This is a genomic window from Agrobacterium sp. 5Ca50, assembly GCF_055381905.1.
Genome location: NZ_AP026440.1, coordinates 677501 through 734607, shown reverse-complemented (window position 1 = coordinate 734607; position 57107 = coordinate 677501). Strand labels below are relative to the sequence as shown.

At 56.2% G+C, this 57107-nt stretch carries 51 protein-coding genes, 1 tRNA gene, 2 rRNA genes and 1 pseudogene (1 of these 55 cut by a window edge); 20 read left to right on the top strand and 35 right to left on the bottom strand.

The window, feature by feature from the left end; genetic code table 11:
* The 3 genes in view from ACZ5FM_RS25600 to ACZ5FM_RS25590 are tightly spaced (at most 36 nt apart) and all read left to right on the top strand, a layout consistent with a single transcriptional unit that may run on beyond the window.
* Nucleotides 1-756 carry the 3' portion of an Ldh family oxidoreductase gene (locus tag ACZ5FM_RS25600; RefSeq protein WP_312950321.1) on the top strand. The gene continues 309 nt to the left of window position 1, outside the view, so the window shows 756 of its 1065 coding nt (coding positions 310-1065); the start codon falls outside the window, past its left edge; the stop codon is at nucleotides 754-756.
* Between the two features lie 36 nt (nucleotides 757-792).
* On the top strand, nucleotides 793-1623 hold the full coding sequence (locus ACZ5FM_RS25595) for an NAD-dependent epimerase/dehydratase family protein (protein WP_312950323.1): 831 nt from the start codon (nucleotides 793-795) through the stop codon (nucleotides 1621-1623).
* Nucleotides 1620-2612 (top strand): lactonase family protein, encoded by a 993-nt coding sequence (locus ACZ5FM_RS25590; protein WP_312950326.1) that lies wholly within the window; start codon nucleotides 1620-1622, stop codon nucleotides 2610-2612. Before ACZ5FM_RS25595 ends, ACZ5FM_RS25590 begins: the two co-directional genes overlap by 4 nt.
* 6 nt (nucleotides 2613-2618) lie before the next feature.
* Here ACZ5FM_RS25590 and ACZ5FM_RS25585 read toward each other — a convergent pair whose 3' ends face one another.
* Nucleotides 2619-3452 (bottom strand): PhzF family phenazine biosynthesis protein, encoded by an 834-nt coding sequence (locus ACZ5FM_RS25585; protein WP_312950328.1) that lies wholly within the window; start codon nucleotides 3450-3452, stop codon nucleotides 2619-2621.
* A gap of 116 nt (nucleotides 3453-3568) precedes the next feature.
* On the opposite strand from ACZ5FM_RS25585, the gene ACZ5FM_RS25580 reads away from it, so the two are divergent.
* Nucleotides 3569-4033 (top strand): Lrp/AsnC family transcriptional regulator, encoded by a 465-nt coding sequence (locus ACZ5FM_RS25580; RefSeq protein ID WP_312950331.1) that lies wholly within the window; start codon nucleotides 3569-3571, stop codon nucleotides 4031-4033.
* 164 nt (nucleotides 4034-4197) lie between these two features.
* Entirely contained in the window at nucleotides 4198-5115 is a 918-nt protein-coding gene (locus ACZ5FM_RS25575; RefSeq protein WP_312950334.1) for a LysR substrate-binding domain-containing protein, read from the top strand.
* On the opposite strand, the gene ACZ5FM_RS25570 is transcribed toward ACZ5FM_RS25575, so the two are convergent.
* The 7 genes from ACZ5FM_RS25570 to ACZ5FM_RS25540 form a co-directional block, all read right to left on the bottom strand.
* Nucleotides 5116-5634: a gluconokinase gene (locus ACZ5FM_RS25570; protein ID WP_312950336.1), complete on the bottom strand. Its 519-nt coding sequence runs from the start codon at nucleotides 5632-5634 to the stop codon at nucleotides 5116-5118.
* The gene (locus ACZ5FM_RS25565; RefSeq protein WP_312950339.1) at nucleotides 5634-6914 is read right to left on the bottom strand and encodes a TRAP transporter large permease; all 1281 of its coding nucleotides are present in this window, start codon (nucleotides 6912-6914) and stop codon (nucleotides 5634-5636) included. Before ACZ5FM_RS25565 ends, ACZ5FM_RS25570 begins: the two co-directional genes overlap by 1 nt.
* Nucleotides 6911-7459, bottom strand: a complete 549-nt coding sequence (locus ACZ5FM_RS25560; protein ID WP_312950342.1) for a TRAP transporter small permease — start codon at nucleotides 7457-7459, stop codon at nucleotides 6911-6913. The genes ACZ5FM_RS25565 and ACZ5FM_RS25560 overlap by 4 nt, the downstream gene beginning before the upstream one ends.
* Before the next feature lie 145 nt (nucleotides 7460-7604).
* On the bottom strand, nucleotides 7605-8603 hold the full coding sequence (locus ACZ5FM_RS25555) for a DctP family TRAP transporter solute-binding subunit (RefSeq protein WP_464041198.1): 999 nt from the start codon (nucleotides 8601-8603) through the stop codon (nucleotides 7605-7607).
* 53 nt (nucleotides 8604-8656) lie between these two features.
* Nucleotides 8657-9523, bottom strand: a complete 867-nt coding sequence (locus ACZ5FM_RS25550) for an NAD(P)-dependent oxidoreductase (RefSeq protein ID WP_464041197.1) — start codon at nucleotides 9521-9523, stop codon at nucleotides 8657-8659.
* Nucleotides 9524-9540: 17 nt separating this feature from the next.
* Complete coding sequence (locus ACZ5FM_RS25545) at nucleotides 9541-9846, bottom strand: putative quinol monooxygenase (RefSeq protein ID WP_312950346.1); 306 nt, start codon at nucleotides 9844-9846, stop codon at nucleotides 9541-9543.
* Between the two features lie 10 nt (nucleotides 9847-9856).
* Nucleotides 9857-11209, bottom strand: a complete 1353-nt coding sequence (locus ACZ5FM_RS25540; RefSeq protein WP_464041196.1) for an NAD(P)H-dependent oxidoreductase — start codon at nucleotides 11207-11209, stop codon at nucleotides 9857-9859.
* Nucleotides 11210-11731: 522 nt separating this feature from the next.
* Between ACZ5FM_RS25540 and ACZ5FM_RS25535 the strand changes: the two genes are divergently transcribed.
* Both ACZ5FM_RS25535 and ACZ5FM_RS25530 read left to right on the top strand, forming a co-directional pair.
* Nucleotides 11732-12178, top strand: a complete 447-nt coding sequence (locus ACZ5FM_RS25535; protein WP_312950351.1) for a pore-forming ESAT-6 family protein — start codon at nucleotides 11732-11734, stop codon at nucleotides 12176-12178.
* Between the two features lie 298 nt (nucleotides 12179-12476).
* On the top strand, nucleotides 12477-13649 hold the full coding sequence (locus ACZ5FM_RS25530; protein ID WP_464041195.1) for a pyridoxal phosphate-dependent aminotransferase: 1173 nt from the start codon (nucleotides 12477-12479) through the stop codon (nucleotides 13647-13649).
* A gap of 69 nt (nucleotides 13650-13718) precedes the next feature.
* Here ACZ5FM_RS25530 and ACZ5FM_RS25525 read toward each other — a convergent pair whose 3' ends face one another.
* Nucleotides 13719-14069, bottom strand: coding sequence for a hypothetical protein (locus ACZ5FM_RS25525; protein WP_312950356.1), 351 nt, complete (start codon nucleotides 14067-14069; stop codon nucleotides 13719-13721).
* 177 nt (nucleotides 14070-14246) lie between these two features.
* Between ACZ5FM_RS25525 and ACZ5FM_RS25520 the strand changes: the two genes are divergently transcribed.
* Nucleotides 14247-15572: a peptidoglycan L,D-endopeptidase MepK gene (locus tag ACZ5FM_RS25520; protein ID WP_409515622.1), complete on the top strand. Its 1326-nt coding sequence runs from the start codon at nucleotides 14247-14249 to the stop codon at nucleotides 15570-15572.
* Nucleotides 15573-15674: 102 nt separating this feature from the next.
* Here ACZ5FM_RS25520 and ACZ5FM_RS25515 read toward each other — a convergent pair whose 3' ends face one another.
* Nucleotides 15675-16778, bottom strand: coding sequence for an NADH:flavin oxidoreductase/NADH oxidase (locus tag ACZ5FM_RS25515; protein WP_312950361.1), 1104 nt, complete (start codon nucleotides 16776-16778; stop codon nucleotides 15675-15677).
* A gap of 201 nt (nucleotides 16779-16979) precedes the next feature.
* Between ACZ5FM_RS25515 and ACZ5FM_RS25510 the strand changes: the two genes are divergently transcribed.
* Nucleotides 16980-17339, top strand: coding sequence for an ArsR/SmtB family transcription factor (locus ACZ5FM_RS25510; protein ID WP_259148610.1), 360 nt, complete (start codon nucleotides 16980-16982; stop codon nucleotides 17337-17339).
* Between the two features lie 33 nt (nucleotides 17340-17372).
* Here the strand turns inward: ACZ5FM_RS25510 and ACZ5FM_RS25505 are convergent, their stop codons facing one another.
* Together ACZ5FM_RS25505 and ACZ5FM_RS25500 are read right to left on the bottom strand one after the other, a co-directional pair.
* Entirely contained in the window at nucleotides 17373-19442 is a 2070-nt protein-coding gene (locus tag ACZ5FM_RS25505; protein WP_312950363.1) for an FAD-binding oxidoreductase, read from the bottom strand.
* 65 nt (nucleotides 19443-19507) lie between these two features.
* Nucleotides 19508-20119, bottom strand: a complete 612-nt coding sequence (locus ACZ5FM_RS25500) for a glutathione S-transferase family protein (protein ID WP_250984062.1) — start codon at nucleotides 20117-20119, stop codon at nucleotides 19508-19510.
* A 121-nt stretch (nucleotides 20120-20240) separates the two neighbouring features.
* Here ACZ5FM_RS25500 and ACZ5FM_RS25495 point away from each other — a divergent pair, with 121 nt between their 5' ends.
* A complete protein-coding gene (locus tag ACZ5FM_RS25495; RefSeq protein ID WP_312950365.1) occupies nucleotides 20241-21140 on the top strand; it encodes a LysR family transcriptional regulator in 900 nt (299 codons plus the stop codon).
* A 641-nt stretch (nucleotides 21141-21781) separates the two neighbouring features.
* Here ACZ5FM_RS25495 and purU read toward each other — a convergent pair.
* From purU to ACZ5FM_RS25465, 6 genes are read right to left on the bottom strand one after another with little or no spacing between them, the layout of a single operon-like run.
* Complete coding sequence (purU, locus tag ACZ5FM_RS25490; RefSeq protein WP_312950366.1) at nucleotides 21782-22666, bottom strand: formyltetrahydrofolate deformylase; 885 nt, start codon at nucleotides 22664-22666, stop codon at nucleotides 21782-21784.
* A 39-nt stretch (nucleotides 22667-22705) separates the two neighbouring features.
* Nucleotides 22706-23239, bottom strand: a complete 534-nt coding sequence (locus ACZ5FM_RS25485) for a sarcosine oxidase subunit gamma (RefSeq protein WP_312950369.1) — start codon at nucleotides 23237-23239, stop codon at nucleotides 22706-22708.
* A complete protein-coding gene (locus ACZ5FM_RS25480; protein WP_464041194.1) occupies nucleotides 23232-26192 on the bottom strand; it encodes a sarcosine oxidase subunit alpha family protein in 2961 nt (986 codons plus the stop codon). Before ACZ5FM_RS25480 ends, ACZ5FM_RS25485 begins: the two co-directional genes overlap by 8 nt.
* Nucleotides 26189-26455: a sarcosine oxidase subunit delta gene (locus ACZ5FM_RS25475; RefSeq protein ID WP_250984067.1), complete on the bottom strand. Its 267-nt coding sequence runs from the start codon at nucleotides 26453-26455 to the stop codon at nucleotides 26189-26191. Before ACZ5FM_RS25475 ends, ACZ5FM_RS25480 begins: the two co-directional genes overlap by 4 nt.
* 9 nt (nucleotides 26456-26464) lie before the next feature.
* The gene (locus tag ACZ5FM_RS25470) at nucleotides 26465-27721 is read right to left on the bottom strand and encodes a sarcosine oxidase subunit beta family protein (protein WP_464041193.1); all 1257 of its coding nucleotides are present in this window, start codon (nucleotides 27719-27721) and stop codon (nucleotides 26465-26467) included.
* Complete coding sequence (locus ACZ5FM_RS25465; protein ID WP_312950380.1) at nucleotides 27718-29118, bottom strand: aspartate ammonia-lyase; 1401 nt, start codon at nucleotides 29116-29118, stop codon at nucleotides 27718-27720. The genes ACZ5FM_RS25470 and ACZ5FM_RS25465 overlap by 4 nt, the downstream gene beginning before the upstream one ends.
* Before the next feature lie 186 nt (nucleotides 29119-29304).
* Between ACZ5FM_RS25465 and ACZ5FM_RS25460 the strand changes: the two genes are divergently transcribed.
* Nucleotides 29305-30285 (top strand): asparaginase, encoded by a 981-nt coding sequence (locus tag ACZ5FM_RS25460; protein WP_464041191.1) that lies wholly within the window; start codon nucleotides 29305-29307, stop codon nucleotides 30283-30285.
* Here the strand turns inward: ACZ5FM_RS25460 and ACZ5FM_RS25455 are convergent.
* Nucleotides 30273-31274 (bottom strand): LysR family transcriptional regulator, encoded by a 1002-nt coding sequence (locus tag ACZ5FM_RS25455; protein ID WP_250984071.1) that lies wholly within the window; start codon nucleotides 31272-31274, stop codon nucleotides 30273-30275. The two genes, ACZ5FM_RS25460 and ACZ5FM_RS25455, sit on opposite strands and share 13 nt — an antisense overlap.
* Nucleotides 31275-31459: 185 nt before the next feature.
* Here ACZ5FM_RS25455 and ACZ5FM_RS25450 point away from each other — a divergent pair, with 185 nt between their 5' ends.
* The 5 genes from ACZ5FM_RS25450 to folD are packed head-to-tail and all read left to right on the top strand — an operon-like array spanning nucleotide 31460 to nucleotide 35485.
* A complete protein-coding gene (locus ACZ5FM_RS25450; protein ID WP_464041190.1) occupies nucleotides 31460-32290 on the top strand; it encodes a transporter substrate-binding domain-containing protein in 831 nt (276 codons plus the stop codon).
* 59 nt (nucleotides 32291-32349) lie between these two features.
* Nucleotides 32350-33108: an amino acid ABC transporter permease gene (locus tag ACZ5FM_RS25445; RefSeq protein WP_250984073.1), complete on the top strand. Its 759-nt coding sequence runs from the start codon at nucleotides 32350-32352 to the stop codon at nucleotides 33106-33108.
* Nucleotides 33105-33791, top strand: coding sequence for an amino acid ABC transporter permease (locus ACZ5FM_RS25440; RefSeq protein ID WP_192490911.1), 687 nt, complete (start codon nucleotides 33105-33107; stop codon nucleotides 33789-33791). The genes ACZ5FM_RS25445 and ACZ5FM_RS25440 overlap by 4 nt, the downstream gene beginning before the upstream one ends.
* Nucleotides 33792-33800: 9 nt before the next feature.
* On the top strand, nucleotides 33801-34550 hold the full coding sequence (locus ACZ5FM_RS25435; protein ID WP_305852560.1) for an amino acid ABC transporter ATP-binding protein: 750 nt from the start codon (nucleotides 33801-33803) through the stop codon (nucleotides 34548-34550).
* Nucleotides 34550-35485, top strand: coding sequence for a bifunctional methylenetetrahydrofolate dehydrogenase/methenyltetrahydrofolate cyclohydrolase FolD (gene folD / locus ACZ5FM_RS25430; RefSeq protein WP_312950398.1), 936 nt, complete (start codon nucleotides 34550-34552; stop codon nucleotides 35483-35485). Before ACZ5FM_RS25435 ends, folD begins: the two co-directional genes overlap by 1 nt.
* A 170-nt stretch (nucleotides 35486-35655) precedes the next feature.
* Here the strand turns inward: folD and ACZ5FM_RS25425 are convergent, their stop codons facing one another.
* Nucleotides 35656-36522 carry an aldo/keto reductase family oxidoreductase gene (locus ACZ5FM_RS25425; RefSeq protein ID WP_464041189.1) on the bottom strand — a complete coding sequence of 289 codons (867 nt, stop codon included), beginning with the start codon at nucleotides 36520-36522 and terminating at the stop codon, nucleotides 35656-35658.
* A 120-nt stretch (nucleotides 36523-36642) separates the two neighbouring features.
* Between ACZ5FM_RS25425 and ACZ5FM_RS25420 the strand changes: the two genes are divergently transcribed.
* Nucleotides 36643-37542 carry a LysR substrate-binding domain-containing protein gene (locus ACZ5FM_RS25420; protein ID WP_464041188.1) on the top strand — a complete coding sequence of 300 codons (900 nt, stop codon included), beginning with the start codon at nucleotides 36643-36645 and terminating at the stop codon, nucleotides 37540-37542.
* Nucleotides 37543-37566: 24 nt separating this feature from the next.
* Here ACZ5FM_RS25420 and ACZ5FM_RS25415 read toward each other — a convergent pair whose 3' ends face one another.
* The 7 genes and pseudogenes from ACZ5FM_RS25415 to ACZ5FM_RS25385 form a co-directional block, all read right to left on the bottom strand.
* Entirely contained in the window at nucleotides 37567-37863 is a 297-nt protein-coding gene (locus ACZ5FM_RS25415) for a hypothetical protein (protein WP_312950406.1), read from the bottom strand.
* 211 nt (nucleotides 37864-38074) lie between these two features.
* Complete coding sequence (locus ACZ5FM_RS25410) at nucleotides 38075-38992, bottom strand: nucleotidyl transferase AbiEii/AbiGii toxin family protein (protein ID WP_464041187.1); 918 nt, start codon at nucleotides 38990-38992, stop codon at nucleotides 38075-38077.
* Entirely contained in the window at nucleotides 38979-39833 is an 855-nt protein-coding gene (locus ACZ5FM_RS25405; protein WP_464041185.1) for a type IV toxin-antitoxin system AbiEi family antitoxin domain-containing protein, read from the bottom strand. The genes ACZ5FM_RS25410 and ACZ5FM_RS25405 overlap by 14 nt, the downstream gene beginning before the upstream one ends.
* A gap of 158 nt (nucleotides 39834-39991) precedes the next feature.
* A pseudogene (locus tag ACZ5FM_RS25400) lies at nucleotides 39992-40415 on the bottom strand (zincin-like metallopeptidase domain-containing protein); the annotation flags it as partial.
* Between the two features lie 316 nt (nucleotides 40416-40731).
* Nucleotides 40732-41574 (bottom strand): enoyl-CoA hydratase/isomerase family protein, encoded by an 843-nt coding sequence (locus ACZ5FM_RS25395; protein ID WP_464041184.1) that lies wholly within the window; start codon nucleotides 41572-41574, stop codon nucleotides 40732-40734.
* 538 nt (nucleotides 41575-42112) lie between these two features.
* A complete protein-coding gene (locus tag ACZ5FM_RS25390) occupies nucleotides 42113-42907 on the bottom strand; it encodes a DUF3313 domain-containing protein (RefSeq protein WP_312950516.1) in 795 nt (264 codons plus the stop codon).
* A gap of 149 nt (nucleotides 42908-43056) precedes the next feature.
* Nucleotides 43057-44352, bottom strand: a complete 1296-nt coding sequence (locus ACZ5FM_RS25385) for an FAD-dependent monooxygenase (protein ID WP_464041183.1) — start codon at nucleotides 44350-44352, stop codon at nucleotides 43057-43059.
* Nucleotides 44353-44437: 85 nt separating this feature from the next.
* Here ACZ5FM_RS25385 and ACZ5FM_RS25380 point away from each other — a divergent pair, with 85 nt between their 5' ends.
* A complete protein-coding gene (locus ACZ5FM_RS25380; RefSeq protein ID WP_464041182.1) occupies nucleotides 44438-45022 on the top strand; it encodes a TetR/AcrR family transcriptional regulator in 585 nt (194 codons plus the stop codon).
* Between the two features lie 131 nt (nucleotides 45023-45153).
* Here ACZ5FM_RS25380 and ACZ5FM_RS25375 read toward each other — a convergent pair whose 3' ends face one another.
* Genes ACZ5FM_RS25375 through ACZ5FM_RS25365 form a run of 3 tightly spaced genes read right to left on the bottom strand, consistent with a single transcriptional unit; the run spans nucleotide 45154 to nucleotide 48366 of the window.
* Nucleotides 45154-46050, bottom strand: a complete 897-nt coding sequence (locus tag ACZ5FM_RS25375) for an efflux RND transporter periplasmic adaptor subunit (protein WP_312950424.1) — start codon at nucleotides 46048-46050, stop codon at nucleotides 45154-45156.
* Nucleotides 46047-46262 carry a DUF1656 domain-containing protein gene (locus ACZ5FM_RS25370; protein WP_312950426.1) on the bottom strand — a complete coding sequence of 72 codons (216 nt, stop codon included), beginning with the start codon at nucleotides 46260-46262 and terminating at the stop codon, nucleotides 46047-46049. The genes ACZ5FM_RS25375 and ACZ5FM_RS25370 overlap by 4 nt, the downstream gene beginning before the upstream one ends.
* Complete coding sequence (locus tag ACZ5FM_RS25365; RefSeq protein WP_464041181.1) at nucleotides 46252-48366, bottom strand: FUSC family protein; 2115 nt, start codon at nucleotides 48364-48366, stop codon at nucleotides 46252-46254. The genes ACZ5FM_RS25370 and ACZ5FM_RS25365 overlap by 11 nt, the downstream gene beginning before the upstream one ends.
* Nucleotides 48367-48416: 50 nt before the next feature.
* Between ACZ5FM_RS25365 and ACZ5FM_RS25360 the strand changes: the two genes are divergently transcribed.
* The gene (locus ACZ5FM_RS25360; RefSeq protein WP_464041179.1) at nucleotides 48417-49250 is read left to right on the top strand and encodes an AraC family transcriptional regulator; all 834 of its coding nucleotides are present in this window, start codon (nucleotides 48417-48419) and stop codon (nucleotides 49248-49250) included.
* Nucleotides 49251-49326: 76 nt separating this feature from the next.
* On the opposite strand, the gene ACZ5FM_RS25355 is transcribed toward ACZ5FM_RS25360, so the two are convergent.
* Nucleotides 49327-50448 (bottom strand): DUF3363 domain-containing protein, encoded by a 1122-nt coding sequence (locus tag ACZ5FM_RS25355; RefSeq protein ID WP_464041535.1) that lies wholly within the window; start codon nucleotides 50446-50448, stop codon nucleotides 49327-49329.
* 1259 nt (nucleotides 50449-51707) lie between these two features.
* On the opposite strand from ACZ5FM_RS25355, the gene ACZ5FM_RS25350 reads away from it, so the two are divergent.
* Nucleotides 51708-51941 (top strand): hypothetical protein, encoded by a 234-nt coding sequence (locus ACZ5FM_RS25350; protein ID WP_464041178.1) that lies wholly within the window; start codon nucleotides 51708-51710, stop codon nucleotides 51939-51941.
* A gap of 631 nt (nucleotides 51942-52572) precedes the next feature.
* Here the strand turns inward: ACZ5FM_RS25350 and ACZ5FM_RS25345 are convergent.
* The 4 genes from ACZ5FM_RS25345 to ACZ5FM_RS25330 all read right to left on the bottom strand — a co-directional run bounded on the left by ACZ5FM_RS25345 (nucleotide 52573) and on the right by ACZ5FM_RS25330 (nucleotide 56615).
* Nucleotides 52573-52794, bottom strand: coding sequence for a hypothetical protein (locus ACZ5FM_RS25345; RefSeq protein WP_464041177.1), 222 nt, complete (start codon nucleotides 52792-52794; stop codon nucleotides 52573-52575).
* A gap of 269 nt (nucleotides 52795-53063) precedes the next feature.
* Nucleotides 53064-53140, bottom strand: a tRNA-Met gene (locus tag ACZ5FM_RS25340).
* 464 nt (nucleotides 53141-53604) lie between these two features.
* Nucleotides 53605-53719 (bottom strand): 5S ribosomal RNA (gene rrf / locus ACZ5FM_RS25335).
* A gap of 95 nt (nucleotides 53720-53814) precedes the next feature.
* Nucleotides 53815-56615: ribosomal RNA gene (locus tag ACZ5FM_RS25330) — 23S ribosomal RNA — on the bottom strand.
* Between the last annotated feature and the right edge of the window lie 492 nt (nucleotides 56616-57107).

Below are 57107 nucleotides of genomic sequence, written 5' to 3'. Positions count from 1 at the left end.
AAGCGCGCTCATGAAAACGGCACGTTCACGCTTGCCATTGCCAGAAGCCATCACACGGCAAGCCTTGTTGCCTATTTGCGACCAGTCGTTGAACAGGGCATGGTTGCAATGATCACCGTTTCGGACCCGACGGAGGCCTGTGTGTTGCCATTCGGTGGCACGGCCCCGCTGCTGTCGACCAATCCGCTCGCTTGGGGTTTCCCCGGCACCGAAGGTGCAATCCTGGTTGACGTCAGCACCTCAACGACCACCAATGGCATGGTCCGGCGTCTGTCGGAGCAAAACCGGCTTTTCGGCGACGAATTGCTGGCTGACAATGCCGGCTGCGCCAGTCGCGACCCCGCTGTGCGCTTTACCGATCCGCCGGGCTCAATCCTGCCGCTGGGCGGCATGGCCTCCGGTCACAAAGGCACAGGGCTTGGCATTGTGGTCGAGGCGTTAACCCACGGTCTTTCTGGCAACGGTCGTCACACCGGTCCGCAAGGCTGGCAGGCCAATGTGTTCCTGCAGGTTTTTGACCCAGAGATTTTTGGCGGGCGCTCGGCATTGGAAACGGAACTTGGCCATCTCGCGCGCAATATCAGGGCCAACAAACCGGCTGATCCCGACAAGGCCGTAAGACTGCCCGGTGATAGGGCACTGAACAACCGCGCCAGACACCTGTCGCAGGGTGTGCCGTTGATTGCGCCAATCTACCAGAAACTGGAAGAGTGGGCGGTGAAGTTGAAAATCGACATGCCCGTGTTGGTCTCATGACGACTTGGCGCAAACATCCCGGACGGATATGATAATATGCGGAAAATTCTACTGACCGGTGCTGCCGGCGTCATCGGAACTGACGTTGCACGTCTTTTGCCACATCATGGAGAGTTCTGGCGGTTGACCGACATCCGCCCGGCTAATCCCTCGGCAACATCCAGGTCTGGAAACGACGAGTGGGTTCAGGCTGATTTGACCGACCCCGAACAGGCAAAACGGCTCTGTGACGGTGTCGACGCGGTCATACATCTGGCTGGTCAACCGCGTGAACGCGAATGGTCCGAGCTGCTCGGCCCAAACATTGTCACCTGCACAAATCTTTGGGAGGCAATGCGGCAACAGGACGTCAAACGTGTCATCTTTGGCAGCTCAAATCATGCCAGTGGCATGTATCCTGCGACACAGACGCTAAGCGGGACGGAAGCTGCACGACCTGACTCGCGTTACGGCATCACAAAAGTCTTCGGTGAGGCATTGGGCAGCTGCTACGCCGACAAATTCAACATCAAGTGTTTTTCCATTCGCATCGGCACATACCGCGAAACACCGTCCATTGAACGGGAACTGGCGACCTGGGTTTCGCCACGTGATCTCGCCTCACTGATCCGGGTCGGACTGCAGGCTGAATATCACAATGAAATCGTCTATGGTGTTTCTAACAATAGTCGAAGCTGGTGGCGTAACGACCGTGCCTATCAACTCGGCTATGCACCGCAAGACAATGCGGAGACATATGCATCAGAGGTTGCCATGACCACGCCTGATAAGAACGATGTCGCCACGGTGTTGCAGGGTGCCAATCATGCCGGACGGGATTTTACCGGCAATCTGGAGTGGCTGGCAAACCGACGGGTTGGAGAATGAGCCGACATCTGATTGCCATCTGCAATGCCCGATCTGCCAATATTCAGTTCCACGTACTGGATACGGCTGACTGGTCGTTGATTGATCTGGGGGCCGTCGCTGTGCCCGGAGCAATCGGGCCGGGAGATGCAGCCCCCATGGCTGTTTCTGGTTCCGGCGATAGGTTCTGGCTAGCATGGCGGGGTGACAGTCGTGCCATTCACAGTTTTGCAATTGACCGCAGTTGGCCCGGTGCAGTGTTACTGGCCAGCTTCCCAATCGAACAGAATATTTGCCATCTATCGCTTGCTGATGATGAAAAACATCTTCTCGCCGCCGGAGGAGAGGATGGCGCGGTGTTTTCACTCGATGATGACGGGCGGGTCATGCGGTCAACAGATCGGGTTACGGCAGGCCCGATGGCGCACTGCCTCATGGTTTCAGGCCATCTCGCATTAGCAACGTCCTGTCGAGGCGATCTGGTCAGGCGCTTTGACTTCGATCCCGAAAACGGCGCGCTGACTTTCCACGACCAGATATCCATGGAGAACAACTCCGGTCCACGCCATCTGGCCATCAGCGCGGATCGCTGTTTTGCCTATGTACTGCTGCAAGAGGGCGGCAAGGTTGTCACAATCTCGCTCGGAGCTAAGATGGAGATTGTTCATACCCTTGCCATCATCGACGACAATAGCCCCGCCATGTCCGGCGAAATTGCGCTTTTTGACGAAGGCAGAAGCCTTTTGGTGACCGAGCGCAACACCAACCGGCTCATATGTCTGGATATTGACCCCGACACCAGACACCCTGCCCTTCGAAATGAAGTGATCACCCCCGATTATCCTCGCGCATTTTTTATCGACCCGCAGGGCCAGTTTGTCACCACCCTTGGTTTTCGCGGTAATCGTGCTGCGATCCACAGCCTGACATCTGACGGCAGCATAGTTCGCCGACGGGACTTTGCAACTGGAGAGCGTCCCAGTTGGGTCATCTCCATTGCGTTGGATTGAAAACAGTCAAACAATGACGGACGAGCGGCCTCTTACCGAGACGGGGGCGCCAGGGGTTTCTGTGAGCGTAACCTCAATCCGGCTCGGCTGCCCCATGTTCTCGCCTTGATGAATGACAAAGGTGCCATCGCTGAGTATTTGCAGGTCACGCAACATTCCTGCAAAAGCGGCCGCTGCTGCACCTGTTGCAGGGTCTTCAAGCACCCCGCCAATTGCAAAGGCGTTTCGCGCCTGGAAACGTCTTTCCTCTTCACGGAAGATAAAGGCCACTGTCCCGATCCCATGCTTTTCCATAAAACGACGACCTTCGTCGAGGTCGTAGTCCATACGCTTCAATGCGTCGCGACTGTTGAGAGGCAGGACAAGATGTTCGGTGCCCGCATTGGCGCGACGCGGCGGCAAAAGAGGATCAAGCTCGTCCACTGTATAGCCAAACAACAACAAAGCCTCATCAACCAGATCAGGATCGGCCGGACTGCTGCGGGTTGGCGGCGATAGAAGAGTGCTTACCCACGTCCCGTCGATCTCTTCGGCAGACACTTCTATCTCAGCCTTAGAGAGACTGAGGGCATAACGTCCCGGTCCTTGTGTATCACCGAGAACCGCTCCCAGCGCGATTGTTGCGTGACCGCAAAATGGCACTTCTGTTTCAGGTGCGAAATAACGAACCCGCCAAGACCCGTCCGGGTTCGGACTTGCAAATACCGTCTCGGAATAACCGACTTCAGCGGCGATGGCCTGCATCTTCTCGGTTGAAATGGGCTCTTGCGTCAACAGAACACCGGCCGGATTTCCTCCCAAACCGTTATTGGTGAACGCCGAAATTCGTTTAACCTGCACAGCACTACTCCTAATATTTTCGCCAACAAATTAGCAGCAGTTTCGTCTCAAGTACTTTTATTTTCAAAAACCAAGGAGAATATCGCTTTCTATTTGAGAAGGAAATCAGCTAATGTATGACGATGAAGAAAATCAATCTCGACTCGAAAGATCGTAGTATCATCGACGAACTTTTGGCGGATAGCCGCAAGAGTTCACAGGCGATTGGCTCAACTGTCGGCCTGTCATCGCCGACCGTGCGGGAGCGCGTCAGACGTCTTGAAGATGAAGGGGTAATCGAGTGTTTCACAATCGAAGTCCCCTCGAAAATGCTGGGATACAGCCTTGAAGCCATCGTGCGCGTCGAGCCGCTCCCGGGGAAACTGCACATCGTTGAGAAAATTCTTCAAGACACCCCTGAAATCACACAATGTGACACGGTCACAGGCGACGATTGCTTCATCGCCCGTATGGTGTTGAGAGATATTCAGGACCTCAATCGACTACTAGACCCGCTTCATGACAAGGCGCGCACCAATACGAGCATCATCAAGGGAACCCCCGTACCAAGACGACGCGCACCTTTTGCGGACAATGAATAGTTTGTTGCCATCAGGGTTCTGCGGATCGCAGGAAAACCGACCAGGCTTCCAATCCAGCCAATCCCCGCTTTTACTGCGGTTCAATTATGCTTTAGAATCAATTTCGTCCGAGGCGAGATTCCCATCCAGCACGCGACCGAAACACAAACCGGAAGTAACTCGCGATGCAGGTTCCTATACGCGCCATTACCGTGTTTCACGCCGTCGCACGGGCAGGCAGTATTTCACGCGCCGCCGATGAACTGGGTGTGACACCCTCTGCCGTCACACAGCAGATACAGGTACTGGAGGTTCAGCTTGGCATATCGCTGCTGAGCAAGGTTGGCCGTCGCATCACGCTGACAGAGGCAGGCGAACGTTACTTTGCCAGCGTGACCGATGAAATTGACCGTATTGTCGAGGCGACCAACACCATACGTGGTTATCGTTCGGTCACCACACTGACGATCCGCGCCACGCCGACCGTTTCCAACAAATGGCTGTTGCCGCGTCTTGGCGCATTTCTCGACAATCACCCCGAACTGGAAGTGCGGCTGGACGGTACCAACGAGCCGACCGATTTCAACCGCGAAATGGTCGACGTGGAAATTCGCCACGGCGATGGTCGCTGGCCGGGCCTTTTCGTGGAAGGACTGACGGAAGAGTACTTTTTTCCTGTCTGCGCACCCGGCTACGCGCCCCAAGACGGATTGCACCCGTCGGAAGTTCTCAATTATCGCCTCATCCATTCGGTAAAATCGCAGGCGCAATGGCCGCGCTGGTTCACTCTTGCGAATATCGAAGCGCCGGACCGCTGGAAACGCGTGTTCTTTGACCGCAGCCATATGGCAATCGATGCGGCCTGTGACGGTTTCGGCATTGCACTTGAAAGCAATCTGATGATGTGGCGCGAATTGCGTGATGGGCGCTTGATTTGCCCGGTAAAGGCCCCGCCACAGATCAGGCTAACCACCCAGTGGATCGTTTGCCCGAGAGATCATCTCAGGCAAAAGAAAGTACGTGCGTTCCTTGAATGGTTGCGCACGGAAAGCGCTCTGTGGCGGGAGAAAGAGGCGATCTCCGTCTGGCCCTCCGACATCTGATTATGCCTTTTTTGCCCGTACCTGCGTCAGGCTGTTAACGGCGGCGCGCACGATATCTGCGGGCATCAACCCTATCGATAAATGAAGTGCCTGCTCGTCCGGTTCAGGTGGTTCCAGCGCCTCAAGCTGGCTGTCCAGCAAAGATACACCAGCGTAGTGCCCCTTACGGTTGGCAAGCCGCGCCGCGATGATTTCTGCGGCGCCATCGAGAAAAATGAAACGGACCTGCCCTAGTCTTTCCCTGATAAAATCACGGTAACGCCGCTTCAGTGCCGAGCAGGCAATCACGACAGGGCGCCGCGACAGGGCAACTGCCTCATCGCAAACGTTGGCAAGCCACGGCCAGCGCGCCTCATCCGAAAGCCCTTGCCCGGAACGCATCCGGGCAATGTTTTCAGGACTGTGCAGTTGATCCGCTTCCAGCCACGGACAATCCAGTTCCTGGGCAAGGCCACTGGCAATTTCTGTCTTGCCAGCGCCCGAGACGCCCATCACCACAATGAACGTATTGTCCGTCATCAGTACAATCCAAGCAACCGGATCGGGCCAAGCGTCAGGACCGGGAACAGCACCAGCGCCAGGATTGCCGCCATCATGATACTGATTGGCAGGATCGATCCCTTGATGACATCCTCGATCGACATTTTCGCCACCTGCGCCACCGCAAACAGGCACACACCGACTGGCGGCGTAATCAGGCCAAGCGTCAGCGTAATCACCGTCACGATCAGGAAGTGCATGGGATCGATACCGAGCTGGATGGCCGGTGGCATCAGAACCGGGATCAGAATGAACATGGCGGCAATAGCGTCCATGAACATGCCGATGACGATGAGGAACAGGAAGATCAGGAACAGTGCCATCGTCGGGCCGGTGCTGATGCTGCCGAGGAATTCGGCAACCTGCTGTGGCAGCCCATCATAGGTGAAGACCCATGCCGCCAGTTTGGCTGTCGCGGCAATAAAAAGAATGGTGCCTGTTGTGCGTGCCGTTTCAATAAAGATCGATGGCAGTTCCTTCGGGCGGATGGTGCGATAAAGCACAATCGACAGGAACATGGTGTAGAGCACGGCAATGGCAGCAGCTTCGGTCGGGGTAAAATAACCATCGACGATACCAACAAGCAGAATGACCGGCGTCAGCATTGGCAATATCGCGGCAATGCCTGTTGTGACCACAAGCCGGACATTAAAAGGCTTGGGGGGATTATAGCCGTGATAGACCGAATAGAAGTGGTTGAAAACCATGAACATGAAGGCCAGGAAAAGGCCAGGCACCAGACCCGCAACCAGCAACGTGCCGATGGACACATTGGCGATGGAACCGGCGATCACGATGAGGATCGACGGTGGAATGATCGATGACAAGGTCGATGTCACCAGTGTCATGCCGACAGCATAGCCCTTGGGGAAACCGTGGCGCTGCATGGCGTTGATCTCGATTGCGCCGATCGAGGCGATATCGGCAACGGACGAGCCCGAAACACCACCGAAAATCACCGACGATGCCACGTTGACGTGCCCCAACCCACCGGGAAGCCAGCCGACCAATGCCTCGGCAAAGTCAAACAGCCTTTCAGCCACGCGGCCACGCTCCATGAGCACACCGACGAGAATGAACAGCGGCACAGCCACCAATAGGAAGGAATTCATGGCCGAGAACATGCTCTGTGACAGCAAATCAAGCGGCGTCGATGTATAGATGAGGATTGCAGCGATGCTGGAAAGGCCAAGCGAGACCGCGAGCGGTACGCCAAGTGCGCTGAGCACCAGAAACAGAACCAGAAGAAAAATGCTCATAGCGCCTTCTCCGTATTGGATGCGGATATGTCGGTTTCGGTTTGGGAAATGCCGATCTCCGGCAGCGCAATCTGGTTGCGGCGGTTGCGCAGGGAATCGACGATGCCAAGAATGGCAAGAAGAGCCGAAAGCGGCATGATGATGCCAATTGCCCACATGGGAACGGCAAGGGTTGCGGCGGTTTCATTCATCATGAACTGCTGGCGCACCAGACTTGCGCCGGTCCAGAACATCAGTCCAAAAAACAGCACGGAAAAACCGACATAGATTGGCACAGCCAGATATTTGAAAACGGACCGCAGCGAGGCGATAAACACCACAACACGGGCTGCCTCCACGGTGCGAAAGCCTGCGGCAACTCCCAAGAACACCATCCAGACGAACAGAAACCGTGTGGCTTCCTCGGTCCAGGAAACCGGTATATTTGCAAGGCGGCTGCCCACCTGAAGAAGCACGACAAGAAAGATTCCCATAGCAGCGAGGCCTGCCGAAACATCGGCGAAGATCCTGATCATGCGGCTGGGAAGAGAGGTATTGCTAGACATTAAAGCGATCCTTCAGAACGGGTCGGGACAGGCCAGGCTGTCAGTCATTCATGCGGATAAAGGCGTGGTGGCACATGGCTGATGCGCTGTACCCGGAGGGTCATGCCGCCCGAGAAGAAGCCCCGAGCGGCCGTGACACGAGACGTCAGTTCTTGCCGACGGAAGCCACGCTGCGATCGAAGAACGACTGGTCCTTCACGAGACCGGCAAAGACCGGAAACAGGCTTTTCGACACTTCCACGAAGGCCTGTTTCTGTTCAGGCGTCAATGTGTTGACTTCCATGCCGCTTTTTTTGAGCTCGGCCAGCGCCTTGTCAGCTTCTGCCGCGTCGTTTTCAGCCTTCCAGTTCTCGGTTTCTGCCGAGGCCTCGGTGATGATCTTCTTTTCATCATGAGTGAGCGCTGCGAACTTGGCAGGATTGATAGCCATGACCCAGCCGTCGCCCATGTGGTCGGTCATGGAAACGTATTTCTGGACTTCATAGAGCTTGGCGCTGAGCGGTACGTTGATCGGGTTTTCCTGCCCGTCAACGACCTTGAGCTGGAGGGCATTATAGACTTCCGCAAAGGCCATGGGGGTCGGAACGGCGCCGAGTTTCTTAAAGAACTCGACGTAAAGGGGGTTGTTCGGCACACGCAGTTTCACCCCGGCAAGATCGGCCGGAGAGGTGATCGGCAAACGTGAATTGGTGATCTGGCGGAATGGACGTGTCCACATGCCAAGCCCCTTGATGCCGATCTTGTCTAGATCTGCAATCAGCTCCTGCCCCAGTTCGCCGCTCAGATAACCGCGAAGCTGCGCCATATCGTCATAGAGATAGGGGATGGAAATGGCTGTGAACTTCGGATTGAAGTTCGAATAAAGCGATGTGGACAGCAACAGCATGTCCAGCGAACCACCAGCCAGCTGCTTGACGGCCGCCGATGGATCAGCGCCATAAAGCGTACCGTTCGGAAACACTTTGACAGTGATGTCACCGTTGCTTTTCGCCGTGACAATTTCGGCGAATTTTTTGGCGGCGATGGTGATTTCCGACGTGTCGGTATCCGGTGTCGATAGCGTTAGCGTCGTTGCAGCTTGCGCTGCAGTTGTCGCCAGCATGGACGCGGCAACCAGAAGTCCGCGCATAAAAGTCATGTTCATGTGTTCTCCTCCACACAGTGTTTTTAATCACGATACTTCCCTCCCTGGAAGCATCAGGCATTCATGCGCCGCAACTCTTCTATGACGGCGCTATGATCAAGATCGCCATCGCCATTTTCGACCATGGCGGCAAAAAGCCGGTCGGCCCCGATGGCGATGGGAAGCTGCAGTCCAAGCCCTGCCGCAAGCGACAGAGCAGTGTTGGTATCTTTGAGCTGGTACCGGGCTGGGCCACCGGGAACGAAATCATTCGTCACCATGCGTAAGCCGTGCTGGCGCAGGATCGTCGAGTCTGCAAAACCGCCCAGGAGTGCCTCGCGCACGCGGGCTGGATCTGCCCCGCCACGTTCGGCCAAAAGCAATGCCTCGGCCACCGTGCAGATGGAACTGGCAACGATCATCTGGTTGGCAAGTTTGGCAAGTTGGCCACTGCCAACCGGTCCCACAGGCGTCAGTCTGCCCATGGCAGCGAACACGCGCTGCATGGCAGCCACGTCACCAACCTCGCCACCGGCCATGATGGCAAGCCTGCCGTCACGGGCACCCTTTTCACCGCCCGACACCGGCGCATCAATGTAGAAAATGCCCTTCTGCCGGCAGATGTCTGCCTGCTTCCTTGCGGTTTCCACCGGAATGGAACTCATGACGATGAGTGTAGACCCGGTCTGCATGGCATCAATGACGCCGCCTTCACCAAGCAAAACCTCATCGCAGACCGGGCCTGAGCTCAACATGCAGATGACGAAATCCTTGGCCGTTGCGGCGGCAACGGCGCTACTTGCCACCTCGATACCCAGATCTTTCAAAGATGCGGTTTTTCCCGGTGAGCGGTTCCAGGCCGCCATGTCGAAACCCGCCTCGGAAAGCCTGCGAACCATGTGGCCGCCCATGATGCCCGTGCCGATAAATCCACCTCTCATCGTCAGTCCCATCCCCTTTAGAAAAGCTTGCCGAAGCGCACTGGGTGCTCGGCAGTGATCAGTGACGGAAAGGCTTCACGAAACCGCGCCAGATGCGGTGTTTCGAGATGCGCATCAAAGGCAGCGCGGCTGTCATAGACCTCGTAGAAGACAACCGTGTCTTCCTCATCGTCGATCGTGACGACATCGAACTGCCTGCAGCCCGGTTCATCGGCAACGGAATGTTTGGCATCGTCATGCGCCGCCGCAAGAAAGGCTTCCATGCAGCCGGGCTTCACATGAAACCCGGCAAACACGACGAATGGCTTGTTGTTATCAGGCATGTCGCCCTCCTTATGCCTGACCGCCAGGACGGAAACGGTTTTCCATGTCACGGCGCAGGTTGACGACATCGAGATCGTTGACCAGTTCGACGTCGTCGAAGCTGACGATCGTGTCCTTGGCAATCGGGCGGATAACCTTGACGTTGTGGGCAAGACCGATTGGCAGGGCTTTCAGGGAAAGGCTGCGCTCTGCCGGAATTGCATTGGCCCAGACCGCGAAACCGCCTTCACCATCCAGCATTTCGCCAGGCTTCAGGTCTTTTTTGGCAACTGCTACGGCATCGCCGCGGAACTCCTTGGAGCAACCCGTTGCCTCGCCACGCAGCACGGCCGACAGCACGCTGATGGAGGTTTCAAGACCGATAATATGGAACGGACGCCACATGGACGCATACCAGCCCGAAGGATCGGTCAGCAGGCCATATTGCTTGAAGCAGGCCTTGGCATATTCATTATGCGCCTTGAAGGTAACGAAAACGCCGTAACGAATGTTGTTGAACACCTCACGACCATCCGGCTCCTGGCTGGCAGCGATATCGACAAGACCCGAGCGCGCCATGCGACCACCATCGGCCGTTGGACGGAAGACCCGCGCCAGATCGTGCAGTCCAGCTGGCGGGAAGGCAAGACCATCATCCGGGCAATCCAGACCGGTGCCATTGGCAACCGCCGCCATTTCGATTGCCGCCTTGGTGCCATCGGTGAAGGAGTTATACATTTTTGGATTAAAATCACCCTTGGCAACTTCCTCATCGGTCCAGCCAAAGAAACCCCAGACGGTTTCAGGCGTCGAGTAGCGGTAGCGCGGCTCGAAATTCATGCCCTTGCCGGCAGCGGTGACTTCAAAACCGGTAGCACGCGCCCAATCGACCAGTTCGCAGATCAGAGCTGGCTGATCCCCATAGGCCATGGAGTAGATCACGCCCTTCTGGCGGGCTTTTTCAGCCAGGATCGGCCCAACCATGACGTCGGCTTCAACATTGACCATCACAACGTGCTTGCCAGCCTCAATGGCTTTGAGAGCATGGCGTGTGCCAAAAATCGGATGGCCGGTTGCCTCGATGATGCAGTCAATCTCGTCGCAGGCCAGCATGGCATCGACATCATCAAGCACGCAGGTCGTGCCGGACTGCATGGCTTCACCGACCGTTTTTGCGCCGTAGCGGTTGTCGGACCAACCGACGCGATTGAGAGATTCCCGTGCCTTGGAGACATTGAGGTCAACGACCGCAACCATATGCAGACCGTCGATGCGTTGCGCCTGGGCGAGAACCATGGAGCCGAATTTACCGGCGCCAATCAGGCCAACACGAACGGGGCGCCCCTTGACGGCACTGGCGGACAGAAGACTGTAGAGATTCATGAAATGATCCTTGGATGATGTTGAGCATCATCGATGGGCGCAGTGCACCGTTTTCGCCTTCGACCAGAAGGTGAATTCAGGAAACCGCTCCAACGATGAGATTGCAGATAGTGCGACAGACAATGCGAACGGCTGCGCCGCTGCATCAACCTGGTGTCAGATAGTGCGCATCAGGCAAGCGGTGACGCCCACCGCTTTCGGGTGCTGAATGACATGTATTGATCTCCTCCTTCGGCTCGCAGAACTCCTCCCCGCGAGCAATGCAGCCATTTCCCTTGGCTGTTAATGGGAGATTAAACGTCCGGCGACGTTAGCTCAATTTAGAACAAAAGAAATTTTGTTTAGTTTTTCTAACAAATTGAGACATCGAGATTAGGAGAAGTTTGCATCTTCCTGCCACAGCCGCACCGCAATTTTCCGCTCGAGTGCTGCGCCTTATACACTTGAGAAATTATGACCGTTTCGAAAGGGAAAACCTGGGCTTCGGCAAACAACAGAAGATAATGTTCTAGAAACCTGCAGTTGCTGGAACCATTCAGAAGCAATAACAATTGGTTGTATGATATTTTGGAAGGAGACAGAAATATGAAAATTCTTGCTTTAACGGCTATATTGACTGGCGCCACAATCACGGCTGCATTTGCACAGCAACCGACGCCTGAACAGGTGGAAATGGCATATACTGCGGCGAGAAACCAGCTCGGCGTACTGACCTATTGCCAGGGAAAAGGTCATATCGACGATACCGCAGCCGAAGTTCAGACCAAGCTTCTTGCCCTAGTGCCCGCTCCTGCCGATGTTTCCAAGGGCGATGCTGCCGAAGACGTTGGCAAGCAAGGAAAGGTCTCCGTCATGGGTATGGAACAAGACCTGGCAACCGCCGCAAAAGCGCAGGGCGTTGATGAAGCCAAGCTTTGCGAGACCATGTCAAATGCCTTGAAACAGGCTGCTGCAAACCTGCCCCAGTAACCATTCTGGTCGCATGGCCTTATCGGCAATAAATTATGCGCTTTAGACACCTTGCCTGTTCAGTTCACCAACTGGACGGGCAATTATTAGGCGGGATGCCCGCCTCGCCTTTTCAAAACAGCAAATCCGAATACCGGGATGCCGACGATAACGTCGACGCGCGGTGTTACATCGAGTTTTTGATAGGTTGGTGGTCTGGAACTGGCAGGCAAAAAACGGACCGTGCAAGGCTTTTCCTTAAGCTCTATCATGCATGGCGCAGGTTGATACTCCCAAATATATGTGAAATTCAGGAACGATGATTGATACTGTTGTCGAAGCGCGGCCCGCTGTCCGGGCACTCTCAAATTCGCTTATTCGTGAGGTCGCAAATGCGGCGATGGGCAAGTCAAATGTTTTGCCCTTCTGGTTCGGTGAGGCCGATACGGCCACTCCCGATTTCGTTCGGAAAGCAGCGGCAGAATCCCTGCTGTCGGGTGAAACATTTTATTCCCAGAATCTCGGGCGTCCCTATCTGAGAGAAACCATCGCGGCCTATCAGAGCGATCTGCTCGGCCGCGCCATTCCGGTCGAACAGGTACTGGCTGTCGGCTCCGGCATGAGTGGTTTGCAGATCGCAATGCAGCTCGTACTATCGCCCGGTGACCGGGTTGTGGCGGTAACCCCGCTGTGGCCAAATATCAGCGAAGCACCACTTATTCTCGGCGCGCATGTTGAACGGGTTTCTTTGTCCATCAATGACGGTCGCTGGTCGCTTGATCTCGACAAATTTATCGATGCGCTGACGCCCGACACTCGCATGGTTATCATCAACTCGCCAAACAATCCGACTGGCTGGACGATTGATGACGAAAGCGTTCAGGCCATTCTGAAGCATTGCCGAAAGCACGGTATCTGGATCCTGGCCGACGAGGTTTATCAGCGGTTGGTATATGACCCTGCCGTCCGTTACGCCCCGTCATTTCTGCGCCACTATCAAACCGGCGATCGCATCATTTCAGTCAACAGCCTCTCCAAGGCTTGGTCGATGACCGGCTGGCGTATTGGCTGGATGGTCATTCCGGAGACGCTGTCACAGGATGCCACCAAGCTCGTGGAGTATAATTTCTCCTGTGTCTTTGAACCGACCCAACGCGCCGCAGCCGTGGCGATCAAGGAAGGGGAAAGTGAAGTGCAACGTCTGCGCGCCAATCTCACCAAAACCCGTGCATTGCTGGTTGACGGCCTGCGCGGGATGGGCGGCGTCAGTGTGCCGGAGGCTGGCGGAGCCATGTATGCGTTTCTGCGCATTGACGGCTACGGCAAATCTCTCGAGTTGGCGCAGCGTCTTGTCCGCGAAGTCGGTCTTGGTCTCGCGCCGGGAGCCGCTTTCGGTCCCGAGGGTGAAGGTTGGCTGCGGTGGTGCCACGCCGTTTCCGAAGACAAGATTTCCGAAGGCCTGAACAGGCTGTCAGACTTCCTTCGCCGATGAGGTCTGCAATCGTTCTTTCGATACCGACATCCTCTCCTAAGGATGGCTCCGTCCCGAAACACAACAGGATCAGCCAAACTGTTCAACGACTTTACCGCAAACAGCAACCCGCAGGTGCGCAACCGGCATCTGCGGAAATGCTGGAGCAGGCACTGCATGAACAGAAGCTCTCCCATCATTCAACGTCTGCGGGCACGCAGCCGCAAGATGGCCGCCGTCTTCTTTCCGCACAGCAATTTTGCCTTCCGCCTGCGCAATTTCATCATGCGGAACATGCCAAAACGTCTGCTTGGATGGTATTTTAGCGGTGCAATCAAAGCGTAAATGAAGCTCCTGGAGAAATAGGCTCAAGTGTCTATGTCGTTTAAGAAAATTGGCGTTGGCGGCGACACTTCCGCCTACGTATATCTGGGCTTCCAACCCTCCTCATAACGTCGTTGTGATGAATTGCGGGAGGCAACTGTCTCTCCGTAAATCACCCGTTAACACCTTGTTGACCATAATTGCCCGCAGTTGTTCGAGGGCATGGGTGTACTGACTGCCGCCTGCCCTTTGTGGAGTTTGTCAGCCAAGCGGGTGTTCAAGTTGTCGATTATTATGTCTCCCGACATGACGTCGGTTGGCCTTTCCGGCCTTCTCAACCGTTTCGCCAGGGCGATCCGGGTCGTGACAATCGCTGCGGTCGCGCTGCTTGGAGTGGTGTCAGTCGCCCAGGCGCAAGACCGCTCACTCAAGCTGTATTTCGTACACACCGGAGAAAAGGCCACCATTACCTACAAGCGGAATGGCCGTTTCGATCCGGCAGGTCTGCAGAAGGTCAATCGTTTCCTTCGTGACTGGCGACGCAATGAGAGCGGACGGATGGACCCGAGGCTGCTCGACATTGTCTGGGAAATCTACCAACGCGCCAACACTTCGAACTACATCCATGTCGTTTCCGGCTACCGTTCTCCCACCACCAACGCCATGTTGCGTGGCCGGTCGAGAAACACCGGCGTTGGAGAAAAAAGCCTGCATATGCAGGGCAAGGCGATGGATTTCTATATTCCCGGTGTGAAGCTGTCGACGCTGCGTGCACTCGCCATGCAGATGCAGGCAGGAGGCGTTGGCTATTACCCAACGTCTGGTTCGCCGTTCTTGCATGTTGACGTCGGTGGTGTACGCGCCTGGCCGCGCATGTCGCGGCAGGAACTGGTCAGACTTTTCCCGGATGGCAAAACACTGCATCTGCCGCCAGATGGCAGACGCTTTGCCGGCTATAACGTTGCGCTTGCCGACTACAGACGTCGCGTCAACGGTCAGTCAATTCAAGTTGCGTCGACTGCCGAACCAACCAACGCTGCTTCGCAGGCAAAAGCAGCCCCCGCTCCATCCCGTGTTGCACCAGTTGCGGATAGCCAGAGCACACTGGTGACTGCAATGCTGCCGGTGCCCACAAGCCGGCCGACCACAGCCTTTGACATCGCCGACAAAACCGATAACGGACGTGATGATGTCGCGGAATTCGCGATACCAATGCCCACTATGAGACCCGAGGCAGAGATTGGCGAAGTTGCTGCAGCGACCGATCCAATCGTGACCGCTTCGCTGGGGGCCATCCCCTCTGTTCGTCCCTCGCCCACACCTGGCGACCCGGCAACCGCGGCCACTGTCCTGACACCGTTGTTCACCACGGGTTTTAGTGCGGTCACACCGGATTTCGATACAGCCTTCAAGGAGCCGAAATCGTCTATCGCGTCCTTGCGTTTCGAACCTGTCGACATTGACGATGAAGAGGAGCTTGATAGCCAGGACATCTTGATTGGCTGGGCGATCTCGCCGCGCAACAGTCAGGTTGCGATGTTCGCTCCTGAGCTGACAAGACGTGTCCTGATGGATCATACGACCGATACCGGCACGAGCAGGGATCTGTCCGACATATAAAAGCGGGGAACATTTAAGGTGCTCCGCTTTCGTTGCCTTGCCGACTTTTGAAACGATAAAGGCTCCGGTCTTTCAAAACCGGAGCCTTATTGTCAGTGACTGTTACATCTTGAAAAGCGACTTCAGTGTGGAGGGTTGGCTGCGATGATATTGCGGTGCAGCCGACACCTCTCCGCCGAGTGCGGCAGCCGCGTGCCAAGGCCAACGCGGATCATAGAGGATCGTACGGGCAAGGCCGACAAGATCGGCATCGCCAGTCGCAATGATTGCCTCGGCCTGTGCAGGCTCGGTAATCAATCCAACAGCAACAACCGGCATCTTCACCGCAGCCTTGACGGCACGAGCGAACGGTACCTGATAGCTCGGGGACAGCGGAATCGCTTGATCGACATGCAGACCGCCCGTCGATACGTTGATGGCATCGCAGCCACGAAGCTCCAGAGCCTTCGCAAACTCTATGGTCTGTTCAATATCCCAGCCATTGTCGTGCCAGTCGGTGGCCGAAACACGAACGGTCACCACCTTGTCCGCAGGGAATGCAGATCTGACCGCATCAAAGACCTCAAGCGGAAAACGCATCCGGTTTTCCAGGCTGCCGCCATATTCATCAGTTCGATGATTGGAAAGCGGCGAGAGAAATGAATGCAGCAAGTAACCGTGCGCCGCATGAATTTGTACCGCATCAATCCCGATACGGGCAGCGCGTTTGGCAGCCTCTGCAAAGGCATCGCGGATCGCGTTCATTCGTTCACGGGTCAGCGCGGTCGGCACCGTATCCGTGGATTTGAACGGCACCGCGGAAGGTGCTTCGGTTTGCCAGCCATTCTTCTGGTCTGCCGCAATCTGTGCGCCACCCAGCCAAGACAAGTCCGAAGACGCCTTCCGGCCGGCATGGGCAAGCTGTATCGCGATCGGTATGTTTGACCACTTGCGAATGCCATCCAGCGTGCGTTGCATGGCCTGTTCTGTTGCGTCGTCATAGAGGCCGACATCCGCGTAGCTGATGCGTCCCTCGGGAACGACTGCGGTTGCTTCGATGGTCAACAGGCCGGCGCCAGACAGCGCAAGTTGCCCGAGATGGATCAGGTGCCAGTCCGTCATGCAACCATCGACGGCTGAATAGGTGCACATCGGGGCGATGGTGATACGGTTCTCTAGTTCGAGATTGCGGATCTTGAACGGCGTGAATAGCTGCGGCTGAGGCATTGGGCATACTCTTAACGTGACGGGTTTGTCACCATACCGATGACCTGATGAGGTTCCCAGAATGATGCGCGATCTTGACCAGTCAATCAATCTGACAAAGATCAATTGGTATGGACAATACCATACCTAAGCCTGTCGAAGGTATACGTCAAGGCGTACCTTGCGCTTGCGCATCATCGTGTGACCCGGTAAAATGTCTTCATGCCAGATTTGCTTCCCCAACCCGCACGTGACGAGATCGACCTCGGTGTCGTCCTGTCCACATTGTCTGATCCTCTGCGTCGCACCACCGTTGCCATTCTCGCAACATTGCCTGAGTGCACGGAGCGCAACTGTGTGTCCTTCGGATTTCCGGTCGCGAAAGCTTCCCTCACCCATCACTTCAAGGTTCTGCGTGAGGCCGGCCTGATCAGCCAGATCGACTACGGAAATCGGCGTTCGTCGTCGCTGCGGAAGCAAGATATCGAAGCCCGCTTTCCCGGTCTTCTGGCACTTCTGGTCGATGAGTTAGAGCGGGATGGCGGTGCCGAAAAGGCGGTGGCGTTGGCAGGTCAACGCTAAGACCAACGCCCCCAAGTCGGTATTGACAGACTATCAGATGTCCAGGTGCAGATCGCTGCCAGTTGCCGGGACGGAGCAGCAGATTAACGCATGGCCCACACCAGGATCATAGGCTGGCTGCGAGAAATAGCTGACCTGCCCTTTGATGATAGCGGCTTTACAATCTCCGCAGTGCCCTGCCCGACAACCGAAGGCTGGTGACAGGCCACGCTGTTCCGCAAGTTCGAGCAAAGACCCGTCACCGGGTTTCCACCGCGCCTCCTTTGTCGACCCTGCAAAAATCACCCTGACAGGCTCGGACGCAGGCTGTGCAGAGTTGACCGCAATAGAACCGTCTTTGACATCGCGTTTCAGCCCCGACGGTCCAAAAGCCTCGGCATGTATGCGTTCATCTGCGACATTGAGCTTGAGCAAGCCATCATAAACCGACTGCATAAAGGATGGCGGCCCACAGAGATAAAAATCATAATCGTCAAAGGGCAGATGCGCCTTCAACAGATCCATATTGATGCGGCCTAAAGTCTCGCGACTTTCCAACCCGTCCTCCTCCGGCTGCCCAACGACTCTGATATCCCGGACGCTGCCGTTGCCGCGCGCGACCAATTCATCAATCTCTTGGTCGAACGCCCGCTCCTGACGTCTATGGGATGATCTGAAAAACCAGACCGGGCGGCGATGTCGTGTCCTATCGCCCTCATGAACGAGATGACGCAGCATTGACAATAAGGGTGTGACACCGATACCGGCGGCAATAAACACCGCATGCCTGCTCCGCTCCATCGGATCGATAGTGAAGGCACCGGTTGGCGCAAGCGCTGAAATTTCGTCACCGATCTGCATGCCATGCAGCAGGTTTGATGCCTTCCCCTCGCGTTTGACGCTTATGCGGTAATGGCCGTCCGACGGTGCACTTGAGATCGTATAGCTGCGTCGGATAAATGCCTCACCATCCGCAATTCTGACCGGCAGATGCTGACCTGACAGATGCGGGATCAAAGTTTTACCGTCAGTCGGCTCAAGGTGGAGTGAGCGGATCGTCGTGCTTTCATCGACGATCCGTTCAATACGAAAATTGCGCCAGGTCTTTGCTTTTGCTGCGGCCTGCAGCCGGGCCTCAGCGTCTTCCCAGCTACCGGTCATCAGACTGCTGGGCGACATTCCATCGTCGGCAAACGTCCACCGCAAAGGCAGTGCATCCCGACGCCGGACGACCTTTGTCGGCATCACTCGCCAAAGCCGCTCTGCACCTTCGAAAGCTGCGATTTCGGATGATTCAAGAATAACCTCGACAGTCCCTGCGATCTGCAGGACATCACCTTTTACTGCATCAAAGAACATCAAACCGGCAAGCGGATTAACGAGAAAATTTCCGAGCGTGTTGAAGAACAGATTGCCGTTAAAATCAGGGACAGTCAGACCGCCATCATCGTCAATGCGCACGAAACCAGCCCGACCTCCACGGTGCGAGATATCAACCTGCCGCTTTTCGTCGGGTCGATCGACATAGGATGCGACAAAAAATGTATCTGCTGTGGAGATGATACGCCGTGCATCGGCGTCAAGTCTGTCGCTGACATCAACTGCAGAACTCGTCTGTTGCAACGGGTCACGCACGAACGCGAAATGCCGGTTCTGGATGTAACGCGGACAGTTTCCAAAACTGTCCTCCACCGAAACCGAAAAGCCTTCGTTTGACTGACGGGTGATCAAGCCGTTCATACGGTTGCGCCTGCGGGTTACAAGATCAATTCCCAGCAGGCCGACAGGGTCTCCCTCCTTCATTCCGGCTTGCGCAGGATCGCTGGTATCACTCACCGCATTGATGTCCAGTGTGAGCGGATCAGGTGAATGCAGAAAACCCGGTTGACCGCTCCGGATTGTAGCCCATGGCATACCCTCGCCATCCACCGCACCTATAACGATAAACGGCAGAAGCGGATAGAATTCGCGGTGCTGATCCAGCAGAAAATGACGCACGAATTTTCGACCAACCGTATCCATCTGGTCGGCGACACCGGCGTGTCGTTGCAATTCCAGCTCACCTTCATGCCAGGGTGATGACAAGGCCGAAACATTTTCGAGTTGCGCATTTCGATCGGACATTCGCACCTCCAAGGGAAACATGGAAAAAGTGGATGCGGCCCAATTTGCCGACCGCATCCTCACAATCAGGCAGCAAGGCCTGCTGCGGTTTTGGGGAAAGCCACAAAGCCGGGCAGCGCTTCTATGCGGGCAAGCCACCGGCGGACGTTTTCATGCGGTACGAGGTTCACATTTCCTTCTGGCGCACTGACGATATAGCTGTAGAGCGCAATATCAGCGATGGTCGGTTTTTCATCGATGATGAACTGATGCTGCTCCAACTCCGCATTGATCAGCCCGAGAATGCGATGGGCGCGCGCGATAACTTCATCGGCACGAAAATCCGCACCGAACACGGTAATCAGCCGGGCGGCAGCCGGCCCATAGGCGATTTCGCCAGCGGCGACAGACAACCATTTCTGGACTTTTGCTGTCGACTGCAGGTCGTCAGGCAGCCAGTCCTTCCGGCCCAGTTTAGTGGCGAGATAAACGAGGATTGCGTTGGAATCATTGACGATGATGTCTCCGTCCTCAAGCACGGGCACCTGACCGAACGGATTGAGTTTGAGGAATGGCGCCGATTTGTGCTCGCCGTTTGCCAGATCGACGTCGATGACTTCGGCTTTCACACCGAGCAGCGAAAGACCGAGCAGGGCACGATGCGCATGGCCGGAAAGCGGAAAATGGTACAGTTTCATGAGAGGCTCCGTTGAGATGTGGAGCTAAAGCTCCGATGGCACGAAGGAGGCTATCGGTATCCACATTTCTGCAGTAGACAGATATTTATAGAGTTACCCTCTCACTTTTTGGAAGGTGAATATGGACCGGCTGGATGCCATGGCTGTTTTGTTGTCTGTCGTGGAAAACGGCAGTCTATCGGCAGCATCCCGGGCACTTCATTCACCTCTGCCGACGGTCAGCCGCAAGATATCAGAGCTTGAGGCGCAGCTTGGGGTTCAGCTGTTAGTGCGCACCAGCCGCAAGGCCCTGTTGACAGAAGCCGGAGAAAATTATGTCATTGCCGCGCGCGAGATCCTCGGCCGCGTTGAGGAAGCGGAACGCCGCGCATCCGGTGAATATGTTTCGCCACGCGGAGACCTGACAATCACAGCGCCGATCGTGTTTGGCCGCCTGCATGTCTTGCCGATCATCACCCAATTTCTGAAAGTGTTTCCCGATATCAATATCCGGCTTGTGATGAGTGACCGGTCCGTCAGCCTCGCAGACGAACATATCGATGTCGCTCTGCGTATCTCGGCGCTGTCTGAAAACCATCTGATTGCAACACGTCTCGGCGCGATCCGCACATGCGTTTACGCCAATCCAGATTATCTGCGCCGACACGGCCAACCACTCCATCCGCGCGATCTTGAAAACCACAGCTGTATCGCGTTTGAAGGCGTGCTCTCAAACCGGTTCTGGACATTCAAAGACACCGGTTCGGATATTACAGTCCCGGTACGGCCCCGTTTATCGGTCAATACGGCAGAGGCAGCTGTGGATGCTTCAGCCGATGGGTTGGGCATCACAAGGGTGATGTCCTATCAGGCGAAACGGGCCGTGGAAGCCGGCCTGCTCGTGCCGCTTCTGGAGGATTTCGAGCTGGACGCCTCACCCGTACATCTGGTTTATCTGTCGCAAGGGCTGATGACGCTGAAGCTCAGAACGTTTCTCGACTTTGCTGCTCCAAGACTTCGAGCCGTCCTGCAGCAGATCTAAGAACGCCTGAACTAATTGCTGTACATCAGCTTGCCGCTTCTCCCGCGTCTACACGATATGCAATGCCCTGCCGCTCACAGGTTTGTTCGCCTGGTTCCAGCCACCATTGAGAACCGCGGAAAGTGACCCAATTGCTTTCTTTATCGTCAAGGGTCGCCACTGGCAGGCATGCCGGATTGATACCCTAGAATGATCTTTGGTGTGGATTGATTGCTCGGTACAAAACGAACATTCTGCGCCAGCCAAAAACACTGACAGATTTAGGTATGGGGAACGGACACATGAACCTAAGAAATTTTACCTGACGACAGCAATCGATTGCGCCCCCATATCCACGCTGAAACCAAAACCGCTGGATATTGCTCTAACTACGGGCAAGCCGCACACCAAGTTTGCTGACCGAAAACGTTAAAGTCATGTCCGGGCATCACCGGTTTAACCATGCAGAAAACTATTATTGCCATGGGGAATATCTCTCTCGGTAATCTGTCATTCGGCTTAAAAGCTGCAAACTTTCGCCTGCGGCAGGTCACTTCGCGAAGAAAATCGTTGCCGAAATACGCCGGACCAGTGGCTATCCGACGGATGAGGTTGAGGGCGCTTGAGGCGCCCTTTTCAAAATGTCTTGGATAGGGGCGTGATCACCCCATTCTTTCCGAGGCATAACTGCCGGGGCTTGCAGGAAAGACCACGGTTTTGTGGCCGTTCAGGAATACCCGCTGGTGGATATGCGCGTGCACTGCTCTGGCCAAAACATGCGCTTCCACATCGCGTCCAATCGATACATAGTCGTCGGGCGATTGCGCATGCGTGATGCGAGCAACGTCCTGCTCGATAATTGGACCTTCGTCCAGATCGGCAGTCACGTAATGCGCCGTCGCCCCAATCAGCTTAACCCCCCGCTCAAATGCCTGTTTGTAAGGATTGGCACCCTTGAAGGATGGCAAAAACGAGTGGTGAATATTGATGATGCGGCCGGACATTTTTTTGCACACCCCGTCCGACAGGATTTGCATATAACGCGCCAGCACCACCAATTCAGCACCTGAATCCTCGACAATCGACATCAGCCTCGCTTCCGCTTCAGGCTTGTTTTCCTTGGTCACCTTGATGTGGTGAAACGGAATATCATTGTTCACAATAAGCTTCTGATAGGTGAGATGATTGGACACCACGCCGACAATATCGATCGGCAACGCACCGATTTTCCAGCGATACAACAGGTCGTTCAGGCAGTGGCCAAAATTGGACACCATCAGCAAAACCTTGGTGCGCTGGGCAGCATCATGGAAAGCAAACGCCATGTCGAAAGGCTTTGAGACCGGTTCGAAACTGCTGCGCAGTGTCTCGAGGTCCGTTCCAAGTTCCGAACGAAATGTGGTGCGCATAAAGAAGTTTTCGGTCTCCGGATCATCAAATTGCGCAGAATCCGTGATGTTGCAGCCATGCTCCGCCAGAAAGGTTGCGATGGCAGCGACGATCCCGCGACGGGACTGGCATTGAACGGTAAGGACAAAATTCTCCACGCGGGAACTCCATGAAGTCGTGATGGGATGGGGCAGCCGTCAGGCCGCAACAGTGAGGTGGGTAACAAGCAGGTCGGTCAGAGACCGCTCCCAGGTGGTCGGCACCATGACAAGAAATCTGTCGCGCTCCAGACGTTCAACCAGCACACCGACGTGGTGCAAAGACGTCTGTACGAAGGTCCCTGCCGGGAAGGCCGCGTCCGAAAAATCCAGGGCGATCACGCGGCCCAGCAAGCCTGCCGCCCCCTCTCCTTCGAGGATCAGGCAGACACGTGCATCGGAAAGATCAAGTGCCACAAGATCTTCCGGCACCGACATGTCAACCGGTGTTTCGGAGCGCAGAAGCACACGGTCCGGCGCAATCCGCCACACTGTCATCCCGGCACCATGAACAGGAGAACGATAGTCTGTCGGCAGCGACAGGCCTTGCGTCTTTAACACCGCGTCGGTGGCATTAGCGAAGGTTTCCCATCCCGCCAATTGTGTGAGGTGGCCAAGCGCGATTTCGGAAACCGACACGGGTTGCCCGTCACTGTTGAGACCACGAAGCGGAAGGTTATTTTTTTTAGCCATTTTGACGATGCCCTTCCGGATCGAAGAAGTGAGGGGAGGCGACCTTCGCGCGCAGTGTTTGGTTGCCAACAAAATCAACGATCTGGATCGTTTCGCCTATGCGTTCCGGTCCCTTGGACAACAAGGCCAGCGCAATGTTCTTTTTCAGAGCTGGTGAATAGGTTGTCGATGACACCCAGCCTTCGCCATGACCTTTCGCTGGAGAATTCAATCCGAACAGCAGTGATCCGGCCCTTGCACCGTCATCACCGACGATTTCCAGGCCAACCAGTGACGGGCGCGTTGCATCTTCCAGCACCACACGTTTGCGCAACACCGATCCGATGAAGGGTTTCTTGCTCGAAGCGAAAACTTCGAGACCAAGATCCTTCATGGTCGTGCGGCCCTCGATCTCAGCGCCAGCCACGTGGCCCTTTTCAATACGAAGGGCGCCCATCGCCTCGGTTCCATAGGGTTTGAGATGATGCGGAACACCCGCTTCGATCAGCGCGCGCCAGACCTTCGGGCCGGATTTGGCCGGGATGTAGATTTCATAGGCCAGCTCGCCGGAATAGCTCATCCGATGGAGGCGGCACGGCACACCTGCAATCGTCACATAGGTCAGGTGGTTGTTTGGCAACGCCTCTTTGCTCAAATCCGCGCCCGTCAGCGTCGCAAGAACAGTCCGGGACTTCGGGCCAGCGATGGCAATGGCTGCCCATTGATCCGTCACGGTTGTGACATGCACCTTGAGATCACGCCATGCCGTCTGCAGCAGGAACTCAGCCTGTGCCAGAACCTTGGCGGCATTGGCTGTTGTGGTCGACATGAAATAGTCGTTCTCGCCCAGACGCGCCGTCGCACCGTCATCAAGAACAAAACCGTCTTCTCGCAGCATGACGCCGTAGCGCAGGCGACCGATTGGCAAAGTCTTGAAGCCGTTTGCGTAAACGCGGTTGAGAAACTCCGCCGCATCCGGGCCCTGCACGGCAATCTTGCCAAGCGTCGACACGTCGACAATGCCGACATGGTCGCGCACATGGGCTGCTTCACGGATATAGGTATCGCGCAGTGTCTCGCCCTTGGCCGGGTAATACCAGGGGCGAAGCCAGGCACCCGCTTCTATCATCTCTGCACCATTTTGCTGGTGCCAGTCATGAATGGTCGACAGACGCGTCGGGCGGAAATGCAGGCCGTGATCGTGAGCAACGATCGCGCCAATGGCAACCGGCGTATAGGGCGGACGGAAGGTCGTTGTTCCGACCTTGGGAATGTCCATGCCTCTCAGCGCCGCCATTCTTGCCAGTGCATTGAGGTTGGAGGTTTTGCCCTGGTCGGCAGCCATGCCCGATGTAGTGTAACGCTTGAGATGTTCGACCGAGACATAACCTTCCAGATGCGCCTGATCGATGTCGGCAAGTTTCACATCGTGCTGGAAATCGATGAAAGCCTTGCCCGGCGTCGTGCCGTCGGCCTTTGTGATGACGGTGGTCGGCAGCAGATCGCGGCCCCAGAAATCACCGCCATTGGCTACAGTATCGACCTTGCCAGCGTCACCGCCGGCGTCGTACCCCTGCGTGATCGCTTCAGCGGTTGAGACAGCGGCAACAAGCGATCCAACGCTGGTGACGGTTGTTTTCTGCATCGGCAGAAATGCATCAAACTCCTGATGATATTGCGGTTTGCCGAAACGCTGGCTCCACAGATGCAGTGCCGGAGCCCAACCGCCCGATATCGCGACGACATCGCATTTGACAGCAATCTCCTTACCAGACGCCCGACCATTGGTGTCGACAGGCACGATGCGGGCGCCACGCACCTGGCCACGGCCCTCGGCTTTCAGGAGACCGTAACCAAGCCGAAGCTCCACGCCCGCAGTCTTGGCGCGGCTAGACAGTGCATCCAGAATGGTTCGGCGAAGATCACAGAGAATGACCTTCGCACCGGCCTTGGCGAGATCGATTGCAGTGCTGTAGGCACTGTCGTTGTTGGTCGCGACGACGACACTCTCACCGGCCAGAACAGCGTAACGGTTGAGATATTTACGCACGGCCGATGCCAACATCACACCGGGAACGTCATTGCCGGCAAAAACCATCGGTCGTTCAATGGCACCGGTGGCAAGAATTGCCCGTTTGGTGCGAACCAGCCAGTAACGCTGGCGCGGTTTGCCCGCTTCCGGCACCAGCAGATGATCCCGAAACCGTTCAACCAGCCCAAAGACATCACTGTCATAGGCACCAAACGCCGTTGTGCGGCTGAGTACCTGAACATTGGGCATATTCTTGAGTTCGGCCACGGCGTTGCGAAGCCATGTATCGCTTTCACCACCGGCACCTTCGCTCAGCAAAGAGCCCCCGAGTTCGTGATCCTGTTCAACCAGCATCACCTTGTCGCCCTTGCGGCCTGCGGCCAAGGCTGCAGCAAGTCCGGCAGGACCTGCCCCCACGATCAGCACATCACAAAAAGCATTGATCTTTTCGTAGTGATCCGGATCGTCAAGCGTTGTTGCCTTGCCCATGCCAGCGGCATTGCGGATGATTTTTTCGCAGGCCATCCAGAAGCCGGTGCCTTTGAACGGACCGATAAATGTCTTGTAGTAGAACCCGGCACCAAAGAAGCGCGACAGGGCACCGTTAACCGAACCGATATCAAACTTCAGGCTGGGCCATGCATTTTGCGGCGTCGAGATTAGACCATCGAACACCTCGACCATCGTTGCCTGTGCGTTGGGTTCGTGACGGGCGCCATCACGCAGATGAACCAGTGAATTCGGCTCTTCGACACCTGCAGCCATCAGACCGCGTGGGCGATGATATTTGAAACTGCGTGCGGTGATTTTCTGGCCACCGGCCAACAGGGCAGAAGCCAGACTATCGCCGGGATGAGCGACAAACGGTTTGCCATCAAACTGCACGGTAACTTTGCGGCTGCGGTCAATGCGTCCGCCGGTGGGAAGTCTGCGCGCTGTCATGCCGCCACCTCGCGGGCAAGATAGCTCGCCGAAATCTCATGGGTCAGCGTGTCACGCTCAACCACCACCCATTGGCGGCAGCCGGTCACATGGTGCCAATACTCCTTGTGCGGTCCGCGCGGATTGTCACGCATGAACACATAATCGAGCCAGGCTTTCGGATCGCTCTCGTTCATGTCAGGCCGGCGGATCGTCGCATCGGAGCCATAGGTAAACTCCGTTTCGTCCCTCAGCCCGCAGACGGGGCAATGAATTCTCAACATGATGGAACCTCAATGGGCGTTGGGTTGCGGGCCTGCGCCCTTTTCGTCGATCTGGTAGCCGCGTTCGAAACGTTCCAGCGTGAATTCGGCGTTGTCGGGGTGCGGTTCGCCCTTGGCGATTGTCCAGGCAAAGCAGTAACCGGAGGCAGGCGTTGCCTTGAAGCCGCCGTAGCACCAGCCACCATTCAGCCAGAGCCCCTCAACCGGCATCTTGCCGATGATCGGCGAGCCATCCATCGACATGTCCATGACCCCGGCCCAATGACGCAACAGCCGCAGTCGCGACAGCGACGGCATCAGCGCCTTGGCACTGTGCAGCGTATGTTCGACAATCGGCAGGCCGCCGCGCTGGGCATAGGAGTTGAAACCGTCGAGATCTCCACCAAGCACCAGTCCACCCTTGTCGGACTGGCTGATGTAGAAATGAGCGGCACCGAAGGAGATGATGCTGTCGACCAGTGGCTTCAGCGGCTCGGTCACAAAAGCCTGAAGAACATGGGTTTCGATTGGCAAACGCAAGCCGGCCTTTTCCGCCAGATGGCCGGTGTGACCGGCAACGGCAAGTGCCACCTTCTTGGCGCGGATCGGTCCACGGGTCGTTTCCACACCGACAATGGTACCATTATCCCAGATATACCCGGTCACTTCGCATTGCTGGATCAGGTCCACGCCTTGCTGGTCTGCGCCACGCGCAAATCCCCAAGCAACCGCGTCGTGACGAGCGGTCCCTGCCCGCGACTGGTAAATCGCACCATGGATCGGAAAACGGGCATTGGGCGAATAGTCGAGGTAGGGCAAACGGCGCATCACCTCTGCCCGGTCGAAAAGTTCGGCGTCGATACCATTGGCCCGCATGATATTGCCACGACGGCGGGCAGCATCCATCTGCCCCGGAGAGTGGCAGAGATTGTACTGACCACGCTGCGAGATCATGACATTGTAGTTCAGGTCCTGGCTCAGGTTTTCCCAGAGTTGCATCGACCGCTCGTAGAACATCGTATTGCCGGGCATCATGTAATTGGAGCGAACGATCGTGGTGTTACGACCGGTGTTGCCACCGCCGAGCCAACCCTTTTCCAGCACCGCGACATTACGGATGCCGTGCTCCTTGGCAAGGTAATAGGCTGTTGCCAGGCCATGGCCGCCGCCGCCGACAATGATCACGTCGTAGCTTGGCTTCGGCACCGGATCACGCCAGGCGCGGGTCCAGTTCCGGTTGCCACTCAGGCCGTGACGTAAAATAGACAGGGCAGAATAATGACTCATGCGATCTCCTCGCGGTAATCGATACTTTCGCGCACCACCTTGAGCACTTCGTCATTGCTCAGCAGGCCGCGTTCGATGGCTAGGTCTATGAAAGGGCGGCGCTCTATTGCTGATGCCTGAACAAGGCGGGATACCTCGGCGTATCCAAGCTTGGGCACAAACACGGTGGCCAGCGCCGATGACTGCATCAGATTTTTGAGCGATTGTTCTTCGTCGGCTTCTATGCCGGCGATGCATTTGTCTGCGAAGATGCGTGACGATTTGGCCAACAACTCGATGGAATCGAACAGGCGCGAGGCAATGACCGGTTCAAAATGGTTGATTTCCAACTGGCCTTGAAGGGCAGCCAGCGACACCGCCGCATCATTACCGACCACGGCAAATGCAACCTGTTGCATCATCATCGGCAAGACAGGATTGACCTTGCCTGGCATGATCGAAGAGCCCGGTTGTACCGAAGGTAGCCTCAGTTCACCAACACCGCTGTTGGGACCGGATGACAGGATGATCAAATCAGATGCGATCTTGCCGATGACCTCTCCACAAATGCGGATTTCCGACGAAACCCGCGCAAAGGCATCGGCATTCTGCATGGCATCGAACATATCATCACCGGGGCGTACATTCGCGCCGACGATCGCCTTCAAATGCCGGTAAACGGCTGAACGATATCCCGGCGCTGAACCCAGCCCCGTACCGATTGCCGTGCCGCCCAAAGGCAGAACAAGCATGTCTTCGCGCGCTTGCGACAGTTTGCTTTCCAGACGCCGGATGGAGGCCGCATAACCACCAAAGGCCTGCCCCAGCCGCATGGGTTGAGCCGCCTGCATGCAGGTGCGCCCTATCCGCAAAATATCCGCAAATTCAGTGGCCTTGACCTCAAGACACGCAGCGAGATGACCAAGCGCCGAAATCAGCGACGAAGCCTTGTCATAGACCGCCAGTTTGACGGCAGCGGGCAAAACATCATTGGTGGATTGCCCGGTATTGACGTGATCATTGGGGTGAATGCGACTATAATTGCCTGGCTCATCGCCCAATATCTGCAAGGCACGATTGGCGATCACTTCATTGACATTCATGTTGATCGACGTACCACCAGAGCCTTCCAGCAGATCGACGATGAACTGGTCTGAATGCAATCCGAATTCGATTTCTTCGGCCGCCTTATCGATCGCCTGCGCCACGTCGCGCGGCAATATGCCAATGTCGTGATTGGCCGCAGCGGCAGCCCGCTTGATCTGCGCAAGCGCCTTCAGCAGCTCCGGCGCATCACCCAATTTGTGAAAGGAGATATCGAAGTTCTCCTGTCCACGCAGCGTCGCGACCCCATACAATGCTCCGCAGGGTAACTCGCGCGCTCCCAGGCTGTCTGTGTCGGTTCTGGTATTTGGCATGGAGGTTCCAAGGTCCGTTCGTGTGATGCCGCAGCATCGCAAACTCCAGGAACCATTTGAACCGAATAAGCGAGACTTAAATTAATTCACTTATTTGCATTAATTCATCTAATAGTACGGGTGAGCTCGTTGCAAAACCGCTGTGAAGATTTTTATGTCAGACACACTCAAACGGCGGAGCAACACATGCTGGCAAAGATCGCATTCATCGGCACCAGTGGGACAATTGCGTCCATTGGCACAGACCAGTTTGACCTTCTGGATTATAATGCCAGTCAGCAACGGCTCGATGCGGCAGCGCTGATCGAGCGTATTGGCATTCAGGGGACGATCGCCGATATCAGGCCGGTCAATTTTCGCCAGATCGACAGCACGGCAATCACATCGGACGACTGGGCGGATCTGGCAGAAATTTGCTGCCAGTTGGCTGAAGATAGCAGCCTGCGCGGCATCGTGATCGGCCACGGTACGGCGAGCCTCGAAGAAACCGCATGGGTTCTGTCACTGGTTCTGGACCTGAAAATTCCTGTCATTCTCACCGGATCGATGCGGCCACTGACGGGAATTTCGACCGATGCCCATGCAAATCTGGCTGCGGCAATCCGCGCAGCGATCGCACCAACAACCGGACCCGGCGTATTTGTGGTCATCAATGACGAAATCCACGACCCAAAAACGGTCACGAAAACCCACACATTACGACTAGGTGCTTTCCAATCTCCCTGGGCTGCTCCGATCGGATATGTCGATGGAACCGAAGTCAGGTTTCAGCAGGTAAGCAAACGCAGACATGAACCCTTCGCACGCGATCTGCTGCGTGAGATGCCACGGGTGGATATCAGCTATAGTCATGTCGGTGCTGATGGATGTGCGATACAATCCTTTGTTGCGGCAGGCGCAAAAGGAATTGTTTCATCAGGTTTCGGGCCGGGAATGTCAACGCCTGCAGAAACGGCTGCATTACATGAAGCGGTGAATGCTGGCCTTGTTGTTGTGCAATCGTCCCGTACCGGTGCGGGCTTGGTGGTCGATAGTGCGCACCATCAAAGCCTCGGCATTCTTGCCGGTGGCGATATCAATCCCCAGAAAGCGCGCATCCTTTTGTCACTTTGCCTGGCCGCTGGTTACAGTCACGGTGACATTGCTGAAGTGTTTCACTCGCTCTGATCGCCTTCAATGAGCGGCGGTTTCCAGATCATCTCACCCGCCGTTTCGGCGAGCCAGGGAATGTGGCTAACGATCAGTGGCAACGTGTGCTTTACCAGCATCTGACGGGCGGCTTCGGCCACCCTTGGCCCCAATGTGTCAAACTCACCGCGTCTGGTCACCAGTGTCAATTCGCGGGAAAATCCGGGGCTTGGCAATGGCAACACCGAAAGCGCCGGCATGTGAATGGCGCCCTGAACGAGGCAGAGAGGCGTGGTGATGGCCACGCCAACGCCACCGGCTACCATTGCCAACAACGAGTCCGAGGTGTCGAAAGACAACACCTGCGGGTGTTCGATGCGCAGTCGTCTGAGATGCCGCTCGACCTGCATGCCCATATGCGAACGTGAACTGTAGCGAATGAGCCGGTGCTCAAACAGCAGATCCCTGAGTGGCTGGTTGCGCAGCGTATCCCCCCAGGCAACCGGCGCAACAAGAACGAATGGCTCCCGGTAAAGCGGGAAACGCATCATCTCATCCAGTTCGTCCATCGGGTCCGAGGTGATCGCTGCATCGATCTCGTGACGCATCAGGGCGTCGGTGTGTGAGTGTGCAAGGCCTGAAAAGGCTGTCACGCGCAGCGCGATCGCGCCCTCCATCAGATCGCGGATCAGCACCGGACCAACGGATGAGGCAAAGGTGTCGACCATGCCCAATCGCAGGTCCTGCCGTTCAGGCCGCCTTGCCGTTGCCCTCACCTCTTCAATCGCCCGCTCGGCGCGATTGGCAATCTCGCGGATATGAGCCACCAGCACCCGCCCCGCCTCCGTTGCAACAAGCGGACGCCGGTCGCGATGAACTAGCGTCACCTCGACTTGCGCTTCAGCGCGCTTCATGGCTTGAGAGACCGCTGATTGGGTCATGCCCAACTGCGCGGCGGCAGCACTCATGCTGCCTTGCTCGATCACAGTTGCAGCAATTTCCAGAGCGTGCAAATCCGGTAGGGGCATCTGCTTAGTTTACCTGAATTAATCTTTGTCAGTAATATGACTACTACTCTCAAATCACCATTGAAGCAACGGCCGCAATTGGAGACATTCCACTCACATCAGCTTTCCCAGTCGCAACAACAAAAATGCAGACGACACCGATGCCTGAAAGTGATGCAAACAAACTGTTCAAAAAGGGGAACGAAATGTTCAAACTGAAAGCAATTTTTCTGGCGACAGCCTTCGCTTTCGTTGGTTTTTCCGCATCGGCACAGTCCTGCGGTGACGATACCTTGTGCAAGGTCAAAGCCTCAGGTGTCCTGAAGGTCGGCACCAAAGACGACTACGTGCCTTGGTCCTACCGCGCCTCCGATGGCAGCTTCAAAGGCATGGAAGTCGATATCGGCAAAAAAATTGCTGAAACCCTCGGCGTCAAAGCCGAATTCGTCAAAGTAACCTCCGCAAATCGTTTCGAATTTCTGGCGCAGGGCCAGATCGATCTGATGATTGCCTCCGCTTCAGATACCGCTGAACGACGCAAAGTGGTCGCTTTTGTTCACCCGAATTATTATTCGTCCGGTTACACACTTCTGCTTGCAAAAGCCGTCACGGCAACAGAGTGGTCGCAGCTTGCTGACCAGACCGTCTGCGCAGTACAGGGTGCCTGGTACAACAAGCCTGCGCAGGAAGAGCTGAAACTGAAGGTTCTGGCTTTTGCCGGCACGGCCGAAACCGAGGCCGCGATGACGCAGGGACGCTGCATTGGCCTGCTTGAAGACGACAACCAGATCAACGTTCGTCTCTCCAACCCGAAATGGGGCGAGTACCAGAAACCACTGTCGAGCCAGGCAGATACCCCATGGGGCATGGCGGTGCGCCAGAGTGACCAGTTTGCTCCATTCGGCCTGTCAATTTCCGGCATCATCTCCGAAATGCACCGTGACGGCACGTTGCTCGCGCTCGAAAAAGAGCATGGTATCGCAAACTCTGCCTTCCTCATCAAAATGCACGATGCTCTGAAAGATCACGTCAACTGATCCTTGAACCGTAAACAGTCCGGGGCGCCAATGCTCCGGACAGCACTGAGGATTGGGCTGTGATTACAGAGATCCAGACATTTTTTCGCGATCTGGCGGCATCGGGGATCAATCTCACGATCTTCTATGACGCCTTCGATTTCGACCGTTTCACCACCGGTCTTGGCAACACATTACTCCTGATCCTGATCAGCGCATTTTTCTCCATCGTCATCGGTGCGGCCTGCGCCGCAATCCTGTCGCTGTCCACGGGGTGGCCGACAAAAATCATCCGGGGTTACGTTGCTTTGTTCCGCAACACGCCACTGATCGTGCAGATGTATTTTTTCTATTTTGCGATCGGCAGCATCATGCCGGTGGGTCGCAGTGAGATAGGGCTGCCCCAACCCTTGATCGGCAGTTTCAGCTGGGCGGTGATTTCGCTTTCACTCTATTCTGGCGCATTTAATACCGAGACGTTTCGGGCCGGTGTGGGTGCTGTCCATGGCTCCTATCAGGAGGCAGCTTTTGCACTCGGCTATAACAAACGCCAGGCATTCTTTTCTGTCACCGTGCCGTTGGCGTTGCGTTTTTCATTTGCATCTCTCGCCAACAATCTGGTCGATCTGACAAAGGCAACAACTGTCGCCTATGCCGTTGGTGTCGCTGAACTCCTTTACGTTTCCAACCAGATCTGGTCGGATTCCCTCAACACCATCGAAATGATGAATGTGATGCTGGTGATCTACCTGATCCTGACCGGAGCCGTCGTCGTCATCATCAACAGGGTCGAAGCCGCCATGCGCCTGCCTGGCTTTGGACTGGGAGACGGACAATGAACCAGACCAGCATTCTCCCCCAGATTCTTGAATGGATGCCATTCGTTCTTCAAGGTTTTGGGCTCAACATTCTCATGAGCCTGATGGCAATCGCCATTGGCACGGCCATCGGTACGTTTCTGGGCTTTGGACAATTGTCGCCCAGCATGGCGGTTGGGGGGCCATCAAAGCTTGCAACACAGCTGTTTCGCAACGCGCCCTGGCTGGTTCTGTTATTCTACTGCATCTTTCTCATTCCCTATCAGGTGAATATTGCAGGCATAACCATACAGTTGCCGAGCTGGCTGCGAGCAACCATCGGCTTTTCTTTTCCGGTGGCAGCCAATTTTTCCGAAATCGTCCGCGGCTCGGTCAACTCGGTGCCACGTGGACAGTGGGAAGCCGCCGAGGCACTTGGTTACAGCCGTCGCGCAACGCTATTCAGGATCATCCTGCCCCAGTGCATCACACGCATGGTTCCTCCGTGGATGAACCTCTATGCGCTTCTGCTGACAGCCACTCCCCTGTCGATGATTGTCGGTGTTGAGGAAGCTCTTGGTCGTACCCAGGCAGCTGTGCAAGCCCAGAGCGACTCCCGGGTTTTGATCCCGATGTATCTCGCTCTTCTCACGATGTTCTTTGTCTACACATGGCCGATCAATCGACTGTCGTTGATGCTCGAACGCCGCTTCCGCACAAAATGAGGTGCTGACATGACTATTAATTCAAATGCGAAGCCATTGATTTCTCTTCGTGGCGTCCGCAAGTCCTTCGGCACGTTTGAGGTACTTCGTGGCATAGACATGGATATTCGCAAAGGCGAAGTTGTGGCGATCATCGGCCCTTCTGGTTCCGGAAAGTCGACGATCCTGCGTACCATCAACGGGCTGACACCGATCAATGAAGGCACCATCCAGGTTGGCGACATCAATGTCAGTGACCCGAAGCTCGATCAGGTCAAGTTGCGTCATCGCGTTGGCATGGTATTTCAGCAATACAATCTGTTTCCGCATAAAACCGTTCTGGAAAATGTTGCCATGGCACCAATCCAGGTGCTCAAGCAGCCGCGCAAGCAGGTGGAAGAACGGGCTCGCAGGCTATTGTCCGAAATGCGCCTGCCCGACAAGGCGGCGGCCTACCCCGGCGAACTGTCTGGAGGCCAGCAGCAACGTGTGGCAATCGCCCGCGCACTTTGTATGGAGCCAGAGGTCATCCTCTTCGATGAAGTGACGGCGGCGCTTGATCCGGAAATGGTCAAGGAAGTGCTCTCGGCCGTTCGAAAAGTCGCAGAAGACGGCATGACATGTATCCTTGTCACCCACGAAATGGGCTTTGCCCGCGAGGCAGCAGACCATGTCTACTTCACCGACAAGGGCGTGATTGTCGAACATGCACCGCCGGCCGATTTTTTCACCAAGGCCAGCGATCCACGCACCAAAGAATTCCTGTCCAAGGTGCTGTAATGTCGAGGATCATTGATGGGAAACTGTTCGCGCAGCGGCTGCGTGAATTTATAGGCCAGCAGGTTGCGATTATCAAAACCGAGCACGGTGTTGTGCCGGGTTTGGCAACCATATTGGTGGGACAGGATCCAGCCTCCGAGGTCTACGTGCGCAACAAGGCGCGCCAAACGATTGAAGTCGGCATGGCATCGTTCAAGCACACACTTGATACCGCCATATCGGAAGCAGAGCTGCTGGATCTGATCGCGGATCTGAACGCAAATGAAGACGTCCATGGCATTCTCGTTCAATTGCCACTGCCCGCGCATATCACTGCCGAGCGCGTGATCAACGCGATTGATCCGCGCAAGGATGTCGATGGTTTCAATGTGTCCAATGTCGGCTTGCTGGGAACCGGCCAGCCGGCCATGCTGCCCTGCACTCCCTTGGGCTGCATGATGCTGCTGCGCGAGCAGTTCGGTTCGTTGACAGGAAAAAACGCACTGGTGGTTGGCCGCTCGAACATTGTTGGAAAACCGATGGCGCAACTGCTTCTGGCCGATGATTGCACAGTCACCATTGCCCATCGTTACAGTGAAAATCTGGAGGAACATTGCCGACGCGCCGATATTCTGGTGGTGGCCGTCGGCAAACCAGAGATGATCCCGGGTGCCTGGATCAAACCCGGCGCGACGGTGATCGATGTTGGCATCAACCGCATTGAACGCAATGGCAAACCAACCCTTGTTGGTGATGCTGATTTTGCTTCCGCATCGGAAGTCGCGGGTGCGATCACGCCGGTCCCGGGCGGCGTTGGCCCAATGACCATTGCCTGCCTGTTGTTAAACACACTGACGGCATTTTGCCGTTCGAAGGGTGTGCCTGAGCCTGCCAATTCTGGCCTTGAATTGGTCAATGGCATCGGCGTAATTCAGGAGTTAAAAAAAGCCAGCTGATTTGAGCGTTTCGGATTACGTTTTGATGCAACTGAGAACGCGATTGCTTCGAGGGTAGCCCAGCTCCTAAGGTAAAGTTCTGTTACCGCAATGTTCGGTTCCGAACCAGGCAGCATAAATATGGCTTATGCCGTTTGTCCTATGCTGCCCGGTCTTGTTGGACGCCCGTTTCAGGCAGCCATTTTTTCCAGTTCGGCGAGAGCATCGCCAGGAAGCTCGATGTTCTCTACAGCGAGATTCTCCCTCAAATGAACTCGCGAGGATGTGCCGGGGATCAACAGAATGTTCGGGGAGCGATGGAGAAGCCAGGCGAGAGCCACTTGCAATGGTGTCGCGCCAAGCCGAGACGCAACATCCGACAAGGCTGCAGATTGCAGTGGCGAAAAGCCACCGAGCGGGAAGAACGGCACATAGGCAATTCCTTCTGCGCCAAGCTTTTCAATCAACGCATCGTCGCCACGGTGGGCAAGATTGTACTGGTTCTGTACGCAGACAATGTCGGTGATCTTTTTTCCGTCATCGATCTGTTTTGCGGTGACATTGGACAAGCCAATATTTCGGATCAACCCCTGTCGTTTCAGATCTGCCAACACTTCGAGCGGTTCATCAAGAGAGCCTTCCGCAGGGCCATGGACATCGAACATGGCGCGCAGATTAACCACATCCAGAACGTCTAGACCGAGATTGCGAAGGTTTTCATGCACCGCCTGCGTCAGATCTTCCCGCGAAAAGGCCGGGTTCCATGAAGCGTCCGCGCCGCGCGTTGCACCGATCTTCGTGACGATCACAAGGTCATCGCTATAGGGATGTAGCGCTTCACGAATGATCTGGTTGGTGATGTGCGGTCCGTAAAAGTCGCTAGTGTCAATATGGTTGACACCGCTTTCGATCGCCTCACGCAAAACGGCAATGGCTTCCGCATGATCGCGCGGCGGACCGAACACACCCTTGCCCGCAAGCTGCATTGCCCCGTAACCGAGCCGGTTTACTGAGCGCCCACCGAGGATAAAGGTACCGGATTTTCCAATTGAAGTCATGGCTTTGTCTCCTGTTTCGAGTTCCAAAGTAAGCGCCTGACATAGAGGTCACAATCCGCTAGAATCCGGACATGCTGTCCGCTTGCCCGGACAATCTGCAGTCAGAAACAGGAGAGCCGGATGCGAGAAATGGCCGATATCGAGGCTTTCCTACTGGTCGCACGTGCGAAAGGCTTTCGTGAGGCATCGCGTGTTAGTGGAACGAGTTCATCCTCCCTAAGCGATGCCGTCAAGCGGCTTGAAGCTGATCTCGGGGTGCGGTTGCTCAACCGCACAACACGCAGCGTGTTGCCAACTGAGGCTGGACGCACGCTGATGGAACGTTTGGGGCCTGCCTTTTCCGAAATCACATCTGCACTTGACCAGGCAACCAGCCACGGAGACCGCCCGGCTGGTTCGTTGAAGCTTAATGTCCCCGCCAGTGCTGCCAGGCTCGTTCTACCGCGCGTTGTGCCGGCTTTTCTGGCCACCTATCCGGACATCAGGCTGGAGATCGTCACGGAGGAGAGCTTCGTTGACATCATTGAAGGCGGTTATGACGCCGGAATCCGCTACGATGAGCGGCTGGAACAGGACATGATTGCCGTGCCGATCGGCCCGCGTGTGCAGCGTTATGCCCTCGCAGCATCCCCCTCCTATCTTGCAGCACGCGGCACACCCCAAACCCCGCACGAACTTCTGTCGCATGATTGCATCCGGGGGCGCTTTTCGGGCCGCGCCATACCCGCCTGGGAATTTGAGCGCGATGGAAAGGAGTTGATAATCGAGCCCAGTGGCAATCTGATCGTGCAGTCCGGTGGCGCCACCGATCTTGGCATTGAAGCGGCGAAAGCTGGCCTTGGCATCATGTATATGTTTGAGGACTGGCTGAGACCACACTTCGCGGACAAGACGCTTTTACCAATCATGGAAGACTGGTGGCTGAGCTTTTCTGGCCCGTTTCTCTACTATCCGGGCCGCCGTCTTGTTCCATCTCCACTGCGTGCCTTTATTGATTTCATCAAGGCAATGCCGCGATGACATCTCGCAAACGGAATTGTTTCTTCAGCGCGGTTTGTTGGCGTATCGCGCCAGATAAACGAACTGTGTGATGAGCCCAACGACAAAGGTTGCGGCCACAGTTCCAAGAGCGACTTTCAAAATGATCGAATCCGGATCAGCCGCAATCGGGTGTCCGTCTGGCACTCGACGCAGGGTCTCGGAGACTGAAGGCACCATGAGCAGAAATACCGAAAGGCTCAACAGGAATGTCTCCAGATACTTTTGCAGACGCCCCAGAAAAGCCAGCCGATGCACGGTGTAACCGCCGATCAGACACAGCAGGGTATCCTCACGGCGCACCGGGAAAATCAGTCGGATCTAAAATTCACCACACATCGCGGATCGCGACGCTTTCTCGTTTTCCGGTTGGAAAACAATGTGCAGACAATCACTTACGAGCGGAGCTCGGGCGAACCCCGGGTCGCTTTATCTTGCGGTCCTTCCCCCTACCCCCGTTTACGCTCCCAATATCGCTGCTTTCCGGTGTTCAAAGCCGAGGGAGCGGGAGTTTCTATGCGCGCCGTCCAAGGGAATTTCGCAGCAATTCGACCAGGGCCGAACGTTGGTCCGGCTTGAGTTTGTCGAGATTGCGTTGCCGCCAGCGGATGGCGGGAAGCTCTGCCACGTGACCAATCTTCAGCAGGGACCAGTCCGGTTCTCCGCGCTCGAAGCCGATCAGAAATTCCCGGTGGTGATCCGGCATTGCGCCAATCAACACCTCGATCATTTCATGCTGGGTTTGGACCAGTTCATCGATTGCGACAGTGGCCTCGGTCATGCCTTCGAAGCCATTGCTGTATTCGTTTGCGAGGTCCTTGACGCGGCCCGAAAGCACTTCACCCATAGGGCGGTTGTGACTGAGCAAATAGACGATGAACGCTTCGCGCAGGTCGTCGGTCAGCCCTTCCTGGGTAAGCAGGCCTTGCACATCGAAAAGGTCACGCGGGTGCTGCCGATCCAGCGCTGCCACCAGCTTGCCCGCAAAAAGGTCTTCGAAGGAAACGACGCTGGTTTCCGCATAGCCGAACGCCTCTTCGACCGCTTCGGTGACGGGGATCGTAAAAGGCTCGTGAACCACACCGCGCAATACGGGAGAGACTTCGATCTTGACCTGCGTCCCCTTCGCAATCACGAGAAGGCGAAGGATCGCACCATCGTGGATGTTTTCGGTGACGCGCGCGCCGGGCAGCTCCGCCAGAGCTGCCGCCTTGATGCGCTTCATGGCGGCGTCGATGTCCGCCAGAGCCTCAGGCCTTCCATTTACTGGCAGATACATCAGATCGATATCGACGGAGAGGCGCGGCAGGTTGCGCACAAAGAGGTTGATCGCCGTTCCGCCTTTCAGCGCAAAACAGGCTTCACGCGCCACGATGGGAAGAAGACGCATGAGCAGCCGAACCTGGTCCTGGTACTGGTCACGAAACGGCATCAAGTTCCTCCGGCACGGTTATCAGATAGACCGGATCAAGCCTGCCACCAGGGACAAGCATGCGTTTGCCTTTGCCCAGATCGATAGCATCCTTGTCCAGACGCTTGAGCCACGCATGGCGGTGACGATCCGCGAAGAGGAAGAACAGGCGTTTCACCTTAACGCTGTCACAATCGACCAGCAGCTTTTGCAGCCGCCTCGGGCTGAAATTTGCCGCACTTTGCATAATCATGTCGGCCTGATGGAAACTCTCATGGCGCGGCAATTCATCGAGCATTTCGAGATAGGCGCGCTCGGGCTGGGAAAGTGTCAATGGCCAATCCCATTGCCCCCATGCAAGCGCGGTCAGACTGCCGCCCTGAAAGCGGGCGAGATCGTGGTCTGTTCCGTCCGCGATATTCCAGGCGAGACTGCCAAGCCCCTGCGTGATCGGATCATTCCGGAAGAGGGTCGCGCTGTTGTGATAGACAAAGCGCTGGGGAAGGTTCAGCTTTTCCAGCCATGCGGGCGGCTTGTCCGGCCCGTAGAGATGGACAGTCTTGGTCTCATGCGAAAGATAATGCGCGAAGCCCTGCAGCTCCAGCGCGGTGCGACCGCCGACGTAGAGCGGGGTTCGCAAGAGCAGTGTCTGAAGAGATATGACGACTTGCTGCCAGCTCAGCGTGCCGCGCGGCCTTTTGTAGACGCTGCGCACCGGCTGTTCCAGCCAGCCGGCCTTGACGTAGTAGGCGCGCAGATTGCTGGCGATGCCGTGATCTTCCAGCCACGCGGCATCCACGACCAGCCCTTCGGGGAGGTCTTTCTCCAGACGGTTTAACAGTGATGCAGATTGCTCAGCCATGCTGAGTATATTACCAGTTTCTCAAACCATTTCAAGTTTGACAATACCACAGAATACTCAACAGAGTTGATCATCTTCGATCATCTTCAAACCTTTTATATCCAGCGCCCGCCTCTGGCGGGCGCGACATTTCCCGCAGGAACAAGGGGAACCGCCGCTCACGCGGCGGCCCCTTCCTTGGTGTTCGCAACGCTCTGCAGACCGTGCAGGAAATCGGCTGCGCACTGCGCATTGGCGGCGGCGCTGAAGATTGCGCGCTTGTCTTCCTTCAGCACTTTGCGCCAGCCCTGAATATAAGCCGCATGGTCCGCACGAGGCTCCGGCTTCAATTCCAGATCGGCGCACAGAAATGCTGCGCCATGCTCGGCGACCAGTTCCTCGCGGGCAAAGCCTTCATCATCCCCAATTTTTTCGACCAAGCTCCCGGTCAAGGCGGTTCTTGTGTTTTGTCCAGTGGGTCAGTTCATGCGCCAGCGTGGCATAATACGCCTCGGGCGCGTGAAAGCTCTCGAAAGAGGGCATCTGCACATCGTCGCTCGCGCCACTGTAATAGGCCTGATTTCCGCCATGACGAATATCGGCATCCTGGAAATCCCGAAACCCGGCGAATATCGCTTCAAGATTCCAATCTTCGCGGAAGGGTTTCGTGCTCCAAAACAATAGGGCGAATTTACACTACGTCATCAGAGAGCAACGATATGAGACCGAATTGCGATTGGTTTACCGAGCGGGCGACGTCCACCTGGAAAGCGTCCCCTTGCAGCCCGACCTTTACTACGACGCAAAACTACCTCTTCGATAAGATTCGCAGCAACGAGCAGCCGCTTTTTACACGAGGATCTACCCACTGAACGAGATCGATGCAGCTTTCGGCCTCAATATGAGCGATGTCGAACGATCAACGATCTCGGAAACGGTGGGCGTTCTTCATGAGGCGTGCGAATGCGCCTTCACGATCGGTCGTCATCTCATACGATTGATGCATCAGGTGAAAGCCCATGTCCTGTACCACTGCTTGCTTCCAGGGCCTGGATAGGATTGCGTGCGTTAGATGACGGGTCATCTTAGACCGTTCCATCATCATTCCGGCGATCTCCCGAGCCCGGGGCAGCAACTCTTCACGTGGCAAGCACTCATTTGCCAACCCAAGTTCCACAGCGGTGCGCCCGTCGATGCACTGGCCAGTGTAGGCGTAGTAGGCCGCTCGCTTAACGCCTATAGTCCGCTGAAGGATCAGCGCCATTCCATCACCCGGAGGCGTACCGCCAAGGAAATGTGGATCAAAGAAGTCAGCGTCTTCTGCACAAAGCGTAATGTCGCAAAGCGTCGGGAGTTCGCAATGGGTACCAGGACCGTTGATTATACCGATCGTAGGTACATCGATGTTGAATACCATGTTTTCGATCAGACGCCTTGAGTCGTGAAATAGTGCCAGTTGCTCTTCGCGATCCCATTCGCGAAATGGCGTCGTCCACACCTCGGGATTACCGATTTGCCAGCGATCCCCGGTCCCCGTCACGATAAGAACTTCGTTTTTGCGATCTCGACCGATATCGATCCAGGCTTCGCGCCAAGCATGATGAGCTTCCCAGCTATGAACCGCGGGTCCTCCCTCGTGATGAAACCGGCACTCAATGACGCCATTCTCCCTGGTTAGAGCGATAAACTTCTCGTACGACGATTTGTATTGTTCAAATGAACTGCAATGGCTGGAGTCTAGGAAGCTTTTGTGTTCCGACATATCTAGTGTCCTCTCTTTGATTAGATGAAGAATTCAAGGTAAGTAAATTTGGGAATATGCCGCTGTTCAGACCTCACAAATCCAACGTGTCCTGACACGTTTTGGAGAACTTCTGGATGGAATCCCGTAGGCAGCTTTTGATTGTGAGCGGATTTAGCCCGCCACAGATATTCTTCATCTCAGCCTGGCACATCTGGGCCGTATCCCAAAAAATCTGGCATGCTGGAGAAAGTTTCTCTCGATTTTGACGGGCACATTGGTTGATGCTGTCAGGCGATAGCCGCCATGGTCGAACGCAAAGCGAGCGTATCTCCGCGCCGCACGCCTCTTTGACGGCAGGTGACGGCGAGTTTGCCAGCGCTACTTGCGAGCACATGCCCACCAAACCGCTCACTACGAACCGAATGAGAAAGCGATGCATTGAGTTGTATCCGCAGTCTAATCGCCATTTTAAAGTCTTATGCGCCAACATGTGCTCGATCTCTGTTGTTTCGTGACGGCGGCATGGCGTATTCATTAAACTCCTTCAGCACATCCACTACTTTGATGCACTTGGTTGGGGTTGGTTCTCCGTCCATTTTGGTGGCGCTCCAAACCGACTGGCGATCAAGCCAACCAGACCTGGAGAACGCCCAAAGGTCTCGCACGCGGCGTGCTTGGGTGTGCCGCCGAACCAAGACTGGACGCGATGTGCTGAAGGCAGTGAGAGACCGGAGCCATTTCGATCCTGACCGTCGACTATGAGTTTCGAGAACTCGTTCCCAAAGGTGGCTGCTAACGTGTAAGCATCCCCGACCTGGGATACTCGCGGCGTGTTTGAAATCGAGTTGGCTCCGCGTGCCCAGACTGTCGCTGCAACCTGATTGCCTGAGTGGTCGACCGCTTCTGCTTCAACGGCAATGCCGCCGAGCCCGATTGGCAGGCGTGGAGCTGCTATCGGAAGTGCAAATCCGGTCCCGAGAGTTAATGCCGCCGAAGCTCCCGCTGCGACCTTGTCCGTTGGCACGAGATCTGTGACGACAGCACGAACGGTCATGTCGGCGACCTGCGCGTAGGGAACCATCTCAAACCTATCGCTGAGTGATATACAGAGCGCGCGATCGAGGATGTTCGCAACCATTCTGCGATCATCTAGGGATCCTACCCGCGAGGCGGCATCATGGGTGAAGCTCGCAGGAATGATCGTAGCTGTCCTCAATCGTGACAGAGCTACGCTGTCAACATATGTGCGCCGCTTAGACAGGGTGCCTTTCTCAGGACTGAGACGACTGTACGAGCTTAGCGTGCCGCCCTCTTTCAGAGGCACGGAGGTACATGCTGTAAGCAACGGCATAGCCAAGAGAAAAAAAAGCCGAGTACGGCACGGCGACACCGTTGCTCCACCAAGACGCGACGCGTGGTCCGTGGTGAAACGCTGCCTGCCCGATCCGGACGTTATCGCAATTGTATGCGCGGTTTCGCGCCTCGCAGTATATAGTCCTGTCAACGTTCGGAACCCCTGCCCGCGCGCTCAGTCGGGCCAGAAGGCAACCTCTCTGTCGCAAGTCCAGTCGTACCCTCCGGTTGCCGCGAGACGGCGGTTGGAAAACGGTATTCGTGGATATCGGCTGGCGTGTCCTTGCCCTGCATCCTTGAGATCAGCGCATGGAGCGGTGGCGACAGTAGCCAGTTGCGAGTGATAATACCCAAGCGGGTGCGAGGCGTAGATAGCCCCGTAAATAGCTGCTTCTGCTTTTGCGCGACCAACGGGCGCTGGGCAGCTTCGTAGCCAGATAAGGCCGCGGAAGAAATACCATGAGTAGCCAGTTCTCCTGCTAGCCGGTAAGCGCCGGTTAATGCAAGAAGCGCGCCTGCACCTGACGCAGGTGAAGCGCAATATGCGGCATCGCCGACGAGCACCACCCGCCCCGACGACCAGGATGGCATCTGCACTTGAGCGAGCGCATCAAAGTAGAAATTAGGAGCGCTGTCAGTCTTCTCAAGCAAGGCAGGTACATGCCAGCCGAGACCCGTAAAGGCTTGGCGAAGCAACGCGCGCTGCTTCTCGACGTCGCGGTAATCGTAGTTGAGCTGAGTATCGCTGCGGAACATGAAGTTGATCTGTCCAAGTCCAGGCTCGGCACGGAAGATTGACGCGGATTTTCCAGGCTCGTTGTAAAACGTCACCCAGCCGTGCTCACCCATCGGAAGATCGACGTTTAAGAAAGCGAAGTAGTGTTGCTTGAATTTTAAAAACTCTTCTTCTGCTCCGAACACGGAGCGACGAACGCTCGAATGTAGCCCATCCGCGCCGATAACGAGATCGAATCGTCTAGGAGGCCCTTTTGCGAAAGTGACATCTACCCCGCCTTCATCGTGCTGGAGCGTTTTGATCGTTTCGCCAAATACGTAATTTACGTCATTCTTGGTCGCATCGAAGAGCAGTTCCGCCAGATCCCCGCGCTTGATCTCCAGATCTTCGGAACCCACCATCCGTTCCATCGCCTCAAGTGGCATTCTCGCGCGTTCTCGATCGCGGTGATCGACGAAGCGCATGCCCTCGATTCTCAGCACCTTGGCGCGAACGGCAGATGTGAGGCCCATTCTCTCGACAACGGCGAGAGCTTCGGACCTTATATCCACACCGTTTCCGCCCCGGCGCAACTCTTGCGCCTGCTCCACGATAGTCACATCGAAGCCGGCGCGGACAAGCCAGAAGGCGGCTGTCGGTCCAGCAATACTGGCGCCGACGATCAGAACTTTGGGCCGGTTGGCGGCAAAACTATCAACTTTTGACATATCTCATGCTCCTGCATATAAGATACACGTCGCATCCTATCTCGCAAGAGTCAAGATGCGGCTCGCATCTTATTTTGAGGTCGTAATGGATACAAAGGCGCAAAGACGACGTGGCCCTGAGTTGGACGAAGCCATTCTTCAGGCTGTCTGGGATGAGCTATCGGCGAAAGGCTATGGTGGATTGACGTTGGATTCGGTTGCAAGCCGAGCCGGCACTAGCAGACCAGTGATCCATCGTCGGTGGAAAAGCTTAAACGACTTGGTAATGGCGGCCTTAGCTCGCTACGTCGCCCTCAACCCAATTTCGATTGCGGATCAGGGCAGCGTCCGCAGCGAGATGGTACTGCTACTGAAGCGGCTTTCAGACCGAGCTCAACCTCATTTGATGCGGATTCTCGTTGATATGCGTGAGGACCTGTTGAAGGACAACCTGAGTTTTGCCGATGTTCCTAGCAGGATCGGTGAACATGGACTGGTTGCCGAGATCCTGGAGCGTGGAGCAAATCGTGGTGAAATTGACCCCGCACGCATTACCCGCCGAATTGCCTCGTTACCAATCGAGCTAGCGCGTCATGACATGCTAATGACTCTCAAACCTCTCTCTGACAAAAGCATCGAAGAAATCATAGACGAGGTGTTCTTGCCCCTAGTTCTCCGAAGCTCGAAATAATGCTAACTTCTGGAACGTTCGCCTGGGGCGCGTCGTAGCTGTGAAACGCCGTATCGGCATATCGCGTGAACGTCGTTTATCGCTCCCATGAAGTTCGACAATATACAGGGCACGTCCGAGTGATATGGCCATCATGGCCGCTCTCTCGTTCCTGCCTCAGCATCTGAGGCTAATATCTCAACCGTTGCCGTCATACCCGCCGCTAGTTCCACACCGGACGGCGCCCGATCAATCTTGATGCGTACCGGGATGCGCTGGGCAAGCCGCACCCAGGAAAAGGTTGCAGCCACATTGGGCAGGCCGAGATGGCCGGGCGCATCGTTGCTGTTCTCGATTCCCCGACCGAGGCTTTCGACATAACCAGTGACTGGCTGATCAAAACCCATCAGCATGATGTGAGTCTGGTCGCCAACGCGGATCTGGCGGATCTTCGTCTCCTCGAAATAACCTGTGATCCAGAAGCTGGCGGCGTCGAGGACGGCGACCTTCGTCACACCCGCCGTCGCATAGTCGCCTGGCCGAAGCCTCAAATTGGTGACATAACCGTCGACCGGCGCACGGACCGTCGAGCGGGCAAGGTTAAGCTTGGCCAGATCCAGCGCCGCAACCGCTGACTGATAGGCAGCGCCGGCGACCGCAGCAGCACCGCTCGATTGCTGAGCCACCTCTTGGGAAACGACGTCCTTGAGTTGGCTGTGCCGCCGCGCCGTTGCCTGACGAACGATCACATCCTGGCGCCTGGCTTCGACCTCAGCCTCAGCCAGCGCCACTGCCAACCTGAGCCGCTCGGGGTCGATTTCGTAAAGGATGTCACCCCGACGGACATATTGGTTATCAACCACGGAAACAGCGTTGACCGTGCCGGAGACTTCCGGCGCGATCTGTACGACATCGACGCCAACGCGTGCGTCGCGGGTCCAGGGTGTCCGCTCGTAGTGGTTCCACGCCTTCAGCGCGATAAAGGCGGAGACGGCAACGAGGCAAAGGGTCAGGGCATAGCGCCCAAGCATGGATAGGACAGGTTTCAAGGCAGGAGTCCGATCGATGGCAGGTACTGCACGAGCAGACCGTAGATGATGACAAAGGTGGCGAGTTCGACCAGCGGCCGATAAGCGAACCGGCGATTGAGACCCGAGGCGGTAAACAGGCGGAGCACTGAAATGGTGGCGACCAGAGCGACGAACGCGATAACTACAAGGCCGGGGATCATGACGCCTCCGATATTGAGATCAACGATCATCGGTCGTGATCCTCCTGTCTGCCTGAGAGCCAAGCACGAACCGCATGTCGATGAGCAGATCGACAATCTGCAGGCGGTTCTTGAGCACGCCGCCGGCCGTCTTCTCGATCAGGGTCTCTATCCGCTTATCGAGGTCGATGAGGTCGGCAGGCGTTGACGGCCTCCGGCCACTGAAGCGTGCGGCGATGACGAATAGAAGCTCGTTCAGTTCAACGCCGGCCTCGCCCTTGATCTGCGGAATTGTCTTGCGAAGCTGTCCGGCGACATGCCCGATGCGAAGATGGTTCAGTGTATCGTCGAGCACATCTGGATAGGCTTTGCCGGTCAGCCGCAACCTTGGCAGCAGCAAGGCTGTCCGATCAACCATCAGGCTTGCCCAGCGCGCTTCGTCGGGTGCAGCGCCGAACGCGCGTCGGCCAACGTCCCGGCGACTCAATCGAAGCAAGCGGTTGATCGCTCCATCGACCGGCAAGGTCTGAAACAGGGACATACTTACGGCGCCGAAGCCTACCGCCGCGAACAGCGCGATCACACTGTTGAGTGAGGTGGCGAAGTCTCCGGTGTAATAGGGACCTAGGGCCGAGAGGATCGGAATGGTCAGCGTGATGCCAAGCGCCATGAAGGTCGTCGGCAGGCGTGCTTGGAGAGAGCCCGCGAACAGGAACGCTGGCGCAAGCACCGCGACCAGAACCCGAAAGTCCGTGACCTGGGGCAAGATGAAGAAGCTGTAGATAAGGCTGATTACCACCCCGTAGATGGAGCCGACGAAGTATTTGATGACAAAAGGCACAGGCGCATCAAAATTGGCGAACAGCGTGCAGCAAACGCCGAGAATGGAGACGGCCATTCCTCCCTCCGGCCAGGCCGACCAGATCCAGAAGGCGCAGCCGATGACGATGCCGACGATCGCGCCGAGCGCGGTTCGCCCCGCCATCCAGGGATCGCGATGATAGACATAGCCTTTCGCTCGCTTCGGTCCATGAAGCGACCTAGCGTCGCGTAATCGCCCGGTCGCCGCAATGGTCCGCCCGAGCCTGTCGCAGTCCTGTAGCAGACCGACCATCTCGGCGAGGTGACCAGCGAGGTTGGCTGCAAGCCTGTCGCCGGGTATCGCAGCCTCGGCGCCAAAACGCTTCTGGACTGATCGTGCGTGCGCGATGAGTTGGGCTGCGGCAGCCTCCCGGTCTTCCGTTTCGGCGCTTGCGGCCCAGACACCGACGTCACCGACCAAGGCGATCAGCTCACCGCGCGCATCGCTGTCGCCTAAGCGAAGGACCTCAATCCGGTCTTCGATCTCAGCTGCGAGCCACAGCAAGCGGGCAAGCCGGTCATGGATAAGTTGCAGTATCTGCCGTGACGGTGTGGGCGCCGGATCATAGGGCAGATGCGTGGCAAGCCCCTGGATTGCCAATAGGTCCCCTGCGAGTTGATGGCGGTCGCGGCGGTTTTCTCCCGGCGTTCCACGCAGTGCATCGCCTGCCAGCCGACGAGCGTGCCGCAGCGTGGCCGACAGCTTGCCGGTGAACTGGCCGGTCATGCGTTTCGGGAGAATGTAGCGATGGATCAGGACGGCACACAAAATTCCAATCAAGATTTCCTGAACGCGCACCGACGCCGTCTCGAAAATCGCGCCTGGATCAAGCACATTCGGGAACCCGATCAGGCTTGCGGTATAGCCGGCAAGAACAAAGGCATAAGCGCGCGGTGTGCGATCAAGCAGCGAGAAAAACAGGCACAGTCCGATCCAGGCCGCAAGCACGACGCTGCACACCATCGGATCGTTCACGAAGTTCGGAACGATCGCGACCGTTGCTATGGCGCCGACCAGCGTCCCGGCGAAGCGATAGACACCACGGCTAAAGGACGCCCCGGCAGACGTCTGTGAGACGATGTAGACAGTTACGATGGCCCAGAACGGCTTGGGAAGCCCGATCCGCAGCGAAATGTAATAGGCCAGCATAGCCGCGGCGAAACTCTTCGCCGAAAACAGGATCGCGTCCGCATCCGCCTTCAGGGAGGATGCGCGCAGGAAGCTCGTTCCAGCTTCAAAAATGGCTGCAACAGTCTTGCTTGAGGGGGTGTTTACGGATGGCACGGTGTTCATGCCGCTAGTTATGATCGATTTGCAACATCACATAAATTGGCTATTATGACATGAAATACCTAAAACTGGCCATTCTCATGTCTGTGGTACGATCTGTCGTTTCCGTTTTCGATCCTGACCTCACCTCTCTGCCTGCGGTCGCCCACAAGCTAGATTTCGCCGATTACGAGGCGGAAGTGCCTCTGCACGTTCATCGCAAGGGTCAGTTGATCCTCGCTCTGCACGGAGCTGTTACCTGCACTGCGGGCAACGAAATCTGGATCGTGCCGCCCAATTGCGGTGTGTGGATTCCGGGCGGCGTGCCCCATAGTGCACGCGCAACCGCCAATGCCCGGCTTAACTATCTGTTCGTCGAACCGGGGTCTGCCAAACTGCCTGAAAACAGTTGCACGCTGGCAGTTTCCCCAATGATCCGCGAAATGGTCGATCGGTTTGCTCGCGAGGGTGCGGACTATCACGTCGACAGCCATGCCGCCCGCATCGCGCGGGTGATCCTCGACGAACTCGCGCAGATGCCGCATGAGCGGTTCAATCTGCCAATTTCCAGCCATCCGAAAATCCGAGCGATGGCAGACGCTCTAACAATCGAGCCTTCCGATCGCAGCACGCTGAGCGATTGGGCGAACCGGGTCGCGATGAGCGACAGATCATTAGCTCGGCTGCTGATACGGGAGACAGGACTGACGTTTGGACGTTGGAGACAGCAACTCCATCTGGTTGTCGCACTTCGTGAACTCGCAAGTGGTGAGAGCGTTCAGAATGTTGCGGCGACACTGGGATACGATTCCGTGAATTCGTTCATCACGATGTTCAAGAAGGCTCTCGGCAGCACGCCGGCGCAGTATTTTGCTACCCGAAATCCACCGACTGCTAAATCTGCTTAAGTCATGCGCCTGTCACCGGCTGGTGCGGCACAAAAAAAGTGACGCAAACGTTTTGCAAGCGATTGAACAGAAGCTCCTACAATCCCAAGCCCCGGTGCCGCCCAAGCTGCCACGACACTGATCCGCCCTGCACAATTCCGGCAACCTGTCGGCCAAGTTGGCGGTCGATAACCGCCCGCCATGGGACAAGGGTGAACTCATGGGATTTTTCGACAACGGCGAACTTGCCGCTGGATAGCTGCACGGTCCCGGTGAACTTACCACTGACAGTTTCTCCATCGGCAGCCGAGCGGAACGGCAACCCCTTGCTCCCCCCCATTTCCGCACCGACGCCGGCCACTTCCCGTTCCCGCAGATTGGCAAGCAAGTTACGACGATAGAGGATGCGTCCATTCTGCTGCCGCGCGGCATCGCCCTGTGCGATATGATGCTCGCGCCGCTGGTCCACAGCCTCGCGCACCTGCTGACCAAACCCTGCCGAGGTAATATCCGAAGCATCCGGCGTCACCAGCCTCCGGTCCAGCCAGGTGGCACCATCGGCGCCGATCTGCTTTTCCAGATCGAAGGTCGAGAGCACACGGATGCTGGCCTGCCGGTTGCGACCGGCATCATAGGCGGTGGCGCGGCTCTCGAAGTCATCGGGGATGCGCCACCGGTCAGCGTCGATCCGTTCAGCGATCCCGGCGCGGCGCAGCACCTCCAGTCGCCGGACATGGGCATCGACATAGCCCTCGTAATCTCCGCCAGGCACACGTCCCTCGAACTTCGCCTGTTCGAGGTGCCGGCTCGGTCGGTAGATTCCATTCTCCGAGATCGCAGCGATGGTCCGATCAGAGGGACGCTGCGCCGTATCGGCTGGGCTGACTTCCACGATGCTGCCGATCCGGGCGTCCTCGACGCGGGCTGGATCAATGCCGGGAAAATGGTGTGTTCGCCCGTCGATGCCGTCCACCACGATCGTCAGGTTCTCGCCCATCTCGTCGGTGAGATATTTGTCCACGACGCGACCGGTGATGGGTGCCGCGGGTACCGCATCGTGAAGCTGGAAGGTCATCGGGTCACGTTCCTGCCCATCGGCCTTGAGCGCCTTGTGTATGTTGCGAATGATGTCGCCGCGCTCACCGAGTTCACGCAGCGCCGGTTCCATTTTCACGCCAAGCTCCCAGACGCCGGGTGCATGTTCCGTGGCCAGCCCCATCTTTTCCAGCTTGGCAAGACGGCGCAGGCGAAGCGTGCGGTTGAATTGGCGGCGTGCATCTGCCGGTTCATGGCGCAGGTCGAGGAACCGTTCGTCGGCCTCCTCGGTCATGGTGCGGTCGATGCGCGTAAAGCGGTCCTGATCCATTTCGGCAGACAGCTTGCGGCTCTGCTCGATCTCGGTCACGGGGCCGAGTTCCAGCGTGGTCAGTTCGCTCGCCCGCTCACGAATACCATTGGCGAGATAGTCGCCATTGATGACCAGGTTCTCGCCCAGATCGTCCTTCCCCCGAATAATGACATGGACATGAGGATGGCCGGTATTGTGGTGATTGACCGCCACCCAATCGAGTTTCGTGCCAAGGTCAGCCTCGATGCGGGTCATCAGATCGCGGGTGTGTTCGGTGAGGTCGGAAAGATCTGCGACATCTTCGGGCGAAACGATAAAGCGGAACTGATGGCGATCATCCTTGCCGCGATCAAGGAAGGCATCTCCATCAGCGCGATCGTCGGTGGCGGAATAGAGCTGGCCACGTTCGCCATCACGCGAAGTTCCATCGCGCTGGATATAGCGCAGATGGGCACCCCTTTGCCGTTCTTCCCCGCGCTCTGAACGTACCGGGTTTTGACGACGACGCGGCGCACTCCGGCCGCACTGTGGCGCCAGCCGCCTGACAGGGTTCGGGCGCGGACAAAGGCCGAGCCACGGCCACGCTTGACGCCCGGACCTTTGCCCGCGCGCGATGCCTTCCCGCTCTTTCCGGCTGAACCAGATGACGGCGACGAGGACGTCCGGGATGCGAATGATGATGATCTGCCGGGGCTGTTGCTGTGCTGACGCGCCAGCTTCTTCGCCTGCGTCAGAAAGCTCTTCGCCTTGCCCGCGTTCGGTAAGTCGGATTTGATCCGACCTGGCCTGGGACGAAAGCGGTTCTCGTCGTCGGCGCTCATGGGCGCATCCCATGCCGTTTAGGCACGCAAACGGCAGATATTCGGCTATAGTGCCGATCAAAACCCAGCAAAGCCAAGGCTTTGCGCCATATAGCGGCACGCGAGGCCCAAAAGCAGGGTGCCGTGCGCCGCGTCCCAAAACAGTGTGCAGACAGGGGCTTGCCCAGAAACCGGCCCGTCAGGGTGCCGGTTTCCTTTATCTTGCCCTCCGTCCTTTCTTCCCTTTCTGCCCTTCGATCCAGATATGCAGCCAGGCGACCCCCGACCTGACTGCACACCGGATCAAGCACGCGAGAACGCGGGGCTGCGATGCTCATCGCATTCCCGCGCCGTTCGCGCGGGCGACGAACATCGAGCCGCGCTGCGGCTCCGCATCGACAGGATCGCGCACCGGAACGGCAGCGCGACCGTCGCTCTTTTGCTCGCCCGACCGTTCGCCGGACTGCGCGACGGATTGCCCGCCTGACATGCTCGACCGCGCGCCGGATGAACAGCGGAGCCTCGGGCCAATCGGGCGGCGGCTCGGCGCGTTTCTCCGGCTGATCGGTGGGCGCGGCCCCGCCGATCAGCGGCAGGAGCGCAGCGACATAGGCGCGGGTCTCGGCGGGCAGCGGGCGGCCCGTCGAGCGATGATCGTCATAGCGGCCGGGACCGGCATTGTAGGCAGCGAGCATCGCCGCGACATTGCCGTAGCGATCCCACATCTCGCGCAGATACGGTCGATGCGATGATGTCGCGTAACAAGGTGGTCTTACCCGTGCCCGGCGGCCCGTTCACCGCCAAAATACCGGCAGTTTTCAAGTCGCGGTGCGCAAGATTGACGGCGCATTGCTGGAGTAGCACAAGCGGATGGCGGCCATTGGCCGGCCATGCGCCAAGCGGAAAATTCTTCGGTTGGAGAGCTTGTGCGAGCGCTCCACAATCTTCCATCAAATTGCGCCGCGCGGCCGGTTTTTCCAAGCCTAGATAGCGCTTGAGATTGGACGGCAAGGAGCCGTTTTTGGCACGCGTACTCGCTTCGCGGCGCTGATCGGTTCGCCTGCTCGAACCACATCAGCAAGGGCGCGTGTTCAAACGGCCGCACGATCCCGCGTGGGGATCTGGAAGCCCGCGTGCTCTCCGGCCTGAAGGACCGGATGATGGGGCCTGGGATCGTTGAGGAGGCTATGCGCGCCTAAGCGGAGGAAACGAACCGGCTGAACCGGGAACGCCGCTCCAGCGGCGGTGCTTGGAAAGCAGAACTGGTAAAGATCGAGAAGCAGATCCGCGGCATCATCGAGGCGATCAAGGCTGGCATGTTCCATGAGAGCATGAAGGCTGAGATGGACACGCTGGAGGCACGCAAGACCCAACTGAACACCTTGCTGGCCGACGCGCCGGAGGACACACCGGACATTCTGCCGAGCGCCTCGGCGATCTACGCGAAGAAGGTTTCGGCCCTGACCAAGGCGCTCAATCGCAAGGAAGAGCGACAGGAAGCAGCGGAGACATTGCGCGGCCTGATCGAGAAGATTTTGCTGACACCGGGGCCGGAACGCCGCGAGATTTACGCAACTCTGCACGGCGAACTGGACACGATCCTGAACTGGACAGAGCAGCAAGCTATTGGAAAGACTGCAAAAATAACAAACCCCGCAGCGGATGCTACGGGTTTGTCGTTATCAGTGGTTGCGGGGGCAGGATTTGAACCTGCGGCCTTCAGGTTATGAGCCTGACGAGCTACCGGGCTGCTCCACCCCGCGTTACCAGGTTTTTGCCAAAGGCAAAATACCGACTGCGCAAGTTCGCAGAACTTGTCGCGACAGAGCAAACACGATGTGTTTGCATCCCCTAGGCAAACTGTAAAACAGTTTGTCCGTATTTCCAGGTTTTTGCCAAAGGCAAAATACCCCTAGGCAAACTGCATGGCAGTTTGTCCGAACCAGCGCAAATCCAGAGGATTTGTCGCGACGACGTCGATCGCTCTAGCGATTGACGGATCTTTGCCGAGCAAATTGCGTTGCAATTTGTCTCGCGTTTCCTGAACTTGCCACTTTTCCCGATCTATCAGCCCTCAAAGAGTTAGCTTTTCGGAATGGCGGGACGGCATTAGTCCAAGAATTGGCCTTAAACGCAAAAGGCCGCTTTGATAGCGGCCTCGTGTTGGGCATCGAGGCCCTTTTTGTGATGAGAAGATGTTTTGTAAGCTTTGAGTTGCGTTTAGCAGACCTGGCAGCGACCTACTCTCCCGCGTCTTAAGACGAAGTACCATTGGCGCTGGGGCGTTTCACGGCCGTGTTCGGAATGGGAACGGGTGCAGCCGCCCCGCAATAACCACCAGGTCGGCAAAACGCAACAACTTACGTTGTTTTCGAGAAGCTGGAGAGCTTGAAGCTCACTTTAATTTAACACGTCTTGATGGACATGAACAATGAGAACGAAGAAGTCGATCGAGCTATTAGTAACGGTAAGCTTCATACATTACTGTACTTCCACACCCGTCCTATCAACGTGGTCGTCTTCCACGGCTCTGATAGGGAATACTCGTTTTCAGGTTGGTTTCCCGCTTAGATGCCTTCAGCGGTTATCCATTCCGTATATAGCTACTCTGCTATGCCCTTGGCAGGACAACAGATCCACCAGAGATACGTCCATCCCGGTCCTCTCGTACTAGGGACAGATCCTGTCAATATTCCTACACCCACGGCAGATAGGGACCGAACTGTCTCACGACGTTCTGAACCCAACTCACGTACCGCTTTAAATGGCGAACAGCCATACCCTTGGGACCTGCTCCAGCCCCAGGATGCGATGAGTCGACATCGAGGTGCCAAACAACCCCGTCGATATGGACTCTTGGGGGTCATCAGCCTGTTATCCCCGGCGTACCTTTTATCCGTTGAGCGATGGCCCTTCCACACGGGACCACCGGATCACTATGACCGACTTTCGTCTCTGCTCGACTTGTCAGTCTCGCAGTCAGGCTAGCTTATGCCATTGCACTCGACGACCGATTTCCGACCGGTCTGAGCTAACCATCGCGCGCCTCCGTTACTCTTTCGGAGGCGACCGCCCCAGTCAAACTACCCACCATACACTGTCCCGGATCCGGATAACGGACCGCGGTTAGACATCCACGAAGATAAGGGTGGTATTTCAAGGATGGCTCCACAAGAACTGGCGTCCCTGCTTCAAAGCCTACCACCTATCCTACACATGCCTTGGCGAATGCCAGTGTAAAGCTATAGTAAAGGTGCACGGGGTCTTTCCGTCTGACCGCAGGAACCCCGCATCTTCACGGGGAATTCAATTTCACTGAGTCTATGTTGGAGACAGCGGGGAAGTCGTTACGCCATTCGTGCAGGTCGGAACTTACCCGACAAGGAATTTCGCTACCTTAGGACCGTTATAGTTACGGCCGCCGTTTACTGGGGCTTCAGTTCAGAGCTTGCACCCCTCCCTTTAACCTTCCAGCACCGGGCAGGCGTCAGACCCTATACGTCGTATTGCTACTTCGCAGAGCCCTGTGTTTTTGATAAACAGTCGCTACCCCCTGGTCTGTGCCACCCCACTATACTTGCGTACAATGGGGTCACGCTTCTTCCGAAGTTACGCGTGCAATTTGCCGAGTTCCTTCAACATAGTTCTCTCAAGCGCCTTGGTATACTCTACCTGACCACCTGTGTCGGTTTCGGGTACGGTCTATACGGTGGAGCTATTTCCTGGAACCTCTTCGCTGCACAACCAATCCAATAAGGGTGTACAACACACGAGATCCGTCACTACCACCAGGCCCACGAATATTAACGTGGTTCCCATCGACTACGCGTGTCCGCCTCGTCTTAGGGGCCGGCTAACCCTGCTCAGATTAACTTTAAGCAGGAACCCTTGGTCTTTCGGCGAGGGAGTCTCTCACTCCCTTTATCGTTACTCATGTCAACATTCGCACTTCCGATATCTCCAGCAGCCCTCACGGGTCCGCCTTCACAGACTTACGGAACGCTCCGCTACCACACGATCATAAGATCGTATCCTCAGCTTCGGTGCATGGCTTTAGCCCCGTTACATTTTCGGCGCAAAGACCCTTATTTAGACCAGTGAGCTGTTACGCTTTCTTTAAATGATGGCTGCTTCTAAGCCAACATCCTGGTTGTTTTGGGATCCTCACATCCTTTCCCACTTAGCCATGACTTGGGGACCTTAGCTGGAGGTCAGGGTTGTTGCCCTCTTCACGACGGACGTTAGCACCCGCCGTGTGTCTGCCGACTAGTACTCCTCGGTATTCGGAGTTTGGTTAGGATCAGTAAGACGGTGAGTCCCCATAGCCCATCCAGTGCTCTACCCCCGAGGGTATTCGGTCGACGCTCTACCTAAATAGATTTCGCGGAGAACCAGCTATTTCCGAGTTTGATTGGCCTTTCACCCCTAGCCACAAGTCATCCCAATCTATTGCAACAGATATGGGTTCGGCCCTCCAGTTGGTGTTACCCAACCTTCAGCCTGCTCATGGCTAGATCACTCGGTTTCGGGTCTAATGCAACTAACTAAATCGCCCTATTCAGACTCGCTTTCGCTGCGCCTACACCTACCGGCTTAAGCTTGCTAGTTACACTAAGTCGTTGACCCATTATACAAAAGGTACGCCGTCACCCTTGCGGGCTCCGACTGTTTGTAGGCATCCGGTTTCAGGTTCTATTTCACTCCCCTCGTCGGGGTGCTTTTCACCTTTCCCTCACGGTACTTGTTCGCTATCGGTCATGCACGAGTACTTAGGCTTGGAGAGTGGTCTCCCCATGTTCAGACAGGATTTCACGTGCCCCGCCTTACTCAAGGACAATGATTGTTCTACGTGTACGGGGCTATCACCCGCTACGGCCGAACTTTCCAGATCGTTCCACTTTATTCATCATTGCCACTGGCCTGGTCCGCGTTCGCTCGCCACTACTTACGGAGTCTCGGTTGATGTCCTTTCCTGCAGGTACTTAGATGTTTCAGTTCCCTGCGTTCGCTTCTTACCCCTATGTATTCGAAGGTAAGATACCTTATATCAATACTTGGAAACCCAAACCGTTCATAAGAACAGCTTGGATTCTCCAAGTATTTAAGGTGGGTTGCCCCATTCGGAGATCCATGGATCAAAGCTTATTCGCAGCTCCCCACGGCTTATCGCAGCGTATCACGTCCTTCTTCGCCTGTGCATGCCAAGGCATCCACCAAATGCCCTTAAAACACTTGTTCGTTCTCATTGTCTATGCCCATCACATAGCCTCCAAAGGAGGCAAGACCCGGTTACCTTTTACAACCAGATCATTCTTTGATGCCATCGACGTGTTCGATACAATCCTCATATGAAGGCACGCCGGTGCACTTCGAGGTCGTATCATTAAGACCAGCTTCTCGAGATATCATCCGGTGATGCGCGGTCAGGCAACACCAATCCAGCATTTCCATCAGATGAACCAAAGTTCAAACAACAAAAATGCCTAGGACAAGCTTTCCTTCCTACCTCCAATCCCTCCACCACGCCCGGCCGACTAAGCCATCAAATGGGTTCACAAGGACTGGGCTCGGACGTCTCAAACCCAATGGGCTCAAAACACCTGGAAGCTTCCAGACATATCTTCTCTTCACAATGTAGACAGAACAGGCATCTTCTCTTCATCAGAGCGATGCAAACTTTTATTTCTTCAAAGGATAACAAAAAAACCGACCACTCAAGCCGCACACAGC

Coding starts and splice junctions, on each gene's coding strand:
- ACZ5FM_RS25380 (WP_464041182.1), top strand. CDS start 44,438: ATGGATACAAAGGCGCAAAGACGACGTGGCCCTGAGTTGGACGAAGCC.
- ACZ5FM_RS25575 (WP_312950334.1), top strand. CDS start 4,198: ATGCAGGTTCCTATACGCGCCATTACCGTGTTTCACGCCGTCGCACGG.
- ACZ5FM_RS25385 (WP_464041183.1), bottom strand. CDS start 44,352: ATGTCAAAAGTTGATAGTTTTGCCGCCAACCGGCCCAAAGTTCTGATC.
- ACZ5FM_RS25510 (WP_259148610.1), top strand. CDS start 16,980: ATGCCAGATTTGCTTCCCCAACCCGCACGTGACGAGATCGACCTCGGT.
- ACZ5FM_RS25440 (WP_192490911.1), top strand. CDS start 33,105: ATGAACCAGACCAGCATTCTCCCCCAGATTCTTGAATGGATGCCATTC.
- ACZ5FM_RS25560 (WP_312950342.1), bottom strand. CDS start 7,459: ATGTCTAGCAATACCTCTCTTCCCAGCCGCATGATCAGGATCTTCGCC.
- ACZ5FM_RS25460 (WP_464041191.1), top strand. CDS start 29,305: ATGCTGGCAAAGATCGCATTCATCGGCACCAGTGGGACAATTGCGTCC.
- ACZ5FM_RS25435 (WP_305852560.1), top strand. CDS start 33,801: ATGACTATTAATTCAAATGCGAAGCCATTGATTTCTCTTCGTGGCGTC.
- ACZ5FM_RS25360 (WP_464041179.1), top strand. CDS start 48,417: ATGAAATACCTAAAACTGGCCATTCTCATGTCTGTGGTACGATCTGTC.
- ACZ5FM_RS25365 (WP_464041181.1), bottom strand. CDS start 48,366: ATGAACACCGTGCCATCCGTAAACACCCCCTCAAGCAAGACTGTTGCA.
- ACZ5FM_RS25475 (WP_250984067.1), bottom strand. CDS start 26,455: ATGTTGAGAATTCATTGCCCCGTCTGCGGGCTGAGGGACGAAACGGAG.
- ACZ5FM_RS25550 (WP_464041197.1), bottom strand. CDS start 9,523: ATGAGAGGTGGATTTATCGGCACGGGCATCATGGGCGGCCACATGGTT.
- ACZ5FM_RS25370 (WP_312950426.1), bottom strand. CDS start 46,262: ATGATCGTTGATCTCAATATCGGAGGCGTCATGATCCCCGGCCTTGTA.
- ACZ5FM_RS25530 (WP_464041195.1), top strand. CDS start 12,477: ATGATTGATACTGTTGTCGAAGCGCGGCCCGCTGTCCGGGCACTCTCA.
- folD (WP_312950398.1), top strand. CDS start 34,550: ATGTCGAGGATCATTGATGGGAAACTGTTCGCGCAGCGGCTGCGTGAA.
- ACZ5FM_RS25500 (WP_250984062.1), bottom strand. CDS start 20,119: ATGAAACTGTACCATTTTCCGCTTTCCGGCCATGCGCATCGTGCCCTG.
- ACZ5FM_RS25485 (WP_312950369.1), bottom strand. CDS start 23,239: ATGGCTAAAAAAAATAACCTTCCGCTTCGTGGTCTCAACAGTGACGGG.
- ACZ5FM_RS25410 (WP_464041187.1), bottom strand. CDS start 38,992: ATGCCGTTTCGTGACCAGTACCAGGACCAGGTTCGGCTGCTCATGCGT.
- ACZ5FM_RS25345 (WP_464041177.1), bottom strand. CDS start 52,794: ATGTCCGGTGTGTCCTCCGGCGCGTCGGCCAGCAAGGTGTTCAGTTGG.
- ACZ5FM_RS25545 (WP_312950346.1), bottom strand. CDS start 9,846: ATGCCTGATAACAACAAGCCATTCGTCGTGTTTGCCGGGTTTCATGTG.
- ACZ5FM_RS25480 (WP_464041194.1), bottom strand. CDS start 26,192: ATGACAGCGCGCAGACTTCCCACCGGCGGACGCATTGACCGCAGCCGC.
- ACZ5FM_RS25455 (WP_250984071.1), bottom strand. CDS start 31,274: ATGCCCCTACCGGATTTGCACGCTCTGGAAATTGCTGCAACTGTGATC.
- ACZ5FM_RS25425 (WP_464041189.1), bottom strand. CDS start 36,522: ATGACTTCAATTGGAAAATCCGGTACCTTTATCCTCGGTGGGCGCTCA.
- ACZ5FM_RS25395 (WP_464041184.1), bottom strand. CDS start 41,574: ATGTCGGAACACAAAAGCTTCCTAGACTCCAGCCATTGCAGTTCATTT.
- ACZ5FM_RS25405 (WP_464041185.1), bottom strand. CDS start 39,833: ATGGCTGAGCAATCTGCATCACTGTTAAACCGTCTGGAGAAAGACCTC.
- ACZ5FM_RS25390 (WP_312950516.1), bottom strand. CDS start 42,907: ATGCCGTTGCTTACAGCATGTACCTCCGTGCCTCTGAAAGAGGGCGGC.
- ACZ5FM_RS25590 (WP_312950326.1), top strand. CDS start 1,620: ATGAGCCGACATCTGATTGCCATCTGCAATGCCCGATCTGCCAATATT.
- ACZ5FM_RS25520 (WP_409515622.1), top strand. CDS start 14,247: ATGTCTCCCGACATGACGTCGGTTGGCCTTTCCGGCCTTCTCAACCGT.
- ACZ5FM_RS25595 (WP_312950323.1), top strand. CDS start 793: ATGCGGAAAATTCTACTGACCGGTGCTGCCGGCGTCATCGGAACTGAC.
- ACZ5FM_RS25420 (WP_464041188.1), top strand. CDS start 36,643: ATGCGAGAAATGGCCGATATCGAGGCTTTCCTACTGGTCGCACGTGCG.
- ACZ5FM_RS25350 (WP_464041178.1), top strand. CDS start 51,708: ATGCTCATCGCATTCCCGCGCCGTTCGCGCGGGCGACGAACATCGAGC.
- ACZ5FM_RS25565 (WP_312950339.1), bottom strand. CDS start 6,914: ATGAGCATTTTTCTTCTGGTTCTGTTTCTGGTGCTCAGCGCACTTGGC.
- ACZ5FM_RS25355 (WP_464041535.1), bottom strand. CDS start 50,448: ATGGGGCTGGCCACGGAACATGCACCCGGCGTCTGGGAGCTTGGCGTG.
- ACZ5FM_RS25450 (WP_464041190.1), top strand. CDS start 31,460: ATGTTCAAACTGAAAGCAATTTTTCTGGCGACAGCCTTCGCTTTCGTT.
- ACZ5FM_RS25465 (WP_312950380.1), bottom strand. CDS start 29,118: ATGCCAAATACCAGAACCGACACAGACAGCCTGGGAGCGCGCGAGTTA.
- ACZ5FM_RS25580 (WP_312950331.1), top strand. CDS start 3,569: ATGACGATGAAGAAAATCAATCTCGACTCGAAAGATCGTAGTATCATC.
- ACZ5FM_RS25495 (WP_312950365.1), top strand. CDS start 20,241: ATGGACCGGCTGGATGCCATGGCTGTTTTGTTGTCTGTCGTGGAAAAC.
- ACZ5FM_RS25540 (WP_464041196.1), bottom strand. CDS start 11,209: ATGAATCTCTACAGTCTTCTGTCCGCCAGTGCCGTCAAGGGGCGCCCC.
- ACZ5FM_RS25515 (WP_312950361.1), bottom strand. CDS start 16,778: ATGCCTCAGCCGCAGCTATTCACGCCGTTCAAGATCCGCAATCTCGAA.
- ACZ5FM_RS25555 (WP_464041198.1), bottom strand. CDS start 8,603: ATGAACATGACTTTTATGCGCGGACTTCTGGTTGCCGCGTCCATGCTG.
- ACZ5FM_RS25570 (WP_312950336.1), bottom strand. CDS start 5,634: ATGACGGACAATACGTTCATTGTGGTGATGGGCGTCTCGGGCGCTGGC.
- ACZ5FM_RS25470 (WP_464041193.1), bottom strand. CDS start 27,721: ATGAGTCATTATTCTGCCCTGTCTATTTTACGTCACGGCCTGAGTGGC.
- ACZ5FM_RS25505 (WP_312950363.1), bottom strand. CDS start 19,442: ATGTCCGATCGAAATGCGCAACTCGAAAATGTTTCGGCCTTGTCATCA.